Origin of the sequence: Flavobacterium sp. YO64, from assembly GCF_004119505.1 — a bacterium.
Taxonomy (GTDB): Bacteria; Bacteroidota; Bacteroidia; order Flavobacteriales; family Flavobacteriaceae; genus Flavobacterium; species Flavobacterium oncorhynchi.
Map to the genome: position 1 here is coordinate 1 of NZ_NRQV01000028.1, position 50,980 is coordinate 50,980.

The 50,980-nt window shown below is 33.3% G+C and carries 43 protein-coding genes; 24 read left to right on the forward strand and 19 right to left on the reverse strand.

The window, feature by feature from the left end; genetic code table 11:
- The first annotated feature begins 904 nt into the window (after positions 1-904).
- The gene (locus tag BOW57_RS16730) at positions 905-4,060 is read left to right on the forward strand and encodes a TonB-dependent receptor (protein ID WP_129055899.1); all 3,156 of its coding nucleotides are present in this window, start codon (positions 905-907) and stop codon (positions 4,058-4,060) included.
- 33 nt (positions 4,061-4,093) lie between these two features.
- Positions 4,094-5,500, forward strand: coding sequence for a RagB/SusD family nutrient uptake outer membrane protein (locus BOW57_RS16735; protein ID WP_129055901.1), 1,407 nt, complete (start codon positions 4,094-4,096; stop codon positions 5,498-5,500).
- Between the two features lie 241 nt (positions 5,501-5,741).
- On the opposite strand, the gene BOW57_RS16740 is transcribed toward BOW57_RS16735, so the two are convergent.
- From BOW57_RS16740 to BOW57_RS16785, 10 genes are all read right to left on the reverse strand, one after another.
- Positions 5,742-7,250, reverse strand: a complete 1,509-nt coding sequence (locus BOW57_RS16740; protein WP_129055903.1) for a glycerol kinase GlpK — start codon at positions 7,248-7,250, stop codon at positions 5,742-5,744.
- Between the two features lie 71 nt (positions 7,251-7,321).
- Positions 7,322-8,611 (reverse strand): nucleoside hydrolase-like domain-containing protein, encoded by a 1,290-nt coding sequence (locus tag BOW57_RS16745; protein WP_129055906.1) that lies wholly within the window; start codon positions 8,609-8,611, stop codon positions 7,322-7,324.
- A gap of 77 nt (positions 8,612-8,688) precedes the next feature.
- Positions 8,689-9,663, reverse strand: coding sequence for an ABC transporter permease (locus tag BOW57_RS16750; RefSeq protein WP_129055908.1), 975 nt, complete (start codon positions 9,661-9,663; stop codon positions 8,689-8,691).
- A gap of 8 nt (positions 9,664-9,671) precedes the next feature.
- Positions 9,672-11,162, reverse strand: a complete 1,491-nt coding sequence (locus BOW57_RS16755; protein WP_129055910.1) for a sugar ABC transporter ATP-binding protein — start codon at positions 11,160-11,162, stop codon at positions 9,672-9,674.
- 1 nt (position 11,163) lies between these two features.
- The gene (locus tag BOW57_RS16760) at positions 11,164-11,778 is read right to left on the reverse strand and encodes a DUF2291 domain-containing protein (RefSeq protein ID WP_129055912.1); all 615 of its coding nucleotides are present in this window, start codon (positions 11,776-11,778) and stop codon (positions 11,164-11,166) included.
- 2 nt (positions 11,779-11,780) lie between these two features.
- Complete coding sequence (locus tag BOW57_RS16765) at positions 11,781-12,701, reverse strand: D-ribose ABC transporter substrate-binding protein (protein ID WP_129055914.1); 921 nt, start codon at positions 12,699-12,701, stop codon at positions 11,781-11,783.
- Complete coding sequence (locus BOW57_RS16770; protein ID WP_129055915.1) at positions 12,698-13,654, reverse strand: transketolase family protein; 957 nt, start codon at positions 13,652-13,654, stop codon at positions 12,698-12,700. Before BOW57_RS16770 ends, BOW57_RS16765 begins: the two co-directional genes overlap by 4 nt.
- On the reverse strand, positions 13,654-14,493 hold the full coding sequence (locus BOW57_RS16775) for a transketolase (protein ID WP_129055916.1): 840 nt from the start codon (positions 14,491-14,493) through the stop codon (positions 13,654-13,656). Before BOW57_RS16775 ends, BOW57_RS16770 begins: the two co-directional genes overlap by 1 nt.
- A gap of 54 nt (positions 14,494-14,547) precedes the next feature.
- A complete protein-coding gene (locus BOW57_RS16780; protein WP_089056069.1) occupies positions 14,548-15,951 on the reverse strand; it encodes an L-fucose/L-arabinose isomerase family protein in 1,404 nt (467 codons plus the stop codon).
- Positions 15,952-15,969: 18 nt separating this feature from the next.
- Positions 15,970-16,731 carry a DeoR/GlpR family DNA-binding transcription regulator gene (locus BOW57_RS16785; RefSeq protein WP_089056068.1) on the reverse strand — a complete coding sequence of 254 codons (762 nt, stop codon included), beginning with the start codon at positions 16,729-16,731 and terminating at the stop codon, positions 15,970-15,972.
- 640 nt (positions 16,732-17,371) lie between these two features.
- Here BOW57_RS16785 and BOW57_RS16790 point away from each other — a divergent pair.
- From BOW57_RS16790 to BOW57_RS16805, 4 genes are all read left to right on the forward strand, one after another.
- Positions 17,372-20,221 (forward strand): TonB-dependent receptor, encoded by a 2,850-nt coding sequence (locus tag BOW57_RS16790; RefSeq protein WP_129055918.1) that lies wholly within the window; start codon positions 17,372-17,374, stop codon positions 20,219-20,221.
- Between the two features lie 410 nt (positions 20,222-20,631).
- Positions 20,632-21,930 carry a DUF5690 family protein gene (locus BOW57_RS16795; protein WP_206734756.1) on the forward strand — a complete coding sequence of 433 codons (1,299 nt, stop codon included), beginning with the start codon at positions 20,632-20,634 and terminating at the stop codon, positions 21,928-21,930.
- 20 nt (positions 21,931-21,950) lie between these two features.
- The gene (locus BOW57_RS16800; protein ID WP_129055920.1) at positions 21,951-23,111 is read left to right on the forward strand and encodes a TIGR03364 family FAD-dependent oxidoreductase; all 1,161 of its coding nucleotides are present in this window, start codon (positions 21,951-21,953) and stop codon (positions 23,109-23,111) included.
- Positions 23,112-23,795 carry a phosphonatase-like hydrolase gene (locus BOW57_RS16805; protein WP_129055922.1) on the forward strand — a complete coding sequence of 228 codons (684 nt, stop codon included), beginning with the start codon at positions 23,112-23,114 and terminating at the stop codon, positions 23,793-23,795.
- A 39-nt stretch (positions 23,796-23,834) separates the two neighbouring features.
- On the opposite strand, the gene BOW57_RS16810 is transcribed toward BOW57_RS16805, so the two are convergent.
- Positions 23,835-24,413: an XRE family transcriptional regulator gene (locus BOW57_RS16810; protein ID WP_089056064.1), complete on the reverse strand. Its 579-nt coding sequence runs from the start codon at positions 24,411-24,413 to the stop codon at positions 23,835-23,837.
- A gap of 1,306 nt (positions 24,414-25,719) precedes the next feature.
- Complete coding sequence (locus tag BOW57_RS16815; RefSeq protein WP_035625480.1) at positions 25,720-26,274, reverse strand: fasciclin domain-containing protein; 555 nt, start codon at positions 26,272-26,274, stop codon at positions 25,720-25,722.
- A gap of 503 nt (positions 26,275-26,777) precedes the next feature.
- On the opposite strand from BOW57_RS16815, the gene BOW57_RS16820 reads away from it, so the two are divergent.
- Genes BOW57_RS16820 through BOW57_RS16840 form a run of 6 tightly spaced genes read left to right on the forward strand, consistent with a single transcriptional unit; the run spans position 26,778 to position 29,728 of the window.
- The gene (locus BOW57_RS16820; protein ID WP_051885892.1) at positions 26,778-27,083 is read left to right on the forward strand and encodes a TIGR03643 family protein; all 306 of its coding nucleotides are present in this window, start codon (positions 26,778-26,780) and stop codon (positions 27,081-27,083) included.
- Between the two features lie 15 nt (positions 27,084-27,098).
- Complete coding sequence (locus BOW57_RS16825) at positions 27,099-27,500, forward strand: DUF2452 domain-containing protein (protein WP_313771877.1); 402 nt, start codon at positions 27,099-27,101, stop codon at positions 27,498-27,500.
- A gap of 30 nt (positions 27,501-27,530) precedes the next feature.
- Entirely contained in the window at positions 27,531-28,181 is a 651-nt protein-coding gene (locus tag BOW57_RS16830; protein ID WP_089052224.1) for a flavin reductase family protein, read from the forward strand.
- 20 nt (positions 28,182-28,201) lie between these two features.
- A complete protein-coding gene (locus tag BOW57_RS20920; RefSeq protein ID WP_241687465.1) occupies positions 28,202-28,654 on the forward strand; it encodes a deoxyribodipyrimidine photo-lyase in 453 nt (150 codons plus the stop codon).
- A complete protein-coding gene (locus BOW57_RS16835) occupies positions 28,651-29,604 on the forward strand; it encodes an FAD-binding domain-containing protein (RefSeq protein ID WP_241687466.1) in 954 nt (317 codons plus the stop codon). Before BOW57_RS20920 ends, BOW57_RS16835 begins: the two co-directional genes overlap by 4 nt.
- On the forward strand, positions 29,591-29,728 hold the full coding sequence (locus tag BOW57_RS16840) for a DUF2256 domain-containing protein (RefSeq protein WP_081912509.1): 138 nt from the start codon (positions 29,591-29,593) through the stop codon (positions 29,726-29,728). The genes BOW57_RS16835 and BOW57_RS16840 overlap by 14 nt, the downstream gene beginning before the upstream one ends.
- Before the next feature lie 80 nt (positions 29,729-29,808).
- On the opposite strand, the gene BOW57_RS16845 is transcribed toward BOW57_RS16840, so the two are convergent.
- On the reverse strand, positions 29,809-30,090 hold the full coding sequence (locus BOW57_RS16845; protein WP_035625477.1) for a hypothetical protein: 282 nt from the start codon (positions 30,088-30,090) through the stop codon (positions 29,809-29,811).
- 277 nt (positions 30,091-30,367) lie between these two features.
- Here BOW57_RS16845 and BOW57_RS16850 point away from each other — a divergent pair, with 277 nt between their 5' ends.
- Positions 30,368-30,745, forward strand: a complete 378-nt coding sequence (locus tag BOW57_RS16850) for a hypothetical protein (RefSeq protein WP_035625474.1) — start codon at positions 30,368-30,370, stop codon at positions 30,743-30,745.
- Positions 30,746-30,785: 40 nt separating this feature from the next.
- Here the strand turns inward: BOW57_RS16850 and hemH are convergent, their stop codons facing one another.
- From hemH to BOW57_RS16875, 5 genes are all read right to left on the reverse strand, one after another.
- The gene (gene hemH, locus BOW57_RS16855) at positions 30,786-31,799 is read right to left on the reverse strand and encodes a ferrochelatase (protein WP_035625470.1); all 1,014 of its coding nucleotides are present in this window, start codon (positions 31,797-31,799) and stop codon (positions 30,786-30,788) included.
- Positions 31,800-31,921: 122 nt separating this feature from the next.
- Positions 31,922-32,806, reverse strand: a complete 885-nt coding sequence (locus BOW57_RS16860; RefSeq protein ID WP_035625466.1) for an AraC family transcriptional regulator — start codon at positions 32,804-32,806, stop codon at positions 31,922-31,924.
- 46 nt (positions 32,807-32,852) lie between these two features.
- Positions 32,853-33,404, reverse strand: a complete 552-nt coding sequence (locus BOW57_RS16865) for a YceI family protein (RefSeq protein ID WP_035625463.1) — start codon at positions 33,402-33,404, stop codon at positions 32,853-32,855.
- Between the two features lie 53 nt (positions 33,405-33,457).
- Positions 33,458-33,997, reverse strand: a complete 540-nt coding sequence (locus tag BOW57_RS16870; protein WP_035625460.1) for a YceI family protein — start codon at positions 33,995-33,997, stop codon at positions 33,458-33,460.
- 14 nt (positions 33,998-34,011) lie between these two features.
- A complete protein-coding gene (locus BOW57_RS16875) occupies positions 34,012-34,380 on the reverse strand; it encodes a hypothetical protein (RefSeq protein ID WP_035625458.1) in 369 nt (122 codons plus the stop codon).
- Between the two features lie 167 nt (positions 34,381-34,547).
- Between BOW57_RS16875 and BOW57_RS16880 the strand changes: the two genes are divergently transcribed.
- The 11 genes from BOW57_RS16880 (at position 34,548) to BOW57_RS16930 (ending at position 49,578) form a co-directional block, all read left to right on the forward strand.
- The gene (locus BOW57_RS16880; RefSeq protein WP_035625455.1) at positions 34,548-34,937 is read left to right on the forward strand and encodes a hypothetical protein; all 390 of its coding nucleotides are present in this window, start codon (positions 34,548-34,550) and stop codon (positions 34,935-34,937) included.
- A 27-nt stretch (positions 34,938-34,964) separates the two neighbouring features.
- On the forward strand, positions 34,965-35,804 hold the full coding sequence (locus BOW57_RS16885) for a DUF5777 family beta-barrel protein (RefSeq protein ID WP_129055924.1): 840 nt from the start codon (positions 34,965-34,967) through the stop codon (positions 35,802-35,804).
- Between the two features lie 128 nt (positions 35,805-35,932).
- Positions 35,933-36,367, forward strand: coding sequence for a hypothetical protein (locus tag BOW57_RS16890; RefSeq protein ID WP_035625451.1), 435 nt, complete (start codon positions 35,933-35,935; stop codon positions 36,365-36,367).
- 20 nt (positions 36,368-36,387) lie between these two features.
- A complete protein-coding gene (locus BOW57_RS16895) occupies positions 36,388-36,981 on the forward strand; it encodes a hypothetical protein (protein ID WP_035625449.1) in 594 nt (197 codons plus the stop codon).
- A 256-nt stretch (positions 36,982-37,237) separates the two neighbouring features.
- Positions 37,238-38,542, forward strand: coding sequence for a glutamyl-tRNA reductase (gene hemA / locus BOW57_RS16900; RefSeq protein WP_035625447.1), 1,305 nt, complete (start codon positions 37,238-37,240; stop codon positions 38,540-38,542).
- A 1,854-nt stretch (positions 38,543-40,396) separates the two neighbouring features.
- A complete protein-coding gene (locus BOW57_RS16905; protein ID WP_070905662.1) occupies positions 40,397-40,954 on the forward strand; it encodes an RNA polymerase sigma factor in 558 nt (185 codons plus the stop codon).
- A gap of 252 nt (positions 40,955-41,206) precedes the next feature.
- Complete coding sequence (locus BOW57_RS16910) at positions 41,207-42,010, forward strand: FecR family protein (RefSeq protein ID WP_129055926.1); 804 nt, start codon at positions 41,207-41,209, stop codon at positions 42,008-42,010.
- Between the two features lie 119 nt (positions 42,011-42,129).
- Complete coding sequence (locus BOW57_RS16915) at positions 42,130-45,540, forward strand: SusC/RagA family TonB-linked outer membrane protein (protein ID WP_081912508.1); 3,411 nt, start codon at positions 42,130-42,132, stop codon at positions 45,538-45,540.
- A gap of 33 nt (positions 45,541-45,573) precedes the next feature.
- Positions 45,574-47,091 carry a SusD/RagB family nutrient-binding outer membrane lipoprotein gene (locus BOW57_RS16920; protein WP_035625445.1) on the forward strand — a complete coding sequence of 506 codons (1,518 nt, stop codon included), beginning with the start codon at positions 45,574-45,576 and terminating at the stop codon, positions 47,089-47,091.
- Between the two features lie 155 nt (positions 47,092-47,246).
- Positions 47,247-48,077, forward strand: coding sequence for an endonuclease/exonuclease/phosphatase family protein (locus BOW57_RS16925; protein WP_035625443.1), 831 nt, complete (start codon positions 47,247-47,249; stop codon positions 48,075-48,077).
- A 286-nt stretch (positions 48,078-48,363) separates the two neighbouring features.
- On the forward strand, positions 48,364-49,578 hold the full coding sequence (locus BOW57_RS16930) for an ATP-binding protein (RefSeq protein WP_035625441.1): 1,215 nt from the start codon (positions 48,364-48,366) through the stop codon (positions 49,576-49,578).
- A 401-nt stretch (positions 49,579-49,979) separates the two neighbouring features.
- On the opposite strand, the gene BOW57_RS16935 is transcribed toward BOW57_RS16930, so the two are convergent.
- Complete coding sequence (locus tag BOW57_RS16935; RefSeq protein ID WP_129055928.1) at positions 49,980-50,234, reverse strand: hypothetical protein; 255 nt, start codon at positions 50,232-50,234, stop codon at positions 49,980-49,982.
- Between the last annotated feature and the right edge of the window lie 746 nt (positions 50,235-50,980).

Genomic DNA, 50,980 nt, shown 5'->3' on the forward strand with positions numbered 1-50,980 from the left:
ATAATTGATAATTTGTTATGAGACATCTCCAAATCAGAGTTCAATTATTCTATAAAAATTTACGGCTACAGAGCTATTTTAAAAAGAAGAATATATTATAATTGATAAAGTGTAAAACGCAAGGTTTTGAAACCAAATTCAAATAAGGTCATTTGTAATTCGAAATAAAAAAAGTAAAACAAAGTAAAGTGTATTCTTTTTTGATCGTATTTTCTGCTTTTTTTATTTTGTATGTGAAAAATAAAATTATAAGTGCTTATAATTATGTTATGTTTAAAATGAGGCTATTAATAGAATATTAATTTAGATTTTTATGACTTTTTTTGTTAAATCTTATTTTTATTCGTATAGATTTAAAATTAATATCTTCTATTTTTATTCTTTTTTTTATTCTTTTAATTTTTTTTTCTTTCTATTTTTTTCGTTTTGTCATTTTTTTTGTAGTTATTTATATTTTATTATTGATTTTTTTTAATGATTATTTAAAATCATGAATGCTGAATAATAAGAATTTTTTTAACTAACTAAAAATATATTATATGGAAAAAAAATAAAAGTAGAGGCTGTTTAAAATTGTAAATAGGCTAAAACCGTCCTGATTTTTTACTCCGATTTCTTTTGGAATATAATTTTAAAACACGGAGCGAACCGATATGTTAAAGCAAAAAAAATCTGGCTAAATCAAAATTGAAAGAAGACTACTTCTATACAGTCATTGTTTGGGAATGAAAATTTGCATCGAAACGGACTAAATGTTTTACAAGCTTATGAAACTGTTGCCGTATTATGCTGTATAGTTTAAAATTATTAATCTAAAAAACTACTGAAAAATTAAAAAAAGCAATTCAATTTCACTAAATGTGAAAATATAAAATTTTATAACAACCAAATAACCAATAAAATAATGAAACTAAAGTATTACATATTTTTTCTCGGACTATTATTATGCATGCCAATTTATGGGCAGCAACAGAAAGAAATAAGTGGAAAAATTGCTGATGGTCTCGGATTACCAGTGCCAGGAGTAAATATTGTTGAAAAAGGAACCACAAATGGAGTTCAAAGTGATTTCGATGGTAAATTTTCATTAAAGGTAAAAAGTGATAAAGCAGTATTAGTTGTTACTTATGTCGGTTTTAAAACAAAAGAAGTTTTGTTAAATGGCCAAACTAATATTTCGATTAAATTAGAAGAAGACTCTAACAAACTAGATGAAGTAGTTGTTGTGGGGTATGGTTCTGTCAAGAAAAAAGACTTAACAGGAGCGGTGGTTTCTGTTGGAGCAGATAAATTGGAAGGCAGGTCAAATGTTAATGCACTTCAGTCACTCGGAGGACAGGCGTCTGGTGTTCAGATTATACAGTCCCAGGGTGCTCCAGGTCTTGCTCCTACCGTAAAAATACGTGGAGCTTCTTCTATAAATGCAGGAACGACTCCTCTTTATGTTATAGATGGTATTCCGCTGGAAGATAACACAACTACTTCAACGGATTCAGGAATCAGCGGAGGAAGTAATTTGAGTTTTAATCGAAATCCATTGAATTCTATTAATCCTAATGATATTGAGTCAATTGACATTTTGAAAGACGCGTCTTCTGCAGCTATTTATGGTTCTAGGGGAGCAAATGGTGTTGTTATCATTACGACCAAGCAAGGAAAAGCTGGTAAGACCAAAATTGACGCAATTTTTGAGAGTGGTGTTTCTAAAGTCAACCGTAAAGTTGATATGATGAATGCATCAGAATTTATTGCCTACAATACAGCTGCTAGAAACAATACATGGGCGACAACCGTTGCTGCAAATCCATCAGCTACAAGAGGAATTGGTGTAACTGTTCCTGTAGAATTCTCTGATCCAGCTTGGATTGCCCGTATCGGAAATGGAACTGACTGGCAGGATGTTGCATTGAGAACTGCTACTAATATGAATTTCCAGTTGTCGGCTTCTGGTGGAACCGAGAAGACGCAATTTATGACATCATTAGGGTATATAAGTTCAGAAGGTGTTGTAGACAGTAACACTTATCAAAGAATTAATGTAAGATCAAACCTTAAGCATAAGTTTAATGATAAACTTCGTATGGGTATGAACATTGGACTTAGTCAGGTAAATGAAGCACCATATGGTACAGGTGGAAAAAGTGATGTAGTGGGTCTTGCTCTGCAAAGTGATCCATTTTTTCCTCTTTATGTTGAAACAGGAAGTCTTGGTTTTAAGGATCCTACCTCAATTTGGAATACGTTTTCTAAATATGGTTTCCAGCTTTGGCATCCTTATTCCTTAACAAGAGAGGCAATTGCTAAAAAAAGAACGAATGTATCCATACTTACTTCTTTCCTTGAATGGGATATCATTAAAGATTTGACTTTTAAAACTTCTGTGAGTTCTAATATTGAGAATACAGTTCATAATTTCTACTGGAATGCAGGTCAAAACTGGGGATATTCAGGATGGGTGCCAGCGCAGGCTGATTTCAAAACGCTGCAATCTAATAATTGGATTTCAGAAAGTACACTGAATTACAACAAGAAATTTAATGAAAATCACAATCTAAATGTATTGGCTGGCTTTTCTGCTCAAGAACAGCGTACAGATTTAAGCAGTATGACAGCTGGTAGTTTTCCAAATGATTTAGTGCATACTTTGAATGCTGGTGTAGTGAATGCTGGTAATACTTTTGCAGAAGAGTGGTCATTACTTTCTTATTTGGCTCGTGCGAATTATTCGTATAAAGGTAAATATTTGGCAACTGCTGCAATTCGTGCCGATGGCTCTTCACGTTTTGGAGCCAATAACAAGTGGGGGTATTTCCCATCAGGATCGCTTGCATGGCGTATTTCTGAAGAATCTTTTCTAAAAGAATCTTCTTGGTTGACTAATTTGAAAGTTAGATTAAGTTATGGAGAAACGGGTAACAATTCGATTCCAAACTACGGATCGATTGGATTATTAGGTTATAGCCCATATGTAAGTTCTGGTACGGTAAACCAGGGTATTTATACATCAAATTTTGCAGATAAAAATTTGAAATGGGAGAAAACGGGTCAAACCAACTTTGGGGTTGATTTTAGTGTTTTTAACGGACGTGTGAAATTTACGGGTGATATTTATTATTCAAAAACTAAGGACTTATTACTTAATGTGCCTATTCCAATTATTTCTGGGTTTTCTTCTACTTTGACGAATATCGGAGAGCTGGAGAATAGAGGATTTGAAGTAAGTCTTAGCACAATTAATATTGATAGAAAATTCAAATGGAGTACTGATTTTAACATTTTTGCTAATCGAAATAAAGTGTTAAAACTAGGTGCAAATGATGCTCCAATAGATATTAATGTGAGCAGTATGACATCGCGTACAGCAGTAGGACAGCCAGTAGGGATGTATTATGGTTATATTATTGATGGTGTAATTATGTCACAAGCGGAGTTGAACAGCAAAGCATATCCTGTATGGCCAGGTAGTGAAGCGGGTGATCCAAGAGTAAGAGATGTTAATAACGATGGTAAAATCAATTCTGACGACCGAACTTATTTGGGTAACTATCAGCCTAATTTTCAATGGGGTATGACTAATAATTTTTCTTACGCAGGATTTGAGCTTTCTGTTTTGTTACGCGGTTCACAAGGAGGAGAAATCCTTAACCATACTGCCCGATATTTGAAATCAGGTGTAGGTGGAGGTAACCGTAATATGTATTCTGTTGTAAACAATTACTGGAAATCTGATGCTGATCCAGGAAACGGAATGATTCCGAAACCTCGTATGTCGCCAAACACTGTTCAGGATTTTGGCTCAAGTTATTGGGTTGAAGACGGATCATTTGTTCGTATACAAAATATACGTCTAGGCTATAATCTGCCAAAAGATTTAGTTCAAAAACTGAAGATAAGTAATATAAAGTTATATGTAAATATGGAAAATGTACATGTGTTCTCAGATTATTTAGGATATGATCCAGAAGGCAGTACTTATCAATCTGGTGCCATGGTTGGCTTCGATTATGGAGCGTATCCAAATCCTTTTACTGCTACTATGGGACTAAATGTTAGTTTTTAAGAATCGATAAAAATCATTTAAAACGTAAGAAAAATGAAAAAAATAATATCAATGCTTTTTTGCAGCTTATTCCTAATAGGATGCAGTTCAGATTTTTTAGATAAAACCCCTGTTTCAAATGCTAACGAAGAGAATTTCTATAAATCTCAGAAAGATATTGAAACAGCGTTGTGGTCTGCTTATAATTCGCTTTATCTCCTTAATGGTCCTGAAAGTCTGCCATCATTCTATGGTGAGTTAATGTCTGATAACGCCTATAGTGATAATGCTGCCGGAAGAATACAAGACTATGAAAGTTTCGAATTGCACACGATGACAATCGATAATGAGTTAGTGTTTAATTTCTGGAATAACTATTATAAATCAATCTATATTGTAAATAATATTATTACCAGCGCCGAAAAACTTGATTTTGCTAATCGAGATGCCTTAATTGGAGAAGCAAAGTTTTTACGTTCCTTATATTACTTTGATATGGTTCGTGCTTGGGGCGATGTGCCATTGGTTACAACTCCAATTAGTATTGATCAAGCTTATGCACAAGCGCGCACGCCAAAGGATCAGATTTATGATCAAATTATTAAAGATCTTGATTTTGCAGCGGCTAAATTACCAATAAAAACAAGTCAGCGTTTTGTGGGAGCTGCTAGTCAGGAAGCTGCCAATACTTTGTTAGGTAAGGTTTATTTAACTATAGGGAATAAAGCAAAAGCGGCAGAAACTTTATTGAAAGTATATGGTAAGTTTAGTCTGGTGCCTTATGCCGATTTATGGGATTTAACCAAGAAAAATGGCGCATCGTCTATTTTTGAGATTCAATATAAAGGAGGCGTAGCTAATCCATACAGTTCATATTGGGCGATGTTCACACCGGTTGACAATCGTGTTATTACCGCTTGGGGAGGAGGATTTAATCAGGTTACGAATGATTTATGGAATGCTTATGAAGCAACTGACCCAAGGAGAGATATTTCTATTCAAAATGGGTATAAAACTCCTAATGGTTCAACTGTTAATGTGAAATTTTCAATTAAGTGGAAAGATGCAAAAGCTCCTGTTAATGGTTTAAGAGAGGCTTCGGATAATAACTTTATCATTCTTCGTTATGCAGATGTTCTTCTAATGCTGACAGAAGCAACTTCAGACCCAAAATACATGAATGAAGTTCGTGCCCGTGTTGGGTTGCCAGCTTATGGAGCGGCAGGTTATCCAACTCAGTACAATACAGTAGCTCTTGCTTTAGAGCATGAAGCCCAAGTAGAATTTGCGTGCGAATTCCATCGTTGGTTTGATTTAATAAGAACAGGAAGAGCCATTCCAGTAATTAAAGGCAGCAGTAAAAATATCACGCTTACCGAAGCGAAATTATTATTGCCTATTCCGTTTTTAGTAATTAATCAAAATCCAGGTGTTATTACTCAAAATGAGGCTTATAAATAAAATAAACTCATAATTAATTTAATAAAAATGAGCCCGATATATCGGGCTCATTTTGTTTAGCTCGAATAGATGAGAGATATATAAAAAATAGCTGTTATAAAATTAAACTGAAACAGTATTACAATTTATCATAAAAAGAAACCGTCTTGTAAGGACGGTTTCTTTTTATTTACTAATGTGCTATTTTTAAAAAGCTATTAAAATTTATATTTAAATAACTAAGTAAGTTAATTTCAGATCTTTATTTGATCTGGTATTGACCTATTTTTTGTTTCCAGCCAAGATATCCATTTGCAGGCAGTTCATTATTCGAATCACTTAAAACCTGTTCTGTTTGTCTTTTAACAAGAGTAGAGAGCTGTTCAATATTTTTGTAAACACCACTTTTCAGTCCAGATAAATAAGCGGCTCCTAGAGCAGAAACATCAGAGTTTTGTTGCTTATTTAGTGGAATTCCTAGTAAATCTGCTAAAAAATGAACCACAAATTTATTTTGTGTCATCCCTCCATTGACAGAAATAGATTTTAATGGCGCTTTCATATCTTTTGTCATGGCTTCAATTACATCTTTGATTTGATACGGAATGCTTTCTAAAGCCGCTCTCACGATATGATTTTTAGTCGTTCCAAAAGTCATTCCTTCAATGGATGCTTTTCGGTTCATTTGCCAGTGCGGTGCGCCCAATCCGCTAAAAGCAGGAATTAAATAAACGCCTGAATTGTCATTAATTTCCATTGCCATAAAGGCTGTTTCAGCAGGATTTGAAAATAATTGTAATTCATTTTTCAGCCATTCTATGGTGGATCCACAGGAAACAATAGCACCTTCAAGTGCATAATCTATTCGATCTTCGGTACTCCAGCAAATTGTCGTGAGCATTCCAAAATTTGACAAAACGGCTTCGTCGCCAATATTCATCATTATAGAACTTCCTGTTCCCATTGTGACTTTTGCAGTGCCTTTTTCGAAACAGCCTTCTCCAAAAGAAGCAGCATGAGAATCGCCAATTAAAGCAGTAATTGGAATAGAAATATTAATATTATTGCCGAAAATCTGACTTAAATCAATTTCCCCAAAATCATGTGATGAAGGGCAGACCTGAGGCAGGTTTAAGTTGTTTAATCCCCATTTTTCAAGAATTTCAGCATCCCATTTTAGGGTATGAATATTGAAAAGTAAGGTTCTGGAAGCATTTGTATAATCGGTTTTGAAATGAGTTCCGTTACTCAATTTATACAAAAGCCAGCAATCGACTGTTCCAAAATAAACTTCGCCTTGCGTTACTTTTTCTTTTAAGGCAGCATCATTTTGTAGCAGCCAAAGCAATTTAGTGCCAGAAAAATAAGGATCTAATAATAAACCTGTTTTTTGCTTGATTGTATCATTTTGTCCCTTTTCGATTAAATCAGTACAGATATTAATAGAGCGTTTACAGGCCCAAACTACTGCCGGAGCCAATGCTTTTCCGTTTTTATCCCAAAGAACAAATGTTTCTCTTTGATTGCTGATGCCGCAAGATATTATATCTCTCAGCTGAAGTCCCTGATCAGTAAAATTATTCAGGCAAAGGCGAACAGAATCAAGAACATTTTGGTAAATATCTTCTGGATTTTGTTCAACAAAACCATTGTCAAAATAAGTTGTTTTTAGATCTACACTGCCTTTAGAAACAGCTAATCCTAATTCGTCAAAAAGTATGGTTTTGGTACTGCTCGTACCTTGGTCAATAGCTAGAATATATTTTTTCATTTATCTTTTGCAGTAAAAATTGATTTTTGACAATTAGAGAGTATAAGATTATTTGGAGTGAGATCAAGATATTATCTAAGCCAATCCCAGCGTTTAGCCCAATCTAAAAGTACATCGGTTCTCCATTTTAAAACCGTTTTACCGCCTTGCCAAATATCATCATAAAGTTCAGGATTTGGTCGATCCGTGTACCAATTCTTACCTAAATTATAGTCTGTTGCATTAGGTTTGCCTGGCCAGAGATTGCTTACTAAAAAAGTACCGCTCTGGGTTTCAAATCCAGGAATGTTCGAAGTAACTTTATAGCTTAATTTTTCAGTACGTTTTGGACAATATCTAACTACATAATTCCCATTACCTATATAATATCCTTCCCATTTTTGTTCGCCAATTTCTGCCTGAACCGTCATTGTGATGCAAGCTGAATCTTTAGGGATATTAACAATAGGTCCTTTAAAATGAAATTCCATTATAGAAAATACGGGTACAGTATCTTTCACTGTCGTATTTCTATCAAATACAATTCTAGGGCTATGCGCTATCTTTATATAACTGCCGCCCCAGCTTTCTTTCATTGGATTATTTGGATCTCCATCCATCATATAGAGTAATGATGGCGTGTCACCCATTTTAAGCCTGCCTTCATAACGGTTATTTTTATAGTCTTTGCCTAAAAATCCCGCCTCGTTAATATAGTTCTTATAGTAATTTTTTTCGTTTAAATTCTCGGCGACATTATCTGAGAAAAATCCATAATATGATGAATTAGATTCTATAAACCAAAGATTTGGAAAATTAGCCGCTATGTAAGCATAACTATCTGCACTCCATTTTTTATTAGGTCCGCCTATCCAAAACACTTTTATATTTTTCTGAATTTCGGGTTTATCATGTAATGCTTGTGCCAAATCTTCAAGACCACCCCAAATCAGAATCCAAAGCGGTCTTTTATCTTTTTTTAACGCACACTTGATAATCCAGTCCGATCCTTCTGTTGAAGCTGCAAAGCCTTTAAAAGGAAAACGACCAAGTTTTCCTTGTTTACTTACTGAACGCAAATATTCTGGGGTTGCTAATCCTTGAATGTGTTTTTGTAGTTTTGGAAGGTCTTTTTCGTATAGATCGATAGTTCTTACTATTTCTTCTTTACTGCCCTCGCCATATGAAGGTGAAGAAATAAGTCCTTCAATATCAAATTTTTCATTATACATTAAGAGATGAATCATAGATTGGTTATCATCTGGGTCTGTACCTCCAATATCTGTACTTACTATAATTCTGGGCTTAACAGGTACTGGCTTCTGCGCTAGAAGTATGGTAGAAACAGCACAAAATAGAATCGTGAAAATCAGCTTGTTCATATTTTTTAAATTAAGAATTGATTTATGACAAATGCCATCTTGAAAATTAACAGTCGTAACCAGAGTCATTGAGGGTATTATCTGTTTTTTTGATTCATTTTATCAATGATTACCGCTAATAAAATAACAAATCCTTTTACGACCTGCTGCCAAAAAGGCGAGACATCCAATAAAACCAATCCATTATTTAAAACCCCAATAATTACTGCGCCAATTACAGTCCCGGCTACGGTACCAATACCTCCTGAAAGAGAAGTTCCTCCAATAACTACGGCCGCGATTGAATCTAATTCGTAACTCATACCAGCATTAGGTTGTGCTGAATTTAGCCTTGAAGTAACTAAAACGCCACCTACAGCAGCCATCATTCCTGCGATTCCATAAACGGCCAATTTGATTTTATTGATGTTAATTCCGGACAAGAAAGCCGCTTTTTCATTTCCACCAATGGCATATATATATCTTCCAAAGGTTGTTTTCTTAGTTAAAAAAATAACAATAAGAACCATCGTCAGTGAAATCCAGACAGGTACAGGAATTCCTAGAATCCAGCCAGAACCTATGAATTCAAATTCAGAACCTAAATTAGAAATAGGAATTCCTTCTGTATAAAGCATCGTAAATCCACGGGCAATGGTAAGCATGGCCAGTGTTGCTACAAAAGGAGGAATGGAGAATTTAGTAATGACCCAGCCGTTAAAAAGTCCTAAAGCCATTCCGATAAGAACTGATACTAAAATGGCTCCTAAGACGGAAAAGCCAACAAATAAATCCATAGACTCAAAAGCGATTCCGTTTTTTAATAATCCGGCGCATACTGCTGCAGTAAAGCCTAATACAGAACCTACTGAAAGATCTATTCCAGCCATCAAAACCACTAAGGTCATTCCGACAGAAATACAAACATTTACAGAGATTTGTCTCAGTACGTTCCAAAGATTAGCGCTGGTCATAAACTTATCAGACAATAAGCTGATAAACAGACACAGCAAAAACAATGCAATCAAGGATTGCGATTTCTTAATAATAGGGTGGTTTAGTGAGATAGTCATAGTTGTGGTTATTCTGGTAAAGCTGATTTTAATAATTTATCTTCATTAGCTTCATTGGCGAGAAAGGAGGCTTTAATTTTCCCTTCAGCCATTACTAAAATTCGATCCGAAAGGGCTAGTATTTCGGGAATCTCAGAAGAAACTAAAATGATACTCATTTGGTTAGTTGCGAGTTCTTTTATTAGATTATAAATTTCATTTTTAGCATTTATATCTATTCCGCGTGTTGGCTCATCCATCATTAAAATTTTAGGATTGGTCGCGAGCCATTTTGCCAGAACTACTTTTTGTTGATTTCCACCACTTAAATTTTGGCAGAGCTGCGTTTCAGATGGTGTTTTGATACGCAATTTTTCAATATAATCTTTTGAGGATTGCTTGTCTTTTGAAGGGTTCAAAATTCCGAAGGTAGGTAAGCTGGTCAGGCTTATATTGGATGAAATATCCATTCCTAAAATTAATCCTTCTGTTTTACGATCTTCGGTCACAAAAGCTAATCCATTTTGAATGGCTTCTTTTGGCTTATTATGAAACGTATTTTTTTGGTCAATTTCTAAATTATAGTCACTATTTGCAGGATGCATACCAAATAAGGTTTCCAAAAGTTCGGTTCTGCCGGCTCCCATTAAACCGAATATGCCCAGGATTTCGCCTTTTTTTAATTCGAAAGAAATGTCATGCAGGAGTTTTCTTTTATTATTGCTGGGATGATTAAGATTAAGGTTATCAACTTTCAGAATAGTGTTTTGAAATTGAGTTTGGGTATTTTTTCTTTCAATAAGCACGTCACGACCTACCATTTTTCGAATTAAATCCTGCTCAGTAGCATTTTTCATTTCTCCCTCATCAATGCTGTTGCCGTCTCGTAAAACAGTATAGTTTTCAGCAATTTTGAACAATTCATCCATTTTATGAGAAATGTAGACAATAGTTTTGCCTTCTTTTTTTAACTCATAAATAATGCGATGCAGGTTGTCTATTTCTTTATCGCTTAAAGCAGAAGTAGGTTCGTCCATCAAAATAACATCAGCATTACAAAGCAGTGCTTTTGCAATTTCAATTAGTTGTTGTTCTCCCACTTTAAGTTGTTGAACCAATGTTTTAGGAGAAACATTCAATTGAATTTTTTCGAAAATGCGTTTGGCTTCCGTTTCCATTTTTGCAGCATCTAAAAGTCCAAGAGGAGTTAAGATTTCTCTTCCCAGAAATAGATTTTCTGTTACGCTCAGTTCAGGAATCAAATTTAATTCCTGATGAATAATTGCTATGCCTGCATTTTGTGCCTCTTTTATATTCGAAAATGAAACTGCTTGTCCATTTAACTGAATTTCGCCATCGTATTGCGTGTAAACACCTGTCAGGATTTTTAACAAGGTTGATTTGCCTGCGCCATTTTCTCCCAATATGGCATTGACTTTTCCGGGGTAAAATTTAAAATTTACCTGATTGAGTGCTTTTACGCCTGGGAATTCTTTTGATATGTTTATTGCTTCTAACAATTTACTGAAGTTTAATTTGTGATGGAATAATTAAAAGGTCAGTAAACAGAGTTTGTTTTTTACTCAATTTAATGGCTCCTGAGAATGAAATGCTATCACCAATTTTCACCTTTTTAATTTCTTTTGGCATAACCTCATTGCGAACAATATCATTTAAGCTTTCTGAAACTGTGTTAAATTGAGCATTGGTTTTAAAATCAGTTAGTTTAACTAAACCGGAAGCATCTCTTAAAGCATTTCCGAAAATGTATTTGGTGTCAATGAAAATGATACCATTTTTTTCGTCAGCAATGGTGTAAATGCCATCTTTTATATCGAGAATTTTGCCGGTGCTTTTAATCATAAAATAAGCTGAATTTCCTATTCCGAGTCGGTTTCCATAATTTTTAAAAGCAGCTTGCTGATCTGATTTTACCGAAGCAATCAGCGTAGTTAAATCGATAGTTTTTTTACTTTTCAAAATGCCTTTATAGTAAATGGAATCAGCATAAACTTTAAAGTCAAAAGATTCTTTTTGTGCTTTTTGAACATCGCTCAGTTTTTTAAAATAAACTGAATTATATCCTAAAAAGGCTATTATAAGGAAGGCTAAAATATAAACATACTTTTTTTTCATCTTTAATAGTCTTTTATGTTTGCTGCGTTTATTAATTCGACTTCTACAGGAACTCTTTGCGGGAATACTCTTCTCCCTTTAAAATATTCATCTGCATATTGGGCAGCTGTTTGAGCCATAACTTTAGGAAATTGCATACCGGTAGCCACAATTTTCTTTTCTCTAATTTTTTCAATTACATCTCCAGCGCCATCAAACCCAAAAATTTTGACTTTATATTCCTTTCCTGCTGCTTGCAAGGCTTGAAAAGCGCCCATTGCCATGGCATCATTACCACAAAAAACAGCATCAATATCAGGGTTTGCCTGCATAATAGTTTCTAAAACTTCCATGGCTTTAGTTCGGTCGAAATTACCGCTTTGTTGTGCCACCATTTTTAGGTTTGGAAATTTATCGACCACCGAATGGAATCCTTTTGATCTTGCCCACGTATTATTGTCACCTACAAGGCCAATGATTTCTACGTAATTTCCTTTTTCTTTTAATTCTTTTACAAATTCAATTCCGATAGAAACGCAACCTGAATAGTTATCCGAAAGAATTTGACTTGTTGCCGCATCATCTGCGTTTACTTCTCGATCCATACAAAAAACAGGAATTCCTGCAGTTTTAGCTTTTAAGATGCTTGAAATAGAACCATCAGAATCTGTCGGGTTCAAAAGAATGGCATTATAACCAGATGAAATAAGGTTTTCAAAATTATCCGATTCGATGGCAGGATTATTTTGCGAATCAAATATCTTCGCTTCATAACCTAATTTTCGGGCATTTTCAGCTGCAGATTCTGCCAGCATTACAAACCACGGATTATTTAATGTTGAAACCACAACTGCAATTTTTGGCTTTTCAGCCTTCTCCTTGGAAGTACATCCGAAGATTAAAACCAAGGTTAGCAGCACTAAGGTAAAGTGTTTTGTCTTCATGGTTTTAATAGGTTTAAAGCGGTGTTTTTTAACCCATCTGCTGATATGCCATAATGATTGAAAATTTCTATTTGAGAACCGGAAACGGTATGATCATCCGGCAATCCTACAATTTTGAATTTGTTTACGCAGCCATTTTGGAATAATAAAGAAGCTACTGCTTCGCCTAATCCTCCATTAATAGAATGTTCCTCCACAGTAATAATAGGTTTACTGTTTGAAGCTGCTCCCAATAATAACTCAGTATCTAAAGGCTTAATAGTGTGTAAACTGATTATTTTGCAGGAAATATTATGGTCTTTTTCTAACAATTTAGCAGCTTCAAGACATGGAAGCACAGCTTCACCAGTAGCAATAAAAGTAAGATCACTTCCTTCCTGAATGATACGTCCTTTTCCAATTTTGAAATCGGTTACATTCGGGTTAAGATTAGCAGGCATTGTCTTTTTACCAAAACGCAAGTAAATAGGACTTTGCATTTCAACTGCTTGTTTGATAGCTTCAGCGGTTTCAAAATTGTCTGCTGGTGCCACGATAGTGATATTATTGATGGCTCGAAGTGCTGCAAAATCATGTAAACTATGATGTGTAGTTCCTAAAGCGCCATAACTTACGCCGGCACTAATACCGATTAATTTCACAGCATTATCTGAATATGCCACATCATTTTTAATTTGTTCCAATGCACGAGCCGTAAGAAAACAGGCAGGAGAAACGGCAAAAGCTTTTTTGCCCATACTAGCCAAACCAGTGGCAACACCTACAAGATTTTGTTCGGCAATACCTACTTCAACAATTTGTTCAGGATATTTTTGTCCAAAGGGCACTAATTTTCCTGAGCCACGAGAATCACTCGTCACAACCATAATATCTCTGTCAGTTGCTGCTAACGATTGAAGAACTTCAGAAAAGACTTCGAGGTTAGCGGCATCACTTGTTTTTATTTCTACCATTATTTTAAAACAGTTTCAAGTTCTTGTAATTGTTTGTCTAACTCTTCTATTGCCAAATCGTATTGCTCTTTTGAAGGAACGCCATGATGCCATTTCAAGACGTTTTCCATATAGCTAATTCCTTTTCCTTTGGTGGTATGCGCTATGATAAAGCTTGGTTTACCACTTTTCAATGGTAAATTATTTAGTACTTGTGAAAGTTCTTCTACATTATGTCCATCTACATGGGTTACAGCCCAGCCAAAAGCTTCCATTTTTTTATCTATAGGTTCAAGACCCATAACATCAGCATTTGGCGCTGTAATTTGCAGTTTATTGTAATCTAAAATCGCACAGAGATTATCTAATTTATAGTGTGCAGCAAACATCATGGCTTCCCAATTAGAGCCTTCTGCCATTTCACCGTCACCTAAAATAGTAAAAACCTTTACATCTGAATTGTCTCTTTTTGCAGCCAAAGCAGCTCCTGCACAAATAGGTAAACCGTGACCTAATCCTCCTGTATTTTGCTCGATACCAGGAATAGCTTTAGTAGGATGTCCTATGTAAGGAGATTTGTATTGGCAAAGTGTCAATAAATCTTCTTCAGGAAAAAAACCTTTGTCTGCTAAAACCACATATAAAGCTTCAACACAGTGTCCTTTACTTTGAATAAATATATCTCTGGTCTTAGAATTGAAATTCTCAGGAGAAACGTTCATTACATTATTGTATAAAACATTGAGTATGTCTAAAATAGACAGACTTCCTCCTGTATGACCAGCTTTGGCATTATAGATGTATTTGAGTATTTTTTTTCTACTCTCAATTGATTTTCTTTTTAATTCGTCAATGTGCATCTTATATTAATTTATCGTTTGTAAAACTTTGCAAATCCATGTGATTAATTCAATTTAGTGTCTGTAAATTTCCCAACCCATGTAATTGCCTAAAGCTTCTTCTAAGATGGCAGCTGTTTTTGAAGCATTCATTACTACGTGATGTTCAAATCCGTTTTTACAAATGTATTGCATTAGCCCTTGTAAGTCAGGTATTTGAGCTACAGCTCTGTTTCCAAAAGTGTTTAGTGCGTCGTCTGTAAGTTCGCCTTCACCAATATATACTTTAATAATACCTTTTGGATCGTCAGTACTAATTCTTCCGTAAGTTAGAGGCATTGCGGGTGTTCTTCCGTCTAAAGCGCCATAAGTGTTTTCGACTCCAACAGTAGTTCCAAGAATAGGAGCAGTGCTTAACTGGATGTCTGGCAAGAATGATTTAGCCCAGTTTCCACAGTGAAATAAAACACATTTTTCAGGATCATCAGCATAGTTATTATTCCAGTCTACCAATGCACTAGGTGATCCTGATGCTAATTGCATGGCATACATACTTAAAGTTCCTGTGACATCAACCTCACAAGCACTTGGAAGCATGTTTTCACTCATGATACTCATACTTGTACATACATTGCAGCCATAGTTTTGTTGCAATGAAGTCCAGCATTGGATGGCAGTTGCATCCAGAGCATATTCTTCCATGAAATCTTTTAATACCACATCTAATTTGGCGATTTGAAGCATAGCCTCATTTGGTGTTTTGCCTTGAGCGACGTAAGCATTAATAGATTCTAAATGTTTTTTTACCGATGCATCCTCAGCTGTCAGTTTATTTGCTTTTCCTAAAATTTCAGACAAATCTACTGTAGTTACGGTAATGCCGTTTCTTTGTAATATTTTTTCAGAATAACGAACGGTATTAAAGGCTCCCGGTCTGGCTCCAATAGCGCCGATTCTGACATTTCGCATTCCTTTTACAACTCTGCAGACAGCAGTAAAATCTAGTAAGTCTTTCTGGAAAACAGGGTCAGAAGGACTCATTACATGCTGGCTTGTCAAGGAGTATTTTATTCCATATTGATATAAATTATTACAAACCGAAATTTTACCGCACCACGAATCACGTCTGTTTACCACATTCATTTTGGTTAACTCATCTGGATAGGCCTGAATAAGAACTGGAACATTTAGATTGGCTAGTTTTAATGTATCGGCAACACCTTTTTCATCCCCAAAATTAGGCAGCAAAACAAGGACACCCATAATTTCGTCTTGGTGTCTTTTGAATAATTCTGCACATTTTTGTGCTTCCTTATAGGTTTCTACTCCGCCTAATTTGGTGTCGGTACTGTCTAGTAAAATAGGTTTGATGTTTAATTTTGCTAAAATTTCAATAATTTCAAATCTGGCCTTTTCTACTAAACTGTCTGGAAAAAAATCTCTATTTCCAATAATTACTCCTAATGTTGATGTTGTCATTCTTTGGTTTTGTTTTTTTTATGCTATTATTACTTCAATTTCATTGTCTCTAAATACTTGTTTGTGTTTTTCCTCGATGTTATCATCAGTTATTATGTAGTCAATTAAGGATAATGCTCCTAAACTGGCTAATGCGCTTTTCCCTACTTTTGTACTATCAGCTACCAGATACGTTACTTCTGCAGCTTCAATCATTGCTTTTTTTACAACCAGGTCACTAATACTTGGATAGGTAAGTCCTGCTTTTAATGAGATTCCTGCCGTGGCTAAAAATAACTTCTGAACATGTAATCCTTTAAAAAAGTCTGCGGCTTTTTGTCCTGTAAGTGATAATGTTGGCGGCTTGAATTCGCCTCCGGTCATAATCACTTCGATATCCGGATCAGCACCTAATAATAAAGCGATGTTTAATGCATTTGTAATTACAGTTAATCGTTTATGACCTTTTAGTTTTTTTGCGATTTCTGTTGTTGTTGAACCTGAATCGAGAATAATGGTATCTCCATTTTCTATGAATTCCAGACATTTCTGCGCAATAGCCGATTTTTGTTCCAAGTTTTCCTGACGTTGCAGCGAAAAACTTCTAACCTGATCTTCTACATTTTTAATGCTTGCTCCACCATGTTCCTTAAGGATCAATCCTTCGCTTTCTAATTTTTCAAGGTCTTGACGTACTGTTACTTCTGTAACTTTGAATAAACGAGCTAAATCGTTCACTTTTGCAAAACCATCTTCTTTTAACAGGTCTAATATTTTTTCTCTTCTTTGATTTGCTAACATGTTATTTGTTTTTAATATGTGAATAACAAATATAAACAATTGCAAAACAAATTAAAGTAGATGCAAAACAAATATAAAGCAAATGTAAAACAAAATAAAAGAAAAACAAAACAAAATAAAAGAAAGAAAAAGAAAATTTAAGTTTTTGCTTTTTTAAATGACAAGGTGTTGTGTGTTAGTTGTTTGTGTATGTAATTGTGTTGTTGGTTTCTTTTTTAGAATGGAAAAATAATATAAATAGCATTATTTAGTTGTTTGTGTTGGATGTTGCTAATTTCTTTGTTTATTATAATTTATGGTATTCAGAAGAAGAAAACTGTAAGTTTTAAACTGAAAAGATTATAATAAAGTTTGTGAACTTGAATTCTTTGAGTCTTTGTTTTGTTAGCTGTCTATCTTTCTGCAGCTTCTTGTATTGCTTCAGGAAATGGTAATTATTACTATTTGTAAATATTTTTTTGAATGTTTATACTTTGTGTTTGTTTTTAATTTTACCTTCAATAAACTGACGTTGTTAACATTAAAATTACATAACAATAATCCTCTGTTAAGGATTTCTTAAAATCTAAAAATTTACTATAAGTAAATTTATATCCATTTTTGCAACGAAATATTTACTAATATTAATAATTTAACTGAAATGGAAAAAAATAGGTTTTTGATTTATGTAGCTTTTTTATTGGTTTCGCTTACAGCAGCAGGGCAAAAAGGAGCTATAAAAGGTAAAGTGTTTGATGGTGCATTTCCGCTTCCAGGCGCAATTGTACAGTTGAATGGGACTCAAAAAAATACTTCAACAGATTTTGAAGGAAGTTACAATATTACCGGAATTGAAGCCGGAGATTATGAAATCGTGGTTACTTATTTAGGTTACGAAAAAATCAACCAGAAAATTACAATCGGAGCTGGAAAAGTAATGGTTGTTCCAAATATTTTATTGAAAGCTTCGTCAAATAATTTGGATGAGGTAGTTGTGAAAGATAATTCAAAAAGACTTAGTGAAGCCAAGGCATTAAATATTCAAAAAAATGCAATCAATTTGGTAAATGTGATAGCTGCTGACGGTATCGGAAAACTTCCGGATCGTAATGCTGCAGAAGCTGTACAACGTGTTCCAGGCGTATCTATTGAGCGTGATCAGGGCGAAGGTCGTTATGTGGCTGTGCGCGGATTACCTGCTGAATGGAGTTCTACTACAATGAATGGAAACCGTATTCCAACTGCGGCAGATGAAGGGGCGAGCAGAGCTACAGCATTTGATTTTTTTCCGACGGAAATGATTGGTTATGTTGAGGTTTCTAAAGCTTTAACACCTGACATAGATGCTGATGCATTAGGTGGAAGCGTGAATTTTATAACAAAAACAGCGCCTTCTAAGTTTACCGTAGACGCTAGTGTTGGTATGGGATACAATGCAAAATCGGATAAAGGAATTTACAGCGGATCAGTTTTGGTTGGAGACAAGTCCAAAAATGGAAAATTTGGATATATTCTGAATTTTTCACAATGGAACAGAAATTGGGCTTCTGATAATTTTGAAGCAAGAAGATCTGGAGATGAAGGTGTTTACCGTTTAGAATTAAGAGATTATACCGGCGAAAGACATACAACAGGTTTTAACGGCGGATTTGAATTTAATCCAAACGAAAGAAATAAGTTTTTCGTAAAACTGAATTACGGGAAACTTCTTGATGAAGAAACGCATTTTAAACGTCGTATACGTTTTGATAAATTCAATGCAGCAACAAATACAGGAAGAGTAGAACTTCAAAACATCTACAACGAATTGAACTTTGATTTTTATGGCGGTGAAGTTGGAGGAAAACATATCGGAAACAAAGGTGTTTTTGATTGGAGTGCTGCGCATTACAGCACTGAGTTTTATTACGGAAATGTTCCTGACGCTCAAAACAACAGTTATTATTCTGTATTTTTTAAACAAGACGGAGTAGGTTTAAATCCTGCTTATCTTCAGGATAGAGGAAACGGTCCTAGAGCTTATTGGGATTCTGATGGAGGATATATGGATACCGATAATATGTTTGGTTATTTGTCAAATCCTAATTTTCAGGACAGTCCTAATTTGATGAAATTTAGCACGTTGGAACTTTATAAAGTAGCTGTAAAAGAAAGAGATAATATTGTAGCATCGGCGAATTATGAATTTGATGCCAATGAAAATCTTAACTTAAAATTTGGTGCTAAATTTAGAGATAAAGACAGAATTGCCACTTTTGCAGATGAGTTTTACAATTGGAACGGAACGGCAGCGTCGCCAACTTTGGCAAGTTATGGACAATACAATATTATGCAGCCCAAAGGAACAGAATACCTGAAAGAGCTTCATACTAATATTGGAAATAGTTTTGGACCAGTACTTTCTCCAACTGGAATGAATCAGTTTTATAATGATAATTTTAATAATGGTAATTTGAAATTGTCTGAAAGCGATTCTGAAATTCTTGCCAACGGCGGTGGATTAGGGCGTAACTTCAATGTTGATGAAACACATACTTCTTTATACGGAATGGCGACGTATAAAATAAATAATAAACTTACCTTTTTGGGAGGTTTGAGAGCTACCAACACCAATACAAAAGTGAGCGGTTATCAATATGATGTAACACCTGAAAATCCGGATGGATTACTTTCTAAAGTTACAAAAACAAAAAACTATCTATCGCTTTTGCCAATGCTTCATTTAAAATATTCTCCTGAGGAAAATACAAATCTAAGACTGGCGGCAACGAGAACTTTTACAAGACCTGATTTTGGTTATTTAGCGCCAGGTGGTACTTATTTGGCTGCTGATAATGAATATGATGGAGGTAATCCAGATGTGAATCCTACATATTCGTATAATTTTGATTTGATGGGAGAACATTATTTTGGAAAATTGGATGTTGTTTCTGCCGGAGTGTTTTACAAAACGATTACCGATCCTATTTTTATGGATACCAAACAAGGTGATATTAACGGACATACCGGAGTCGAAATCTCACAACCTATGAATGGTGATAATGCATGGCTTTTTGGTGCTGAAATTAGTGGAAACAAAAAGTTTGATTTTCTTCCGGGATTCCTGAATGGTTTTGGTGTTCAAGCTAACTATACTTTCACTAAGTCGCAAATGACAATTCCAGGTCGCGCAGGAAAAACCAGTTTGCCTAGACAAGGTGATCATTTAGCAAATGCGCAGTTGTATTATGAAAAAGGAAGGATAAATGTTAGGGCGGCTTATAACTTTAAATCAAAATATATTACTGAACATGGTACAAGTGGTTTAGATAGAGATGATGTTTATTATGGTGCTTATTCTGCATTAGATGCTACATTTTCATTCAAATTAACCAAGCATTTTACAATTTTTGCCGAAGCAAACAATCTTCTTAATGATAAATTAGAATATTATTATGGAGATGACAGCCGACCAAAACAAGTAGAACTTTACGGAATCAGAGGGCAAATGGGGGTTAAATGGAGCCTGTAGAATAAAATTTTGTTTGATGTTTTTTTATTGGAAGAGTCGGTTTTATGCCGGCTTTTCCTTTTTTTAGGAGATTAGTTATTTTATAATACTGAAATTTTTATTCGATTTGAAATGTTAAATTTTACTATTTGTAATTTTTTGATTGATTTGATGTTTTCGTTTAGAAACTTTAAAAGTATACTTCGTAGAAAATTTACATTTGACTTAATTGTTAATTGAAGGAAAAATAGCTTTTTAGGTGTTTAATGTATTGATATATAATATATTGATCTGTTTGTTTATTCTTTTTATTGTATTTTATTATAAAATAAATTTTACTATTTGTAAAATAATTAATAATATGTTTACTTTTGCTTAATATTAGTCTTTGTTTTGAACGCTACTTTTGTACTTGTAAAAACAGATTAATTATGCTTAAGAAGGTAAATAAGTTTACAAATGGTAAAAAAACATCGACGATGTTAATTATTGTAGCGGTCTTTTTGTGTTACACAGGAATGTATGCTATACGAAAGTCGTTTCTAGCAGGCCAATATGTGGATCTTTCTCTAGGTTTTGGACTAAACGCAAAGATAACTTTAGTGATAAGTCAGGTTTTGGGGTATATGGTTTCAAAATTCATCGGGATTAAGGTCATTTCTGAAATGAAGAAAGAAAAGAGAGCGATTTGGCTGGTGTGTTTTATAACTTTCAGTTTGGTAATGTTGGGATTATTTGCAATAGTACCGCCTAAGTTAAAAGTATTGGCATTGTTCTTTAATGGATTGCCTTTAGGAATGGTTTTCGGAATTGTATTTTCCTATATTGAAGGTAGAAAAAACACTGAGTTGTTGGCTGCAGCGCTTAGTGCCACTTTTATATTTTCGACCGGACTTGTAAAAACTGCCGGTTTGCTTTTAATGCGCGATTTTAATGTAAGCGAATACAATATGCCCTTTTTTACAGGATTGCTTTTTTTTCCGCTTTTTCTGCTTTCTGTTATCGTTCTTAATTATTCGAAAGCACCAAGCGAAAGCGATATAAAAGAACGTTCTGAAAGACAGCCAATGTATAAAAAAGAAAGAAAAGATTTTTTGAGAAAAAATTGGATTGGCTATTTTGGTTTAGTTGCAATTTATGTTTTGCTGACCATTGTAAGAGATTTTAGAGATAATTTTATTGTTGAATTTTGGGCAGATCAAGGCTATTCGGGCACGCCAAAAATTATCACACTAACAGAAATTCCTGTTGCGATAACCGTTTTATTAATTGCGGCTGCAGGAACATTAGTACGCAAAAATAAATTGGCTTATAACATCGGGATGAGTCTCACGATACTGGGTTCTGCAATGGTTTTGATTTCGACGGTTTTATTTAATAATCATTTAATGTCTCCCGTTTACTGGATGATTATTAGCGGTATCGGGGTTTATTTGCCTTATATTTTATTTCATTGCCTGATTTTTGAGCGACTTGTGGCTTTGTTAAGTTTTAAAGGAAATGTTGGTTTTCTGTTTTATATAGCCGATGCTTTTGGTTATTTGGGAAGTGTTATGGTACTTGTCTTAAAAGAAATTACAGGTTTTAATAAGAGCTGGACTCAGTTTTTTGTGTCGTTAAATATTACGTCGGCGATAATGATCGGAATGATTACACTGTTTTCTATGTGGTATTTCAATCGACGTTTTTTACAGAGGAAACAAAAATCAGCAGCAATGCTTTGTTCTTAAATTTTTATAATTAATTAAAAATGAATACTAAATACGATTTAATTGTTATTGGTGGCGGAGTTTTAGGTACTTTTCATGCTTACCACGCCTTACAAAAAGGTTTAAAAGTTGCCATAATAGAAAAAGACAAACTGCCGGTAAGTGCTACAGTCCGCAATTTTGGTCAGGTAGTGCCGTCCGGAATGGATACAAAATGGCAAAATTACGGGCGAGAAAGTCTAAAGATTTATAATGATATCCAAAGTCAGTTTGATATTTCGATTCGGAAAAACGGATCTGTATATTTAGCTTCAAATGATGAAGAAGTACAGCTTATTGAAGAATTGAGTATTATAAATAAAAATAATGGCTATGAGTCGTTATTGTTGACAAGAGAACAATGTCTTGAAAAATATCCAGGTTTACGAAATGACTATGTAAAGGCGGGACTTTATTTTCCAGAAGAAGTTACAGTAGAGCCAAGAATAATGATAAACCGTTTATTGGAATTTCTTATAAAAAATAAAGGTTTGACTTATTTTGGAAATACAAAAGTGGTGCGTTGCGATTCACTTTCAAATGAAGTTGCAGTTGTAACGGCTAACGGAGAAATCCATAAAACTTCTAAAGTAATATTGTGCTGCGGTTCAGAGTTCAAAACATTATATCCTGATGTATTTGCAAAAAGTGATCTTGAAGTGACCAAATTGCAAATGCTTCAAACAAAACCGCAACCGAATTATCAATTAAACGGTTCGATATTAACCGGACTTTCGATTCGTCGTTATGAGGCTTTTTATGAATGTCCGTCTTTTGACGGAATTAAAGCAAAAGAAGCATCAGATAGTTTTGAGAAAGAATGGGGCGTTCATATTCTGTTTAAGCAAGCAACCGATGGATCGGTTATTATTGGAGATTCACATGAATATGCAGACGCAGCGAATATCGACGATCTCGGATTTGATTTGCGGATGGACGTCGACGAATTTATGATTGCTGAAGCTAAAAAAATATTCAACCTGCCAACTTACGAAATACAAAGCCGGTGGTATGGTATGTATTCTCAGTGCAAAGAGAATGATATTTTTGAGTATACTATAGAAAACAACATTCATATAGTAACAGGAATTGGAGGAAAAGGCATGACAGGAAGTGCAGGATTTTCTAAAGAAAACATTAAGAACATATTTAATTTAAAATAGATGATAGATATTAAACTAGTAGTTTTTGATATGGCAGGAACTACCGTAAATGAGAATAATCTTGTGTATAAAACCGTTCAAAAAGTGATTAATCAGGAAGGATTTTCGGTTTCACTTGATGAGGTTTTACTTTATGGCGCTGGTAAGGAAAAGCATACGGCCATAACCGATGTTTTAACTGCCTGTACTACAAATGTTGATATTAAAACGATTGCTGATAAAGCTTTTAATAATTTTAAAGTTGCTTTGGAAACGGCTTATGATGAAGCTCAGATTTCTACTTTTAACGGAATGGAAGCCTTTTTTGATTCTTTAAGAAAACATGATATTAAAATTGCGCTGAACACAGGATATGATTCTAAAACGGCGAATAAATTATTAGAGAAATTAAATTGGAAAGTGGGTAATCAGATAGATGCTTTGATTACATCTGATGATGTTGTAAACGGAAGGCCGAATCCAGATATGATTCAAATGGCAATGGCAAAATTTGGGATCACAAATCCTGCTCAGGTTTTAAAAGCAGGTGATTCAGAAATTGATATTATGGAGGGAAAAAACTCCGGATGCGCAATAACAGTTGGTGTTCTTAGCGGAGCGCAGAATAAAGAACAGCTAGAAATAGCTAATCCCGATTATATTTTGAATGATGTAACAGAGCTTGAAGGTATTTTATTTCAATAAGAAGTTACGGCTCAGTAAACCCGTCTGTAAAGGGCGGGTTTATTCATTTTTAGCTAGAAAGAAATAAAGTACCAGCATTTTTGAAGGAATATTTCCTTTGTTTACTGGAACGTGCGGAATTCTTCCGTCAAAAAAGATAGAATCTCCTTCTTTAAGTAAAACTTCTTCTTCACCAATAATATACCAGCATTCACCACTTAAAATATATTTAAATTCGTAAGCATCGGTTTCCACTTTTCCGCGTTGTGAACCCGGTTGTACTTCAAGTAAAACCGCTTCAAAAGCTACAGAAGATAATTGTTTACCAAAAATAGAAAGGTATGAAAAACCTTTGGCTTCATCTTCTTTTTCAATTACGGCGTTGTCTTCTTTTCTGGAAATTATAAAATTGCTTTTATCAGATTTTGGAAGACCGTTAAAAAAATCCGATACCTCAATTCCGAGTGCTTGTATAATGTGTAAAAGAACCGGAAGCGAAGGTATAGTCCTACCATTTTCAATACGTGAAATAAGGCCGTTACTTACATCTGCATTTGTGGCAACTGTATTAATAGTAAGGCTGTTTTTTTTACGAATTTCTTTAATTCTTTTTCCTAAGCCAATAAGATAATCTTCCATAAAATATGTGATAAACAATGTAATCGTAAAAGTCTTAAAATAACTTTACAATTCAAAATGATTATTTGGGTTAGGTTTATAATAAAAAGAGATTGGTAAATCGTGGGAAATTAGTTGTCAAAGAAGTAAATAGTAAGTATTCTAGCTTTATTTTTTACAATACGCAGCTTTATGTTTTAATTCTAAAATTTCAAATACGCTGGTTTTTTTTTATGATCTTTCGTGTATTTTGTTTTTACCAAGATTTTGAACGGTTTTAAGAAAAATGAAAAACAGTACAAAAGAATAAAATCTGCGAATTTTAGCTATTTACAAATCTTACCGTCTTAAATAAATTTAAAGTTTATGTATAAAAAAAAGTCCTAATTTTCATTAGGACTTTTTTAGTGGGGAGAGCAGGATTCGAACTTTATGTGTTTAGATCCCGTCTTTGCTACGTATTTATAAATGTCTTGAACCTAATGCACCGATTCTGCACCCAAATTCAATTTTACTATTTCAACAAATCATGCACAAAAATTAAAACACTAACGAATAACTGACAGTACTATTATTCTTTTTTGTACTACAAATATACCAAAAATACTTAATATTTACGGTTAAATAGAATTGTCACTTACACAGATTTTTCAGATTGAACTTTTCATTAAACATATTTACAGTTTTAAATATGATTACATTATTTCAAGATTTGAAAACGAAAACTCAAGAGGAAAAAATTATATATATACCAATTTTTTGAAGTTTTTTTTTAAAGATTGGGTGATTACAATATGGAAATTTAATTTCTGGATATGTAATTAATAATATTGAATTATCTTAATTTAAGTCCATTTCTAATCTGACTCTTTTTATTCGTTTTTTTACTGTTTAACTAGTACCTAGTTATAAAAAATAAGCGATTTGTATGTCCTGTCGGGGGACCTCGAAGGGACAAATTTCTATACATTTTATGGAAGATTTGAAGAGATTGGCTTACTGGATGTAGGACCTGTCTTAAGATGGCTTCAACAATTTGGTTTAGATGTCCTGTTGGGGATTGATGAAAAAATGTATAGTTTTATATATGATTTTACCATAAATTGCAATCTTATAATTTTAATTTATTTAAAGTAAAATGAGATAGCCCTTAATTTTTTTGTAAAAAAAGATATCAGCTCCATATATGTAAAGTTTTGAGCTGGCAATAAAATGTTAAGCAGAATCTCTTTTACAATCGACTATTATTATTGTATCGCATAGTAATTATATAAAAAGCCCTGAAATTTCAGAGCTTTTTATATAATTGTAATTTATTTTTAGCAAATTACATTTTTGGAAGCAGTACTGTGTCCACTACATGTATAACACCATTAGATTGATTTACATCTGAAGTTGTAACTTTAGCCTTATTGCCGCTTTCGTCGCTAATGTACAAATCTTTTCCATCCATCCAGGCAGTTAGAGTTCCGCCGCTCACTGTTTTTAAAGCAGCTTTTCCTTTACCAGCTTTTATTGCTTTTGCAATATCAGAACTATTCATTTTACCGGCCACTACATGATATGTCAATATGGTTTGTAATGATTTAATATTCTCAGGTTTCAATAATGTTTCAACAGTTCCAGCCGGCAATTTATTAAATGCTTCATTTGTTGGTGCAAAAACAGTAAATGGCCCTTTACTTTGTAAAGTTTCAACTAATCCTGCTGCTTTTACTGCTGCTACCAAGGTGGTATGATCCTTTGAGTTTACAGCATTTTCTATAATATTTTTATTAGGATACATAGCCGCTCCACCAACCATTACAGTTTTTTGTGCAAATGATGTAGATCCAAATCCTAATGCCAGGATTGCCGCTGCTAAAAATTTTCTAGTTTTCATAATTACTTTTTTTAAGTTATAAAGTCATTTACGCTTTAATATTCTTTTTGGTTTTAAAAGAAGTCAAAAAATAAAGTAAAATAAAATCGGACTAAGTAAAAGGTATTATGGATGAGTATTTTGAAGTAATATTTTTTGCGCAATTTACTTTTGTCAAAATAATTTCGCTGTTTTATTCAAAATCAAAGCAAACATGTAATGTATAGCCTAAATTTCTTCTTCTTTATCTTTGGTACTCCAAGTTTTCAATTAAGTAATTTTAATCAATTGATTATAAACTTTAAAAATCAAATGTTATTCTTTTAGCCCTTTTAAGTACTTAAAAGCTGGAATTCTAGAAATAAAGAATTGTGGCCTGGATTTTTTATCAATTTATAAAATAGAATTTCTTCCCATCTTTTAGATTATATTTATTGGTTTAAGATTTAATGTATTATCAATTCTCTCATAACTTTAAAAGTATTATTTTTGTTTAATGTTATTTAATAACTGTTAAACAAAATATGATAAAGTCAATCATTGTAAAAATCGATAATGGTGTAATGAATGAAATTCAGATCGATAGAATTATAGAAATGGCATGGGAAGACCGAACACCTTTTGATGCAATAAAATTTCAATTTCATCTTTCAGAAGCCGATGTGAAAGCTTTAATGAAAAAAGAGCTAAAATTCAGCAGTTATAAATTATGGCGCATTCGAGTTGAAAATTGTAAAACAAAACACGCTGCAAAGAGAGCCGAAACAATAGAAAGATTTAAATGTAACAGGCAAAGAGCAATTTCAAATAATAAAATATCTAAGCGTTAATAAAAATATTCGAAGATGATAAAAAAAGATAAACCCGATAATGTAGTATTTTCTTCTGAGCATGGTTATAATGCAAGCCTATTGCCATATGCTACAAATGTTGGCGCACCGGTAATAAAAGCAGATGATTTAGCAGGATGGAAAGGCATGGGCCTAAATAAGGTAAACAAAGAGTTTGAAAGTAAATTCAATGAACTAAAAATGCAATACCAGGATTTAATCGAAGAATTCCAATGGAATGAATTGGTATACAATGCCAGATTTTCTTTTGAACCTATTGTAGGTGAAATATATCACTTATATAAAGATGCAGACGGTTTTGATTTTCTCTCACTTATAGGACCCAAAGAATGGAATAAGGAACATATTGCTACTTTTAGACTTAACAGTGATAAAAAATGGATACTCATCAATTGAAAAGTTGCATTTTTTAATAAATTTCTACTAATGAAAAACAAAATAAATTTTAAAACCAGTGATCTGGAAAAAATGGAAAAGCAAACTGCCGTGCATTTAATCAATAGTTTAGGCGGTTTTAAAAGTGTGGCATTGGTAGGAACTTCTGATGTACAGGGAAATACTAATTTATCCATTTTTAGTTCTTTTTTTCATATTGGAGCAAATCCTCCATTAATAGGTATGATTTTTCGCCCCAGCCCGCCCGAGCGTGATACCATGAGAAATATTTTAGATACAGGATTCTATACCATTAATCATATCAATGAACAGATCTACAAGCAGGCACATCAGACATCAGCGAGATACAATAAAGAAATTTCAGAATTTGATGCTGCAGGACTCAGTGCGGAATATAAAAATAACTTTCCAGCTCCTTTTGTACTCGAAAGCAACGTACAGTTAGGCATTAAATTTAAAGAAAAAACAGCCATTTCAATCAATAATACTACTATGATTATCGGGGAAATAGTCCAGATTTTTATTCCCGAAGACTGCTTGTCTGAGGATGGTTTCCTCGATTTAGAAAAAGCCAATACCGTTACTTGTTCCGGTCTGGACAGCTATCATAAAACCATGCAGTTAGACCGATTTAGCTATGCAAAGCCCGATAAGGAAATTAAATCACTGCTTAAAAGTTGAATAAAAAAAAGATAAATATTATGTGGTTCAAACGTGATCTGCGTTTTACAGATCACGAACCTCTTTTTATGGCACAGCAGGAAAATATCCCTCTTCTTTTGGTTTATTTTTTTGAACCCTCAATAATGACTTGCGATGATGCTGATGTCCGTCATTGGCGGTTTGTTTATGAATCCTTAAAGGAAATGCAGTCTAAATTAAAATCATTTGCTGCGCAGATTTATTATTTTCATAACCAAGTCCAGACTGTTTTTGAGCACTTATGCAGTCTTTATGAGGTTCAAACAGTGTTTTCGCATCAGGAAATTGGCAACAAAGTCACTTTTGACAGGGATATTGCCATGCAGTTTTTTTTGATGATCATAAAATTCTTTGGAAACAATCTCAGCTCCATGGTGTTATCAGAAAGCTGCGATCAAAACAAGATTGGGATAAGCGCTGGGAAGAAACAATGCGCGCAATTCCTAAAATGATTGACCTGAATACTTTTAAATTTGAAAATTTAGATCCTGATTTTTATCAAAAACTAAAAGGAAGAGTACTTTCGAATGAAATTACAAACCGAAATAAAAATTTTCAACAAGGTGGCGAATATTGGGCCTGGCGATATTTAGAAAGTTTTGCAAAAGAAAGACACGTAAATTACAGCAAGCACATTTCCAAACCAGCTTTAAGTCGAAAAGGCTGCAGCCGTTTATCGCCTTATTTAACCTATGGAAACATAAGCATGCGAATGGTGTATCAATATACCAATCAGTTTTATGAAACATCATACAACAAAAGAGCCATGCTAAATTTTGTTTCCAGACTTCACTGGCATTGCCATTTTATGCAAAAATTTGAAAATGACTGTCAAATTGAATTTGAAAATATAAACAAAGATTACGATTCCTTGGTCAAGCCAAAAAACGAAATCTATATAAAAGCCTGGCAGGAAGGTAAAACCGGCGTTCCTATTGTTGATGCCTGTATGCGATGTTTAGTCCAGACAGGTTATATCAACTTTAGAATGCGTGCCATGCTGGTTTCCTTTTTTACATTCAATTTGTGGCAGGACTGGCGGGACCTTCATTTCTTGGCAAGACAGTTTTTAGATTATGAACCCGGAATTCATTATCCGCAGATTCAGATGCAGGCCGGTACAACAACAGGCAATACCATTAGAATTTATAATCCCGTAAAAAATTCACAGCAGCACGATTCAGAGGGCATATTTATAAAGAAATGGCTGCCTGAGCTGGCTGAAATTCCACCACAATTAATTCATGAACCATGGAAATTAAATCTTATTGAGCAGCAATTTTACAAATGCGAAATAGGTAGAGATTATCCAGAGCCTATAGTTGACATAGAACAAACTCGAAAATACGCCAGTGATATTGTTTGGAGTTTTAGAAATAAACAAAAAAATGAGAGGAGTTAAAAAACAAAACCTGCCCACTAAAATCTGCATTGTTTGCCAGAGCCCATTTGCGTGGAGAAAAAAATGGGAAAAAATCTGGGACGAAGTGAAATATTGCAGTGATAAATGCAGAATAAGCAGATAAATGATATTTATACTGGTACTAGTTCTTTAACAAAGGTATTAATGGGTAATATATTTAAGAAAGTCAAAAAAGACTGTTTATCAATTTAGAAAGCTTTTGCTTCTTATATTTATTAGTCCCTTAATAGTTATAATGCTTGCATCTGTAGCTGAATCTAAAATAATAAGACCTTCACTATCTAGCATTATTAATGCATCTAAGACTTTTGCCTGATTTGACCTTTGGATAAATAAACTCTCTTGTAGGGATTCATTCAAACAAGCAATAACCATACTGGTTAAATCTTCAAAAGGGCAAGTTTTTTCAGGGCTTTGTGCCAGTATATTAAGAATGATTTCAGAAATAGTAAACTTGTTATACATAAAATAGTTTTACTTAAAATTATGCAAAATAATTCTATTTTAAAACTTTAAAAAGTTACCAAGATAATTAGTACAGAATTAGAATATTAAACAAAATTACTTTCCAGAGTAAATATTTACTTTTTAAAATATTTTTTTTTAACTCTCAAAATCAATTAATAACAAAACATCGAAATAAAAAGCGGGGAATTTAGAATCTAATTGATGTTAGACGTACTTAGGTAAGAAAAGTCGTTTTAAATGTTATACTTTTAACTAACTTTATTAATCGTAAATTATGGATCAGGATATTATATTAGATAAGTTAAAAAAAGCGAAGCAAGAACTTATTTTTAATCACGAAGAATTGCAAAGATGTACTAAAGATTTAAAAATTGCTAATGTAAATTTGAACATCAGAGAAAAAGAAAAGGAGTTGAACATGGAAGAATTTAACAGTGGTTTAGAGCAGATGATGTTTGCAATTTCTCACAAGGTTAGAAAGTCCGTTGCCAATATCCTGGGTCTTTCAAAATTGTTGTGTGAAGATGTAAATCTTGGAAATAATGAGTTGAAAGAAATTTTACTTTTGATTATTCAATCTGCCGAATCACTGAATGCTTCGACAGAAGAATTATCGAAGTTCATTTGTATAAAGAGGCGAACGGATATATGAATGATGGGAGGTCCAATATCTCGATATTGCTATTTTAGTATTATTCAGCCCAGTCATTAATCCAGTTACCAACAGTCTGGCACCACTGGTCGTCGTCATTCAAACAAGGAACGGCCAAGAAATTTTCTTCTCCATTTTTCTCAAAATCTTCTCTGGCACGCATGGCAATTTCTTCGAGCGTTTCTAAACAATCCGAAACGAAAGCCGGTGTTACCACAGCCAGATTTTTAATTCCTTTTGCCGGCATTTTATCAATTTCAATATCGGTATAAGGCTCCAGCCATTTATCTCCAGCCAATCGGGACTGGAAAGTTAAGCTGTATTTATCTTCTGGGAGACCTAATAATTTTACTACTTGTTTTGTCGTTTCATAACATTGATGACGATAACAGAAATCATGCGCTGGTGAAGGTGTGTTACAGCAAGAACCGTCAATTTTGCAATGCGATTTGGTTACATCGGTTTTTCGTATATGACGTTCTGGAATTCCGTGATACGAAAACAATAAATGATCGTATGGAAATCCAGCTAAATGTTTCTGAATTGAATCTGCCAGATTTTTGATATAATCCGGTTTGTTGTAAAAAGCAGCAACATTGGTAAAAGTCATCTGTGGAAATTTCTTCTTTCTGATTTCCTCTGCCTTTACTAAAATGGTTAGAGTAGAAGCCATTGCATATTGCGGATACAGTGGGAAAAGCATTACTTCGCTAACGCCTTTATCGTGTAATTCCTGGAGGCCTTTCTCGATGGTCATGCTTCCGTAGCGCATTGCCAGTGCAACCGGTACATTTACCAATGGTTGTACTTTCTTCTGCATTCGTTCTGAAAGCACTACAAGGGGCGAACCTTCGTCCCACCAGATTTTTGCATAAGCATGTGCCGATTCTTTGGGTCTTTTTCTTAAGATGATGCCTCGGACTAATAAAGCTCTCAATAAATACGGAACATCGATCACGTATTTATCCATTAAAAATTCATCTAAATACGGCTTTACATCTTTTGGTGTTGGACTTTCGGGAGATCCCAAATTTACTATTAATACGCCTTTCATTATTTTTTTGCTTTTTAGTTAAGCTTTAAGCTTTAAGTATTTGTTGTTTGAATTTTTTCTAAAAGTAGCATTTGCTGCCATTTAGAAATATGAGTAATATTATTTTTTATTTATACTGCAATTTACAAAATCGATACTGTTTTAAAATTGGTATTAATCGACATCAGATATTTTTTTGGAGTTGTGGCAAATTTTTTCTTGAATCCCGCAATGAAGTGGCTTCCGGTGCTGTAACCTATTTTTAAGCCCACTTCATTTACATTGTAGCAGCCGCTGTCAAGCAGTTTTCTGGCGCAATCCATTTTGTAATCAAACAGAAAACCATAGACAGTATCACCGTATATTTGTTTGAAACCTATTTTTAGTTTTTTCATATTAAGGCCAATTTCATCTGCCAATTCCTGTAAACCAGGGGGTTCATTCATATTTGCAATAATAATTTCTTTGGCTTTTCTGATTTTCAAAACATTGTCCTGATCAATTAAAAACGGACAATGTTGTGCACTTGGATTCTCAGACCTGTTAAAATACAAACTCAGCAGTTCATATCCTTTTGCTTTGTAATAAAGGTTTTTTATAGAAGGATGAAAGTTATAATGAAACAGCTGGCTTAAAACAATTGCCATCGGGGGACTGATATTTGCTTCAGTAGAATACTTTTGGTTGTTATTATCAGCACTTAATAAAGTAATATAATCTGCTTGAGTAGAAAACAGCGCGTGAAATTTCTTAATCGAGACGATAATAGAAATCACCCATGAATTTGGAGCAAGTTCTAAATGAAGTGATGTCTGCTTTTTAGGATTATACAAAAGCAGGGATTTTTCCTCTTTCAATTCTAAAGTATAACTACCCTGACTGAACAAAAAATTGCTATTGCCTTTCAGTCCGAAATGAAACTGAATCATATCACTTCCCAGCTCACGGTTGGCAAAAAAAGGCTCTGAACTGTCATTCTGAAAGCGTATAAGGGTAAAGTCGTCTTCAATTTTCGTTTCTTCCTCCATTTTTTTTGATATAATGAATAATTGACTTTTTAAGTTTTTTTGGTAGTTATTGTCTGTTTGCTCCTAATACTGCTGCAACTTGAATGTTTATTTTATTAGAAACTTTGCTTTTAACAAGGCTTGGTATTGCAATATTAAAATCACTGGCATTTACACTAAAATCAGATAAAATACTAACTCCTGATATTGATTTGCTTATCCTTGCTGTGGTGCTTACATCCTTAGATTTTCCGTGAAGTTCCAATTTACCCTTAATGATAAAATCTTTAGGATTTACCGTTAGGCTCTGAAGATCAAATCCTTCTATTTTTCCTTTAAAGAATGCTTTTGGATAGCGGTCACTTTCAATATAATTTTCATTGAAATGTTCTTCCATCAAAGCGACTTTAAATCGAAATCCTTTCATTAAGGCTAAACTTGCAATTTCGCCCGTTGCAGGATTCAGGACAAAAGTAACATTAGTATTTGTGGCCTTGACTTCTTCAAAAGAAGCAACGGATGCTTCAAAAGTAATTTTTCCTGATTTACTGATCATTTTTTCTTGTGAGAGGCCAATAGCGCAGACATATAGCATTGCAATGAGTATGTTTTTTTTCATAGTTTTTTGGCTTTACATTGTTTTTAGTGGATAAGATTTATCTGGTTTAGCATTTATTTTAAAACCGCAATAATTTGAACCTTTACCTTATCGTCCAGTTTATACTTAATAAGCGATGGGATAGGGATGCTAAAATCACTGGCATTTACGGCGAAATCAGAAATGATGGTGATTCGCGGCCCCGTCTTGGTAATTTTTGCAGCGGCTTTTATATCTTTAGATTTACCGTGAAGTTCTAACTTCCCTTTTATGATATAATCTTTATAATCTTCTGTTAGACTTTTAATGTCGAACCCCTCAATTTGGCCTCTAAAAACGGCTTTTGGATACTTATCGGTTTCCATGTAATTTTCATTAAAATGTTCTTCCATCAAAGCCATTTCAAATTGGAATCCTTTCATTAAAGCAAGGCTTGCCACTTCTCCTGTTGCGGGATTTAAAACAAAAGTTACATTGCTGTTAGTTCCTGCAACCGGCTGAAAAGAAGGTACTGAAGCTTCGAGCGTTATTGCTGCAGATTTAGTTACTATTTTTTCTTGCGAAAAAACAATAAAAGAAGCCAATAGCATTGGCATTATTATGATTTTCCTCATGATCTTGTTCTAGATTATTTTTCTAATAATCCATCCTGATTCCATTTATTTATAATATCTATAGTGGTTTGAGGTAATCTTGGTCCGCCCTGCGGCATTAAGGAACTATCTCCATTTTCTAAAGAAATTCGTGTAAGCAATCCTCGATTTAAAACTGCATTTTTCACCTGATCATAAGTAACTAAGGACATAGGCGCTCCATTTTTAGGAACTGCTGCATGGCATACAACACAGTTATTATCAATAATAGATTTTACATTTTGGCTGTACGTTGCCAGACCATTAATGGGTGTGGGGTCCATTAAGGTGCTTGGATCATCGTTGGCGCAGCTTACAAAGATTGAAGCTAATGATGAGATAACGAAAAGTGTTTTTAGATTCATAAGATTGGTTTTTAGTTATAAATAAAGGCATGATTTTAAGAATCATCAGGCATTTCAAAATCATATACGTTGAAAAGCATAATACAGATTTAACAAAAGGCATATTTAATGGTTTAAATCCAATAGGTATTTTTTAACGTAGATAATCCAAATACTAAAAAACAGTTATGAGAAAAAAAATACTAACTACAATTTCCCTTTTTATAATAATCGGAATTTTGTCTTTCTTCTACATCTACAAAGGGCATAGGGATATAGAATCAGAAACTGCCGATTATGTTGTAACCGTTAACGAACTAGAAAGAGAGTTTGCTTCAAACGATAGTCTGGCTTACATCAAATATCAGGACAAAACAATTGAATTATCTGCACCAGTAACAAGTATTGATAAAGCTGGTAATGGAATTGTTATGAGCGAAAAAATATTTGTGACATTCAAAAACCGTTTGCCTCAAAATATTACATCCGGGAAAACTCTCAAGATTAAAGGGCGTTTTTTAGGATATGACGAATTGCTCCAGGAATTTAAAATAGACCAATCTTCAGTTGTACACTAATACAAATAACAATTTAAAACTAACCTCATGAAAAACTTTATTCTATTATTTTTTTTATTTCCGCTGTTAAGCTTCTCCCAAACCGATTTGCTCTCTGGAGTAGAAACTCCTTCTACAAAAGAAAAAGTGACATCTGCATTCAAAGCCCTGAAAATTGTTAATCTTGAGTCTACAAAATTGGCCGCAAAAGGTGATTTGTATTTTGTTGTTGCACACCGATTCGGATCCATTAAAGATGGTTTTGAAGGTTTCTACGGACTGGATAATGCCAATACACAAATTAAATTTATTTACGGTTTGACAAATGGACTTAATGTAAGTGCGGCCAGAAGTGAATTTGCATATGACTTTGCAACAAAGTATATGCTATTACCTCAAATAAAAGATGGTTTTCCCGTCACTATAGCCGGGTTCAATAGTTTGTCTATTAATAACACGTTAAAAGAAAGCTTGTACCCTAAACTTGAATTTAAAGACAGGCTTACTTATGTAGCACAGCTGCTGATTTCCAGAAAATTTTCTGAAAAGCTGTCTTTAGAAATTGTGCCGTCATTCTTTCACCAGAATTTTGTTGACGACGTTGACCAAAGCAATACTCAATATGCTATAGGTTTTGGAGGAAGATATAAATTCGCCAAACGCTGGTCTTTAAATATGGATTATGCAGCGCATTTAAACAGGGCACAGAATTCTCTTTATAAAAACCCGCTGTCTATCGGTTTTGATTTAGAAACAGGCGGGCATGCTTTCCAGATGCATTTTACCAGTTCACAGGCAATTGATGAAGCTGGATATCTGGGAAGAACAACAGGCGATTGGAGAAAAGGAGATATATTTTTTGGATTTAATCTTGCCAGAGTTTTCTAGTATCTCCTTTATTATTAAATTATTAGGTAATTTCTGTATTTAAAACGATTCTAAATTGATCAATTTGCAAGTATTTCTAAAACCGCAGCGATTAAGTAGACGTAGATAATTTTAAAAACATAAAAATTATGAAAATTAATAAAATAATCAAAAAGGGACTTTTTATACTAAGCGGAATATTTGGGCTATTTATTGCCATTTTGCTTTTTCACATTATAACAGTAAAACCACCCGTTTATGATACGCCAAATCTGCAGGTAAGCAGAATCGATTTTCAATCAGATATCGATTCTCTGCAGGCCAGACAAATCTGTGCCGATTTAAGAAGTATAAAAGGCCTGACATCTGACTCTATAATAGTTAAAAGAAATGTTGTGGTGTATTTCCACAATAATAAAATTACAAACTCACAGAAAGTTTTCAATGAGTTGATGTCTAAAAGACACTATGATGCTAAGCGTTATATTCTACCTGCAAATTTAGCAAACAAAGAAGTCTGCCCAATGAATCAAAATAGCTTGAGTTATAAATTATCTCAAAAAATAAATCGTTTTTTTAATTAACCCTTTAATACCTTAAATTTATGAAAATTTATTCAAAACTTACACTTAGTGTATTGCTTGCTGCATCTGCAGCTATGATTTCCTGCAGCAGTAATGACGACGAAACCCCTGCACCTCCTGTAAAGGCATCAATTTATGAACGCTTAGGCGGGACTAAAATGGTTTCTGATCCTGATAATTCCGGCCAGATGATTGAGCAGGGACGTTTGAGTTTCCGCAAAGTGGTAAATTCAACTATCGGATTGATTGTTGCTGATATCCAATCGAATGCTTCAGGGAATCTGCAGGCACATTTTGCTCCTTTATTAGCAGAAACGGGAACTACCCAGTCTACCAATATTGCTAAATTATCAGATAATCTGACTGATTTCTTTTCATTTAACACTGGAGGTACCAATGCTGTAAATACATATTCAGGCTTGAGTATGTCAGCGGCGCATGATCCTGCAAAAAACCCTCGTATGGGAACAAAATCCAGCAGTGCAGATTATACAAAATTTGAAGGATATGTTGGAGCTGCAGCCAATGCAAATGGTGTTGCTTCAAATACAGAGCTTTATACTGATATAGTTGCTGTTTTAGAATCATTGAGAACTCCTATAGTTCAAAAATAATTTTCTTCTCAAAACGCTGCCTGAAAAAGGCAGCGTTTTATATTTCAATACTATTACGGTGCCGGATTCTTTACAATATTATAGAATCAGTATATAAATATTTTGAAACTCTCATGTAATGTATAATGGCAGGAAATTATATAAAATTGCCAATTTGAATCAATTTATTCCACAGCGATATATTAAGTCCTTCTAGCGTTGTTATATATAAATTAGTCAGTAATAATTTTTTGAACTTTTTAAGGAAAGCATAAATATGGAAAATTTTAATATGTCCAGTTCCACCACTTTTTACGCATTAGGGCTAAGCTATAAGAAAGCAGATGCAGAAATTAGAGGAAAATTTAGTTTAGATACTCAAGCACAATCTGATTTATTGATGCAAGCCAGAGCAGAAGGCTTAGAATCATTAATCGTGACTTCTACTTGTAATAGAACTGAAATTTATGGTTTTGCCCATCATCCTTATGAACTCATCAAATTGCTTTGCGAAAATAGCAATGGTTCTGTTGAAGAGTTTCAGCAGGCTGCTTATATATATAAGAATGAAGAAGCTGTTAATCATATGTTTAGGGTAGGGACAGGTTTAGACAGTCAGATTCTGGGCGATTTCGAAATTATCAGCCAAATTAAAATCGCTTTTAATCATAGTAAACAAGAAGGTTTGGTAAACACTTTTCTGGACCGTTTGGTAAATACTGTTATTCAAGCGAGCAAAAAAGTTAAAACAGAGACTAAAATTTCTTCTGGTGCAACATCCGTTTCTTTTGCATCAGTGCAGTATATTATACGAAATGTGGCAGATATTGAAAATAAAAATATTTTGTTATTCGGAACAGGAAAAATAGGAAGAAATACTTGTGAAAACTTAGTAAAACATACTAAAAACAGCCATATTACTCTTATAAACAGAACAAAAAACAAAGCCGAATTATTGGCAGGAAAACTCAATATTATTGTAAAAGATTACGACGATTTGAAAGAAGAACTACAGCAGGCAGATGTGCTGGTTGTAGCTACAGGAGCACAAAACCCGACTATTGACAAAACATCGCTTGCTTTACATAAACCATTATTGATTCTGGACTTATCCATTCCACGGAATGTAAATACTAATGTAGAAGAAATACCCGGTGTAACTTTAATACATCTGGATTATTTATCTCAAATTACTGATGACACGCTGGAAAGAAGAAAACAGCATATTCCAGCTGCAGAAGCTATTATTGATGATCTGAAATTAGAACTGAATACCTGGGTAAACGGCCGAAAATGTGCGCCAACCATCCATGCATTGAAAGCGAAACTAAATGATATTGTATCGGCTGAATTTGCTTTTCAAAAAAAGAAAATAATCAATTTTGATGAAGTTCAAATGGATTTAATCAGTTCCAGAATTATTCAAAAATTAACAAACCATTTTGCAGTCCACTTAAAAAATGAAAATAATTCCTTGGATCAAAAGATCGAGTTTATTGAAAAAGTGTTCCAAATTGGACAGTTTACGCAGAAAATAAGCCCTTCATCAGCAGAAGAAAAATATAAAATTAAACTTTCATAAAAATTCTAAAATAATAGGCCTTAATTCTGGAATTTTAAAAGTATAACTTTCTAAAGATAATGCTGATTTAGCAACACTGAAAATGATGCCCAAATTTTTCTAAATGATCACACAGCTGGTTCTGGGAAAATTATTGATAGTGGAAGAAGTTTAAGTATCTAAAAATTTTAATCTCAAGAAAATGTATTATGATAATATACCAGATGTATTGATGGTTAATTATTCTATCTAACATTTAAAGAAAATCATAGATTTATAGTAATATCGCATAAAAATTAAAACAGCCGTTCGCGCTGTTTTTTTATTTTACAATGTCTTAAATCGAAAAAAATGGTTCTGTCGCATTAGGATAACTTTATCTTTATAATTTTAAACCTAGCGAAAAATGAATACCGAAGTTCATTGTTATCCTCAGTCAATTATTCTGCTGGCAGTATATTTTAAAGTTAGGTTTACTTTAAGTTATCGGGATATTGAAGAAATAATGAAGATAAGGGCTGTGATTGTGGTTTATGCTAGGATTCAACATTGCGCTTATGCCGATTTAAATGCACGCAATAGCTATTTTCGGACATTTAGGGATCTTTGTTTTGCTGTCGAAAAAATAAAGTTTTTCTATTTTTGATTGTACAAAAGCCGGGAGCGTTCTGCAGGGCTTGAGTAATCGAGTATTGAGTTAATCAGGCGTTAAGAGTTGTTGGCGGAATTTATTTTGGAGTGGTGAGCATCGTCAATTGTAGATAATATTATTTTTTAGGTTTATTATTATTATTATTATTATTATTATTATTATTATTATTATTATTATTTGGAGCTCTTACCGCTTTATGTTCCAATCTTTTGCGCAGAACACTGGCACAAAAAGATTTTCACTGTTATCAGGGCTAAGGGCCGCCTAAAGGTCCTATTTTATCTTTTGAAAAATGCATATTCGAAGCCAATTGTTGTATTTTTTGTAAATTATCACTTTTTTTAATATCATACGCTGCAATTCTCTTAAAGCTATTAGTACTTTCGGCAAAGAATAAATGAAGAATCTAAACATTGGAACGTATCTTTCAGAACTACTAAATACGCACCTTTTAATACTGATGCAATAAAATATAGCATAGTGCGGCTCTTTAGACTAATAAATTTATAAAGTATAATAAAAAAGGCGTCAATTGTCTTCAATTGGCGCCTTTTGGCAGTGTGGTGACAGGAACGGGATAAATTTCAACAAAATTTATGGAGGTTTGAAGAGATTAGCTTACTATATTTAGTGTCTTTCTTCCATTGGCTTTATGAATTTGGTTTGGATGTTCCGTTGGGGATTGATGTAAAAATTCATGAGCTTAAATTATTTAATTGTCTTTTCATTTAGTTTTAATTGTAGTTCCTTTAACAGTACTTCATTTATACTTTTTAAAAACTTAAGATTTCTTAATATAAATATTTTTTTTAAAATGACTCTAACTTATCGAATGGAATTAATTCAATTTTGTGATCCAAATCTGAGTGTCCAGCATCTTTAATACAATAAAGTGCAGTCATAAAAGTATTTAACAAAAAAGTCATTCTCAAAGATTAAAATCCATATGCCTAGAAAGATTCAGGAGGTTAGATAATGGATAACTATGTTTATATCATTCTGTAAATTAATAGTTTAATTTTAAAATTACTTAAAGGCTTATATTTTATGCTTACAGATTCTATAGAACTTATTATTATAACATTTTACCTCTTTATCAAGATCATTTTTAAGTTATCAAGCCTGTTTTCTGATTAATTAAAAATTTAATAAAAATATCATATTGATAAATAGTAAAGTTAGGTAAGGGCCATATAGTTTTGCAGTAAACTAAAACTAATGTAGTGAACGCAGAATACAATACTTTTTTAGACAAAAAACCTGTTTTCAATAAAGTTTACCAGCAGAACTGGAAAGCCCTTTATTCTTTTGCTTTTAATATTTTGCGTGATAAAGAATCAACAGAAGATATTATTCAGGAAATATTTATTGACTTTTGGGTACGAATGAATGATACTGATATTCAAAATTATACAGCATATTTGTTTCAGGCAGTTCGAAACCAATGCGCTAAAAGGCTTAGATATAAGAAACTAACAGTTTTTGAATTACAAGTTTTAGAAGAATCTATACAATTGATAGATGAGGAAGAATTTTTTGAATTTCCAAAAGAGCAGATCGTTGAGCAAGTCAGACAAAAGGCACATGAAATTTTACCTCCTAAGTGCCTTGATATCTTTAATCTTAGATTTTATGAAAAGCTGAGCATTAAAGATATTGCTGAATATAAAAAGATATCAGTAAGTACAGTTGAAAATCAAATTAATAAGGCTTTAAAAATGTTAAAGACAGAAAATGATTACTTCATTAAATTATTGGCCATCCTTATTTTTTGTTCTTAGCTAGAGTTCTTTTCAAGCTTTTTGTTAAGAATGTTAACAAATTGTAATCCTTTAAAAATTTTATAGGTGCTGCCTGCTTTTCGTGTACTATATAATAAAGACCTTATTAAATAGTCATATGCAAAAACAGTACAAGCATCTTTTTAAAAGATACAGTGAAGAGAAATCTTCTGAAAAGGAAAAAAAATAATAGATACTTATTTTAACAAAATTCAATATAACGGTATTACAGAACAGAATATTGATAATGTTTTGGGAGATCGTATTTTGCTTAAAATAGAAGAACGTTTAGAAAGAAAAAAGAAAACCTATTATTATAGAATTTCGGCATCTGTTGCGGCTGTTATACTTTTAGGAACGTTGCTGTTTACTTTTAATTCTATTTTTAAAACGAATCATTTTATTACTGTTGCTGCACAATTTGGTGAGCAAAAAAATGTACGATTACCTGATTCCTCAGTGGTTTATTTAAACTCAGGAAGCAGTATAGTTTATCCGGAACACTTTGGAGAAGATTCCAGAGAAATTACTTTAAAAGGAGAAGCTTATTTTGAAGTTGTACACAAAGAAAAACATCCATTTATAATTTCTTCAGCTCATTTTAAAACGCAGGTTCTGGGAACCAGATTTATTGTAACCAATTATGAAAAAGGTCTTGCGTCAGTAACGGTTGTTTCCGGAAAGGTAAAAGTTACAGATCAGCATTCATCTAAATCCGAAATTATCACTAAAAATCAGAGAGTGAGTTATGATGATGTTTCAGGGGCTTTTATAAGATCTAATAATATCGAATCATCAAATTACCTGGCATGGAGAGAGGGAAGAATCTTTTTTGATCACGCTCAGATAGATCAGGTATTGCTAACACTACAGAGAAAATACAATGTGGTACTGAAACTGGATTCAAAACCTTATCAATGCAATACTATTAGTGGAAATTTCTCAGGCAATGACATCGAAAAAATCTTAAGCAGTATTCGTTTCATTAATGATATGGAATATAGCACAATTAAAAATGACACCATAAAAATTAAACTAAAACCCTGTAAAAACTAGCGCCTATGCAAAACTGAAAAACTACTCAAAAAATATAAAAAAAACCCGAACATGGCGGCCACCAATCATCGGGTCACATTAATTGCAAATAATTAACATAAAACAAATATATTCAAATTATGTATCTTGTAACAAATAAAAACAATAATAAAAAGAATATACTTTTCTTTTTTTTGGTTACGTTATGGACACAAGTGACATTTGCGTCAGCATTTACCTCGCAAAGCACAGAATCTACTCCAGTATCAGTTTCAAAAAATGTTTATGAACTCAAAGCTTTATTTAAAGCTATTGAAAGTCAAACTGATTTTTCACTTCTTTATTCTGATGAGGTTGCAAAACTTAAAACTCAAGTTCCTTTTAGTTCAGGAACACAAACAATAGCAGCATTACTTAAGGAAGCTGCTGTTAAATTTAAAGTTGCTTATCAGATAAATGATGGTTTGATTACTTTTAAAATGAATAATCCTGCTAAAGGTAAAAAGGCAGTAAATGTCGCAAAGCAAATAAAAATCTCAGGTACAGTTACGGATAATTTAGGTAAACCAATTCCCGGAGCTACAATTCTGATTGAAGGAACATCAGTAGGGGTGCAAACGGATTTAGACGGAAAATACAGTATTGAGGCCGGAGAAGGAGAAATACTAGTTTTTGTTTATATGGGATTTAAGACCGTTAAACAAAAAGTTGAAAAAGATAGGACAATCAATATTACCCTTGAAGAGGAAGCTGAAGCACTAAACGAGTTAGTAATTACTGCCTTAGGAATTAAACGAGAAGAAAAGGCTCTTGGATATGCTGTACAAAAAGTCGATGGCTCTTCAGTACAAACGGTAAAAGGTGTAGATGTTGCAACGTCATTAACTGGTAAAGTATCAGGTTTACTTGTAAAAAACAGTACTGAATTTGCAGAATCCCCTACTGTTGAAATTCGAGGCGAAAGTGCCTTATTAGTTATTGATGGAGTACCTTATGGAAACATGACTCTCAGGGACATTCCTGCTGATGATATAGAATCTTTAAGCGTACTCAAAGGAGCAACTGCATCAGCCTTATATGGCTATCGTGGCGCCAGCGGTGCTATTGTTGTAACAACCAAAAAAGGAAGTTCTAAAAAAGGCCTTACGGTATCGTTAAACAGCAGTACGATGTTTACAGCGGGTTATCTGGCAATTCCCGAAACCCAAACGACTTTTGGAAGACAGATAGATGCTACTACCAATATGTATAAGGGAACAGGCTCTTGGGGAGTACCAATGGAAGGACAAGAAGTTGTTCAGTGGGATCCGGTTAGTAAATCGTATAAATCGATGCCTTATTTACCAGTAGGAAAGGATAATTTTAAAAACTTTCTGGATCAGGGTTACATTTTAAATAATAACTTAAGTGTAACACAGCAAGGAGAATTCGGGAATCTTAGATCATCTGCAACCTGGGTTAGCAATAAAGGGCAATATCCAAATTCTCAATATGATAAATATACTTATGCATTAGGTGGAGATATTAGTGTAGATAAATTCAAATTATCATCTTCAATATCGATAAATAAGCAAAGTTCGCCAAATATTGGATTTAATGGTTATAAAGGCTATGATCCAATGTATAATATTCTGGTTTGGTCATCTCCGGATTACGACATACGAAAATATAAAGATTACTGGCTTGTAAAAAATGAGTCGCAAAATAACAGTTATACCGGTACAAATAATAATCCTTATTTTGACAGATTTGAAAGATTACACAGTTTAGACCGCAATGTTTTTAACGGTTTTGTTTCGGCAAGTTATGAAATAGCGCCCTGGCTTAATGCTACTGTCAGAACTGGTTTTGATACCTATAATAACAAACAGACAGTTAGGGTTTCAAAAGGGTCTCTGGTTGGTGCCGGTGTCTCTACAGTTATTCTTAACGGGACTGAGATTTGGGGTGAATCTCTAAAAGGATCTTATAATGAAGGCCTAGGAAGTGGTTATAGTTCTAATACTGATTTTATCTTAAATGGAAATAAAAAGATCAATGATTTTGATATTGACGGTCTTTTTGGAGGAACTATTTATTATACACAGGACGAAGGTATTGAGGCCAGAAGCCAGGGAGGACTTTCTGTTCCTGGGTTCTATTCTTTAAAGGCTTCTGTTACTAATGCTGTTGTGAATTCTTCTGTTTATAAAAGACAGGTAAACAGTTTTTATGGAAGACTTGCCGGATCGTGGAAGGGAATGGCTTTTCTTGAAGGTACTTTACGAAAGGACTGGAGTTCAACTCTTCCTGAATCTACACGTTCTTATCTTTATCCATCTGTTTCAGGCAGTTTTTTAGTCTCAGAAGTTTTACCAAAATTTGATTGGTTAACTTTATGGAAACTTCGCGGTTCCTGGACTTCATCTAAAACCCCGGCAGGAGTTTATGATATTAATTCGGTTTACAATATTACAACCAATTCCTGGGGAGGTTTAAACTCGGCATCTTATCCTGATGTTATCCGTGGAAACGAAGTTAGACCCGAGTCAGCCAGTACATGGGAGATGGGAACAGCTGCCAATTTGTTTAAAAAACGTTTGTCATTTGATTTTACTTATTATTCAAAGAGAATGTACGACTTTTTAACCGCTACCAATGTCAGCAGTGCATCAGGTTTTAGCTCAAATTATATCAATATAGATCAGGAAATTACCCGAAGAGGAGTTGAACTTACACTAAACTTTACACCAATAAAAACTTCAGACTGGCAATGGGATGTAATGGCAAACTGGTCTAAATATGCACGCTATTATACCAAGTTGGACAAAGAATTTTCGGCAGATAGACCCTGGGTAAAAGTTGGAAACAGAGTTGATGCTTTTGTTTTAAACGATTTTCAGAAAAGTGTAAATGGTGCTGTTATTTATGAAAATGGGCTACCGGTCTATTCTCCTTATGAGTCCGTTTATGGATATGGTGATCCTGATTGGATTTGGGGGCTGACATCTTCACTTTGTTATAAAAATTTCACTTTGAATATTTCTGTTGATGGACGGGTAGGAGGTTTGGCACAAACTACAACCGAAATGTATATGTGGCAGTCTGGAAACCATCCTGACTCTGTAAATGATATTCGTTACAAAGATATTACTACCGGTACAAGTAATTATGTAGGAGATGGAGTAAAAGTAATTTCAGGTGCAGTAACTTATAATGCTTACGGAAATATTACCAGTGATACCAGACAATATGCTTCAAATGATGTTCCTGTTACTTATGAGAACTATGTAAAAAGAATTCATAAAGGTACAGCCTGGGGAGGTAATTCATCTCCTGCGGATACTTACAGCACTACTTTTTTGAAATTAAGAGAAGTCTCACTTACTTATAGTGTTCCTAAGTCAGTATATAGTTTTATAAAAGCAAAAAATGCTACAGTATCAGCAATAGGTCAAAATTTATTCCTTTGGGCAAAAGATTTTAAATATTCTGATCCAGATGGAGGAGTTGATAATTTTAGCGATCCTTCACAGCGTTTTGTAGGTTGCAATATTAAGCTTGAATTCTAAATTTAAAAGTAAACATAATTTAAAATTATTGATATGAAAAAAATAATCGTTGCAATTACAGGTATGCTAATGTTTTCTGGCTGTAGTAATTTTGATGAAATCAATACCAACCCTAATACGCCTACCCAGGTAAGTGCTTCACTATTAGCTACAAATATAATTCTGAGTATTGCTAAATATCAAGGCACTGATTCAAAAGAATATATTTCTGAAAATGCTTTGCCAAAATATGTTGGTTATGCTAATGAAGGACAATTAGGAACTCAATATAACTTAATAGCCAATTCAAGTTTTAACAAAATGACCATTTTACCTGATATTGATAAAATGTTACTTGCTGCTCAAGGCAGCCCGGCAGAAAACTCATATAAAGGAATAGGTCATTTTATAAGAGCGTATACTTTTTATATCCTTACCATGAAGATGGGAGATATTCCATACAGTGAAGCAAATCTTGGACTGCAAGGCAATTATAAACCAAAATACGACGCTCAAAAAGAAGTTTTTATGGGGATTCTTGGTGAATTGGAACAAGCACGTCTTGAATTCTCACAAGGTTTGACTTTTGATGGAGATCCAACCATTTTTAAAGGAAATCCTCAAAGATGGAGAAGAGCCTGCAATGCATTTGAACTTAAAGTTCTAATGACTCTCAGTGCAAAAGAGAGTGATGCTGATTTAAAAATTAAAGAGAAATTTGCCAGTATAGTTAATGAAAATATACTTCTTCAAGATGATTCTGATTATTTTGGCTTAGAGTATAATACCGTAAACCTTCATCCATTATACAGTACAAATGATATGTTTACCGGAAGAACTATTTTAAGTGATATTGTAGTAGACAATCTAAAAAGACTAAACGATAAAAGATTGTTTTATTTTGCAGAACCCTCAGCAGATCAAATTGCAAAAGGATTAGCTCAAAACAGCTTTATGGCTTATACTGGTGTAAAAACTTCATTAGATTATGGACTAATGAACGCTAATTATGCAGGTGGCAAATATTCTAAAATAAACCTGCGATACCAAACCAAACAAAATAGCGATCCAAGAAGGCTGCTTACCTATGCAGAGCAGGAACTGATTTTGGCCGAAGCGAGCATTAAAGGCTGGATTACTGCATCAAATGCACAGCTTTATTATGAAAATGGAGTGAAAGCTGCCTTAAAAAATCTTATGAGTACAGATGCTTCTTTTGCACATGGAAATCCTATTGTGCAAAATGATATTGATACTTATTTTATCGGTGAAGCAGCATTTTCGGCAGATGCAGCTACGCAATTGAAGCAAGTTTGGATGCAGCGATATTTGCTCAATTTTTTAGTTGATGCAGAAACTGCGTATTTTGAATACAGAAGAAATAAATACCCGGATTTTAATATTGACCCGACAACAAACCTAAACGTTAATAGTCCTACTAGTATGCCTATAAGATATTTATATCCTTCTTCGGAATTGAATTATAACAGTCAAAAGTTGATGGAGGCCTTAAACCGTCAATTTGGAGGTTATGATGAAATTAATAAGACAATGTGGCTTTTAGCAAATTAGCAAAAAGGTCATATTGATTAGTTTTGTTTTTTTATTTTTTTGAACGCTGCTCTTTATAATTAGAGCAGCGTTTTTATTGGCAAATAATAGAAAATAAGAAATCAATTTTAAAGATTTAAAAATAAATTAATTCAATACAGAATAAAAATAAAGTTATGAGAAAAGTAAAATTTTTGATAGTGATTCTTTTGGCCATGCAAATCAATGGACAGAATTTAAAAATAATGACTTACAATATTCGTGTAGACCTAGCAGTTGATGGTGATAATGACTGGAGCCACCGCAAAGATTTTTTTACATCCCAAATTCAGTTTTATCAGCCCGATGTATTTGGAATTCAGGAAGCGGCACCAAATCAGGTAAATGATATTGCAAGTAACCTTGCTCAATACAGTTTTGTTGGTATAGGAAGAGAAGGTGTTGGAAAAGGGGAATCCTCTACTATTTTTTATAATAGAGAGCGTTTAAAAATGCTTTTAAATAACACATTTTGGCTTTCAGAAACACCCGGTGAAATTTCTTTGGGTTGGGATGCGGCATATAAAAGAGTCTGCACCTATGCTTTGTTTAAAGATCTAAAAACAAAGCAGCTTTTCTGGATTTTCAATACCCATTTAGATCATGTTGGTGAACAGGCAAAAATAAATGGTATAAAACTTATTCTTGCTAAAATTAAAGAAGTGAATAATAAAAATTATTCGGTCATTTTTACTGGAGATTTAAATTCAGAGCCTGAATCAGAGGGCATTTTTCTTCTAAAGAAAGAAATGAAAGATACCAGAGAAGTTTCAAAAACACTACCTTTTGGTCCTTCTGGAACTTTTAACGGTTTTAAGCACAATGAACCCGTAACACGATTGCTGGATTATATTTTGATATCTAAAGATACTGGTTTTAAAGTAGAAAAATTTGCTGTTTTAAGTGATTCAAAAGACTTAAAATATCCATCCGACCATTTGCCTGTTTATGTAGAATTGAGTTATTGAAGGAATATATATCCGATTAAATAGAAAACCTTTTGATAATTTGTAAGAAAAAAAAACTAATATATTTAAATTAGCATTAGGGTAAACGGGATAGTAAGAACAAAATGAAGCCTCATTTTGATACAAACAAATTCGCTTTGAACAAGATTGAATTTTATATGTAGGCTAGTTTTAAAATAATTAGGTATATTATTAAGGAAAATTAGTTATTTTTATCGTTAAAAGAAATAGAACTTCCTTACATAATTACGTTTGTTATAATAGAAAAAAATAAAAATTCAGTTATATGCAAAAACCTGAAATACCTGATAACGAGCATCTTCGTTTCGAAGCCTTAGATGCTTATAAAATACTAGATACATTGCCTGAAGATGAGTATGATGCCTTAACCAAAATAGCAGCACAAATTTGTGGTACACCCATCGCATTGGTCACTTTAGTTGATCATAATCGACAATGGTTCAAATCGCATCATGGTTTAAATGCAACCGAAACTCCAAGGGATTTTGCTTTTTGTGCACATGCAATAAACACACCGGATGAATTATTTATTATTCCTGATGCCACTAAAGACGAAAGGTTTCATGATAATCCGTTAACAATTAATGACCCAAACGTAGTGTTTTATGCAGGCGCTCCGTTAAATACCAAAGACGGTTATTCTTTAGGGACGCTTTGTGTTATTGATACAAAACCAAGAGAAGGTCTTACAGAGAACCAACAAGAATCATTAAAGGCATTGGCCAATCAAGTGATTTCGCAATTTGAACTTCGTAAAAAAAATAGATTTTTAGAAGATTTGAATGATGAAATTATTAAAAAAAATGTGCAGTTGGACCAATTTGCTTATCGGCTTACTCATGATTTAAAAGTACCAATACGAGGTATAAATTCATTATTAATTTTTATAAAAGAAGATTATAAAACACTCCTTGAAGACACAGAATTAGAAGCTTGCATCGATTTAATTTATTCTCGAAATGAATACATGGATTTCTTAATTAATGGAATCTTAGAATATACAAAAGTTAGTAACGATCAAATTTGTTTTGAAGATTTTAATGTCGAAAGCACTATTCAATATATAGTTAATAATGGTGCTTTACATATTCCGACTCATATAAATTTTAGGAATTGCGATACCTTTATAAGGCATTCAAAAATAGGTTTTGTTCAAATTATTCAAAATCTTTTATCAAATACAACGAAACATACCGACAAAGAAGAATGTAATGTTTGGATTTCACTAACAGAAAATGAAACTAATTATTCTTTTGTTTATGAAGATGATGGGCCAGGTATACCAGAAAAATATTGGTTAAAAGTATTTGAGTTGTTTGAAACAGTTAACTCAAAATATGGTAAAAATGCCGGTATTGGCTTGTCAACAATAAAAGCCATAGTAGATCGAGTAGTGGGTACTATTTATTTGAAGAATAGAGAAGATAATAAAAAAGGTGCTTGCTTTTGTTTTGTTTTACCAAAAGAGTATAACTGTTAATTTTTGACGGAAGATTTTATCAGCCTACAACAAGCATTTTACTTTTTCTTTTAATAAAAGTAGTATCGAAAATTTGTTTGTGAAGCAAGAAAATAGCACTTCACTAGAATTACATCGCCTTTTAATGATTTTAATTTGGATAAAAGCTCAGAGCTTTTTGGGCAAAAAAGGTGGTAATATTTTTTGGTACTTAGCAAGTCTTTTTTGAAGGTGTAGGCAATTTCAAAATTGATTTTTAAAAGCGCAAAGTACAACAATAAATGGCAATGTAATTCTGGAAGTAACTGCAATAGTGGAACAATATTGGCGCAAACAGGGTAATGGCAGTGGCAAAAATGAAACAAAAATTAGTTTTAGTTTGTCATTTTTCAAATAACTTATAAAAAATTCTTTGCTTGATACTATAACTTATGGTAACTAATACCGTTTTTGAAATGTATCGAATAAAATTTTCTTTTTAAACGGTTATTAACAATTTGAAGTGTTATTCCGATTAATGAAATGGCTAAAAAAATCATAATCAAAGTGTTTGCTTCGATAGGGATCTTTGGCTCTAGGTTTTTTCCAATAGTTATAATAATCATGGAGAATACTAAATAGTGCTCAGATTTGATTCCAATAGGAATTGTGTTTGCTAAAGTAATTGCTGTTTTCATTTTTCAGTGGTATTTGAATGAAACTTCATTTCTTGTTGATAAATAGTTTTAATTTTGAGTGTTTACTAAATCGAATAGATTATCTATCGAAGTTGCAATCACTGCTGACATTGTTAAATTGTTTTTGGAAATAATTATTTTATTAATTTTTATTTTTTTTGTTCCTTAATTCTGACACAAATCTAAGACGATTATAAGAATTGTTTTTTGTTTTTTCGATGAATAGCAGTTTGTTGTCGATCAATAATCAATCTTTATGCTTGAATTACAGTTGATTATGATTTTGTGTCGATAAATTAATATTAAAAATGGAAATCGTCCTTTTTTTTGTTTTTTTTAATATTCAGTTTACTTATTATATAGTTACAGACGTTCTACTTATATATAAGAAATTTTAAAAATCAGATGCAATGGCTATTCGATAAAAATTAGATTGAAGTATTAGGATCCCTTTTTAGATGTCGTTTTTTACTGGCTTCCGGATATTTTTTATGAATGAATTACATATAAAATACCATTCGTCGACACTTTTTTTGCAGTTGTCTACACTATATTATGAATTAACTAAAAAAGACTCTTGCTTTAAAAGGAATAAAATTACCTTTGAAGTTGAATAAGTATGCATCAAACTTTAAAATTAATAAAATGGACAAAATCGTTAGAATTATACTATTAATAGAAGATGATGCAATTGAAGTAATGAAATTCAATAGAGTACTAAAAAGTTTAGAACTCAATCATCGAAT

Excerpts from the sequence above, each read along its gene's own strand:
- BOW57_RS16730 (WP_129055899.1), top strand. The coding sequence starts at position 905 with ATGAAACTAAAGTATTACATATTTTTTCTCGGACTATTATTATGCATG.
- BOW57_RS16735 (WP_129055901.1), top strand. The coding sequence starts at position 4,094 with ATGAAAAAAATAATATCAATGCTTTTTTGCAGCTTATTCCTAATAGGA.
- BOW57_RS16740 (WP_129055903.1), bottom strand. The coding sequence starts at position 7,250 with ATGAAAAAATATATTCTAGCTATTGACCAAGGTACGAGCAGTACCAAA.
- BOW57_RS16745 (WP_129055906.1), bottom strand. The coding sequence starts at position 8,611 with ATGAACAAGCTGATTTTCACGATTCTATTTTGTGCTGTTTCTACCATA.
- BOW57_RS16750 (WP_129055908.1), bottom strand. The coding sequence starts at position 9,663 with ATGACTATCTCACTAAACCACCCTATTATTAAGAAATCGCAATCCTTG.
- BOW57_RS16760 (WP_129055912.1), bottom strand. The coding sequence starts at position 11,778 with ATGAAAAAAAAGTATGTTTATATTTTAGCCTTCCTTATAATAGCCTTT.
- BOW57_RS16765 (WP_129055914.1), bottom strand. The coding sequence starts at position 12,701 with ATGAAGACAAAACACTTTACCTTAGTGCTGCTAACCTTGGTTTTAATC.
- BOW57_RS16770 (WP_129055915.1), bottom strand. The coding sequence starts at position 13,654 with ATGGTAGAAATAAAAACAAGTGATGCCGCTAACCTCGAAGTCTTTTCT.
- BOW57_RS16775 (WP_129055916.1), bottom strand. The coding sequence starts at position 14,493 with ATGCACATTGACGAATTAAAAAGAAAATCAATTGAGAGTAGAAAAAAA.
- BOW57_RS16780 (WP_089056069.1), bottom strand. The coding sequence starts at position 15,951 with ATGACAACATCAACATTAGGAGTAATTATTGGAAATAGAGATTTTTTT.
- BOW57_RS16785 (WP_089056068.1), bottom strand. The coding sequence starts at position 16,731 with ATGTTAGCAAATCAAAGAAGAGAAAAAATATTAGACCTGTTAAAAGAA.
- BOW57_RS16790 (WP_129055918.1), top strand. The coding sequence starts at position 17,372 with ATGGAAAAAAATAGGTTTTTGATTTATGTAGCTTTTTTATTGGTTTCG.
- BOW57_RS16795 (WP_206734756.1), top strand. The coding sequence starts at position 20,632 with ATGCTTAAGAAGGTAAATAAGTTTACAAATGGTAAAAAAACATCGACG.
- BOW57_RS16800 (WP_129055920.1), top strand. The coding sequence starts at position 21,951 with ATGAATACTAAATACGATTTAATTGTTATTGGTGGCGGAGTTTTAGGT.
- BOW57_RS16805 (WP_129055922.1), top strand. The coding sequence starts at position 23,112 with ATGATAGATATTAAACTAGTAGTTTTTGATATGGCAGGAACTACCGTA.
- BOW57_RS16810 (WP_089056064.1), bottom strand. The coding sequence starts at position 24,413 with ATGGAAGATTATCTTATTGGCTTAGGAAAAAGAATTAAAGAAATTCGT.
- BOW57_RS16815 (WP_035625480.1), bottom strand. The coding sequence starts at position 26,274 with ATGAAAACTAGAAAATTTTTAGCAGCGGCAATCCTGGCATTAGGATTT.
- BOW57_RS16820 (WP_051885892.1), top strand. The coding sequence starts at position 26,778 with ATGATAAAGTCAATCATTGTAAAAATCGATAATGGTGTAATGAATGAA.
- BOW57_RS16825 (WP_313771877.1), top strand. The coding sequence starts at position 27,099 with ATGATAAAAAAAGATAAACCCGATAATGTAGTATTTTCTTCTGAGCAT.
- BOW57_RS16830 (WP_089052224.1), top strand. The coding sequence starts at position 27,531 with ATGAAAAACAAAATAAATTTTAAAACCAGTGATCTGGAAAAAATGGAA.
- BOW57_RS20920 (WP_241687465.1), top strand. The coding sequence starts at position 28,202 with ATGTGGTTCAAACGTGATCTGCGTTTTACAGATCACGAACCTCTTTTT.
- BOW57_RS16835 (WP_241687466.1), top strand. The coding sequence starts at position 28,651 with ATGATTGACCTGAATACTTTTAAATTTGAAAATTTAGATCCTGATTTT.
- BOW57_RS16840 (WP_081912509.1), top strand. The coding sequence starts at position 29,591 with ATGAGAGGAGTTAAAAAACAAAACCTGCCCACTAAAATCTGCATTGTT.
- BOW57_RS16845 (WP_035625477.1), bottom strand. The coding sequence starts at position 30,090 with ATGTATAACAAGTTTACTATTTCTGAAATCATTCTTAATATACTGGCA.
- BOW57_RS16850 (WP_035625474.1), top strand. The coding sequence starts at position 30,368 with ATGGATCAGGATATTATATTAGATAAGTTAAAAAAAGCGAAGCAAGAA.
- hemH (WP_035625470.1), bottom strand. The coding sequence starts at position 31,799 with ATGAAAGGCGTATTAATAGTAAATTTGGGATCTCCCGAAAGTCCAACA.
- BOW57_RS16860 (WP_035625466.1), bottom strand. The coding sequence starts at position 32,806 with ATGGAGGAAGAAACGAAAATTGAAGACGACTTTACCCTTATACGCTTT.
- BOW57_RS16865 (WP_035625463.1), bottom strand. The coding sequence starts at position 33,404 with ATGAAAAAAAACATACTCATTGCAATGCTATATGTCTGCGCTATTGGC.
- BOW57_RS16870 (WP_035625460.1), bottom strand. The coding sequence starts at position 33,997 with ATGAGGAAAATCATAATAATGCCAATGCTATTGGCTTCTTTTATTGTT.
- BOW57_RS16875 (WP_035625458.1), bottom strand. The coding sequence starts at position 34,380 with ATGAATCTAAAAACACTTTTCGTTATCTCATCATTAGCTTCAATCTTT.
- BOW57_RS16880 (WP_035625455.1), top strand. The coding sequence starts at position 34,548 with ATGAGAAAAAAAATACTAACTACAATTTCCCTTTTTATAATAATCGGA.
- BOW57_RS16885 (WP_129055924.1), top strand. The coding sequence starts at position 34,965 with ATGAAAAACTTTATTCTATTATTTTTTTTATTTCCGCTGTTAAGCTTC.
- BOW57_RS16890 (WP_035625451.1), top strand. The coding sequence starts at position 35,933 with ATGAAAATTAATAAAATAATCAAAAAGGGACTTTTTATACTAAGCGGA.
- BOW57_RS16895 (WP_035625449.1), top strand. The coding sequence starts at position 36,388 with ATGAAAATTTATTCAAAACTTACACTTAGTGTATTGCTTGCTGCATCT.
- hemA (WP_035625447.1), top strand. The coding sequence starts at position 37,238 with ATGGAAAATTTTAATATGTCCAGTTCCACCACTTTTTACGCATTAGGG.
- BOW57_RS16915 (WP_081912508.1), top strand. The coding sequence starts at position 42,130 with ATGTATCTTGTAACAAATAAAAACAATAATAAAAAGAATATACTTTTC.
- BOW57_RS16920 (WP_035625445.1), top strand. The coding sequence starts at position 45,574 with ATGAAAAAAATAATCGTTGCAATTACAGGTATGCTAATGTTTTCTGGC.
- BOW57_RS16925 (WP_035625443.1), top strand. The coding sequence starts at position 47,247 with ATGAGAAAAGTAAAATTTTTGATAGTGATTCTTTTGGCCATGCAAATC.
- BOW57_RS16930 (WP_035625441.1), top strand. The coding sequence starts at position 48,364 with ATGCAAAAACCTGAAATACCTGATAACGAGCATCTTCGTTTCGAAGCC.
- BOW57_RS16935 (WP_129055928.1), bottom strand. The coding sequence starts at position 50,234 with ATGAAAACAGCAATTACTTTAGCAAACACAATTCCTATTGGAATCAAA.